Genomic DNA, 57,247 nt, shown 5'->3' with positions numbered 1-57,247 from the left:
GAGCGCGGCACGAACGGGCGACGGCGCCAGCGTATAGACGACGCCGCGGCGTTTTCCTTCCGGCGCGTCGGCCGCCGCCGCGGCGTCGAGAGTCGGCGGCACGCCGGGGTCTTCACGCGTCAGGTCGTCGCTGATCTTCGTCCACGTCTCGCCGCCGTCCGTCGTCTTGTAGACGAACTGGTTGGCGAAGTAGAGCGCGCGGCGATCCGCCTGCGAGAAGACGAGTGGCTGCGTCCAGGCGTGCCGATACGACACGCCTTCGCGCGGCACCTCCGGGGTGACGTTTCTGGTCGCCCCGGTCTCGACGTTGCATTTTTCGACGGTACCGCCGAACACGATGTCCGGGTGCAGCGGATCGGGGGCGGTGTAGCCACTTTCGCCGCCCGCGCAGAGCGGCAGCCAGTGGTGCATCGAGATCGTGCCCATCGCGGCGCGCGACGGCGTCGTGACAGCACCGCTGTCCTGCTGCGCAGCGGTGAGCCAGTAGGGAAAGCGGTAATCCGGCGCGACGTGATAGAGCTGGGCCGTCGCCTGGTTATACCAGGAACTCCACGTGCGGGCGCCGTCCACCGAGACGATCGTCCCCTGGTCGCCGCCGACGATCAGGCGGTTCGGGTCGTCGGGCGAGATCCACACCATGTGATAGTCGTCGCCGCCCGGCGACGCCTTGATTGGGGCGCCCCAGCTCTTGCCGCCGTCAGCCGACCGGTAGACGCCGGTGTTGGGCACGTAGACGACGTCGGCGTTCTTCGGGTCGGCGGTGACCTTCTCGAAGTACCAGCCGCGCTGCCAGATGCGGGTGTCACCCGACATCCTGGCGAAGCTCGCGCCGGCATCGTCCGAGCGGAACAGTCCGCCTTCCTTCGCGTCGGCGATCACGTAGATCCGCTTCGGGTTCGCGGCCGGGATCGCAATCCCCATGCGGCCGAGACCTTCCGTCGGAAGCCCGTGGGTCAGCTGCGTCCAGGTCGTGCCGCCGTCGGCCGACTTGAACAGCCCGCTGCCCGGAAGGTTCGCCGGCGCGTAGATGAACCACGGCGGCCGGCGGACGGCCCACATCGCGGCGTAGAGCGTCTGCGGATTCGACGGATCGAAGGCGATGTCGATCGCGCCGACGCTGTCGCCCTTGAAGAGCACCTTCTGCCAGGTGCCGCCACCGTCCCTCGACCGGTAGACACCGCGATCGGGATTGGGGCCGTAGACGTGTCCCAGCGCGGCCACGAACACGATGTTCGGGTCGCGCGGGTGCACGATGACGCGTCCGATTTGCCGCGTCGAATCGAGACCGACGTGCTTCCAGGTGGCGCCGCCGTCGGACGAGCGGTACACCCCGTCGCCGAACTGGATCGAATCGCGCATGTCGGCCTCGCCGGTGCCGACGTAGAGCACGGCGGGATCCGAGGGCGCCACCGCAAGCGCGCCGATCGAGGCGACGCCGGCGCGGTCGAAGATCGGCGCCCAGGTGCGGCCGCTGTTCGCCGACTTCCACACACCGCCGCCGACCGACCCGAAGTAGAACGTCGTCGGCTGGCCCGGCACGCCGGTCACCGCGTTGACGCGGCCGGCGCGAAAAGGCCCGATCATCCGCCACTTGAGCGCGCCGTAGAGCGACGGATCGACCGCCGCCGCCTGCGTTGCGGCGCCGGTCGCAAACGCACCTGCCGCGAGCACGCCGGCGGCGCCGAGTCCGAACACGAATCGTTTCACGCTCTGTCTCCTGCTGCCAAGGTCTGTGAAAGAGGGAGACAGAATACCGCGTCGGGACGGCCTCGCGACGTAGACTGTGCGGATGGAGCCATCGGACGACCGCCCGGTCCGCAACATCTCCGACACCGCCGTCTGGGTCGCCCACTACCGGGCGGTGGAGAGCGAGAGGCCGGACGCGCACTTCCACGATCCCTACGCGCGGGCGCTGGCCGGCGAGCGAGGGGCGCGGATCGCGAAGTCTCCGCAGTTCGGCGACCGCAACGCCTGGGCGTTCGTGGCCCGCACGACGCTGATCGACCGGATGATCGAGGACGCCATCGGCGCCGGTGTCGATCTCGTCGTCAATCTCGCGGCCGGCCTCGACACGCGCCCCTACCGCATGCCGCTGCCGGCAGCGCTGCGATGGGTCGAAGTCGATCTGCCGGCTATCTTCGACTACAAGGAGGCGGTGCTCGGCGACGCCGTCCCGCGCTGCGCGCTCGAGCGCGTGCGCCTCGATCTCTCAGACGAAGCGGCGCGGCAGGCGTTCTTCGCTGCCGTCAGTGTCGGCGCGCGCGACGCGCTGGTGCTCACGGAGGGACTGCTCATCTATCTGTCTCCGGCGCAGGTGAGCACCCTGGCGCACGACGTGGCGGCGCAGCCCTCGTTCCGCCGTTGGGTGATCGACGTCGCCTCGCCGGGCTTGTTGCAGGTGCTGGCGCGGCAGACCGGACAGGCGATTGTCGACGCCGGCGCCGCTTTCCAGTTCGCTCCGGCTGAAGGACCCGACTTCTTCCGGCCGCTCGGCTGGACGCCGGTGCGGGTCGAGTCGCTGTTGAAGGAGGCGCGCACGCAGAACCGGCTGCCCTGGCTGCTGAAGCTGTTCGCCGCATTGCCGGAGCCGAAGCAGCGCAATCCGAAGCGCCCGTGGTCGGCGATCGTGCAATTGCAGAGAGCGTGATTCGAGGCAGGGCCGCGCGATCGCCTCCGCTGCGGCTCACTTCGGAGCGACGTAGCTCTTGCGGGCGCGGGCGACGAGTCCGTCGCCCTTGACGTGCACTTCGAGCCGGTGGCTCTTGCCGTCGTTCTTCTGCGGCACGAACCCGATCAGATACTGGCGGTGCAGTTCGTCGGCGACGCGCGCGAACGTCGACGTCAGATCGGCGGTCCTGGTCAGCTCGAAATAGCCGCCGCCGCTGGCGGCCGTGAGCGTCTGCAGCCCGGGGTCGGGGCGATCCGTGTAGCCGCGGCCCCGTCCGCCGCCGCCCCGCCCGCCGAACCCGCCGTAGCCACGACCGCCGCCGGATCCGCCGTAGCCGCGATGGAATCCGTCCTCGGCGCTCGCCAGCCCGATCGCGTAGACCATCACGTCCTCTTCGTCGGCGCGCTTGGCCACACCCTTCAGCGAGAGATTGTTCGGGCTGCCGTTCATCGGGTTGTCCATGCCGTCGGTGAAGACCAGCACGACACGCCGCCCCTCCACGTGCAGCAGCCCCGTCATGCCGACGCCGACGGCATTCCAGAGCGGCGTCGGACCGGCCTCCTGCAATTCGGTGCGCAGGATACCGGTCAGCTCCTCCTTGCTGTTGGTGAACGACTGGGGATCGACTTCGATACGGTTCGAGAAGCTGCCGATGCGCGCCTTGTCGCCAGGCAACAGCCGTTCGACGAACGTTTCCGCGGCCTTCTCCACGAGTCCGAAGTTGCCGACCATGCTGCCGCTGCGGTCGAGCATCATCACGACCGTGATCGGCTGGAGATCGCTGGCAAAGGTGGTGATCGTCTGCGGCTTCCCGTCGTCGAAGATCTCGAACTTGTCCTTGTCGAGATCGGTGACGAGGCCACCGGCCGCGTCGGTCACCGTCGTGTAGACGGCCACCGTCTGCGCCCCGCTCCGGAACGGTGCCTGAGCCGACGGCGCGATCGACACCGACACGAGCGCGATGACCAGCGCCGCCGACAGCCGCGCGCTCATCGGGTGCCGGCGCCGCGAAGAACACGGCCCGGCAATGCGCCGGTCGCCTTGCCGCCGGCGATCACCGGGACGCCGTTGACCAGCACCGCGTCCATGCCCTTCGACAGCTGGTTCGGCTCGGCGAACGTCGCGACGTCGGTCACCGACGCCGGGTCGAAGACGACGATGTCGGCCCAGATCCCCGCCTTGAGCACGCCGCGATCGGCGAGGCGCATCTTCTGGGCGGCGAGCGCGCTCATTTTGCGGATGGCCTCCTCGAGCGATAGCAGCTTGTCTTCGCGGACGAACTTGCGCAGCACGCGTGGAAAGGTGCCGTAGGCGCGCGGATGCGGGTGCTCCTGGCCGAGCCGCCCCGTCGGCGCCGTTCCCTGCGAGTCGTTGTCGAACGCGACCCACGGCTGCGCCACCGCCATCGACACGTCGCCTTCCGCCATCGCAAACACCGCCACTTCCGTGAACGCGTGATCGCGGATCAGGATCTCACAGAGTGCATCGATTGGATCGAGCTTCCAGGCGCCCGCAGCATCTTTCAAAGTCTTGCCTTGAATGCCCCTGAGCTCGGGGTTCTGGACGGCGCCGATCAGCACCGACTCCGGTCCGGGAATCTCCTGCCATTCGTTGTCCCACGACCGGTCGTCGGGATTGGTCATGTCGGCGCGGATCTTCGCGCGGGTGGCCGGATCCTTCAGCCGTGCGATCAATCGCTCGTCGCCGCCGTCGTGCGCCCACGGCGGCACGAACGCGGAGAGCGAGTTGAACCAGGCGGCATAGCCATAGGTGTCGGCGGAGATGTCGACGCCCTGTCGGCGCGCCTCGTCGATCTTCGCGACGATCTCCTTCATCCGGCCCCAGTTGCGCCGGCCGGCGGCCTTGACGTGCCAGATTTCGACCGGAATCCCCGCCTCGCGGCCGATCCGAATCGCCTCGTCGAGCGCGTCGAGCACGGCATCGCCTTCCGAGCGCAAATGCGTCGCGTAGACGCCGCCGTACTTCGCCGCCTCGGAGGCGAGGGCGATCAGTTCCTCCGTCTTCGCGTAGGGAGCCGGGGCGTACTGCAGCGACGTCGACACGCCGACCGCCCCCTGCTCCATCGCCTCGCGCACCAGCGCCCGCATGCGATCGAGGTCGGCCGGCGTCGGCTGCCGATCCGCGTCCCCGAGCACCATCCGCCGCACCTGGGTCGCCCCGACGTAGTGCGCCATGTTGATGCCCAGGCCCTGCTTCTCGACCCGTGCGAAATACTGCGCGTGGTTCCGCCAGTCGGGCACGATGCCGAAGTGATCGTAGGTGACCTTGTCGGCCGCGACGATCGCGGCGTCGAGCGGCGCCACCGAGCCCCCCTCGCCGGTGATCTCGGTGGTGATGCCCTGGAAAATCTTGGAGGGCAGCGTCGGCTCGACGAGCACGGTCAGCTCGGACTGGCCCAGCAGATCGATGAATCCAGGCGCGACGACCCGTCCGCCGGCGTCGATCGTCTGCGCCGCCGGCAGGCCGGCGAGATGCCCGATCGCCGCGATGCGCCCGCCGCGGATGCCGATGTCGGCGGCGTACCACGGCGAGCCGGTGCCGTCGACGACATGGCCGTGGACGATCAGGACGTCGAAGGGCGACTGAAGGGCGGACGCCGCGGGGCGCAGCACGGCGAGCGCGCAGAGCAGGCCGGACAGCGTCAGGCGAGTCATTGGTTCCTGTAGACCTGTCCCCGCTTCATCACGAACCTGACGCGGCGGACCGCGGTGATGTCATCGAGCGGATTGCCCTCGGTGGCGACCAGGTCAGCCTCGTAGCCGATCGCGATGGCGCCGATCCGGTCGCCGAGCCCCAGGGATTCGGCCGAGAGCGAGGTCGCGCTGATCAGGACGTTGGCCGGCGTTTCGCCGGCTTCCCTGACCCGGTAGACGAACTCCTCGGCGTTGCGTCCGTGCGCGCCGGCGACGGCGTCGGTGCCGAACACGATCTTCACATGCCGCGCCCGCGCCCGCCGCAGCGCGTCGGCCGTCGGCGCGATCCCCTTCTCGATGGTCTGGAGCGTCTGCGTGGTGAACGTCGGAAAGCCGGCGCCGTTGTCGAGATAGTTGTGCAGCACCAGCAGGTTGGGGTCGAAGTAGGTGCCGCGCGCCGCCATCAGATCGAGCGTCTCGTTCGAGATGAAGGTGCCGTGCTCGATCGACGTGCAGCCGGCGAGCACCGCCGCCTTCGCCCCCGGATCACCGATCGCGTGTACGACCGATCGCAGGCCGGCCGCCTTCGCCTCCGAGCACACGGCCTGGATCTGCGCATCGGTCATTGTCTGATCGCCGCCGGCGCCGAGACCGGAGGTCGCGAACAGCTTGATGACGTCCGCCCCTTCCTGCTTCGTCTGTCGGACCAGGGCGCGCAGCTGGTCGGGATCCCCGCTGCGGTCCTGGATCTGCCGCAGCGACGTGAGGATGCGCGGCCCCGGCAGACGCCCGCGCTCCACCCGGTCGCGGACAACCCCTTCGATCGCCGCGCCGACGCTCTGCACCGTCGTGAAGCCGCCCTGCAGGGTGATCCAGGCATTCTCGGCGGTGAACACCGCCGACTGCTCCACCGGCTCGCCACCGGCGACCGACACGTGGCGATCGTCGAAATGCCAGTTGAGATGGACGTGCGTGTCGATCCAGCCGGGCATGAGCACGCGACTGCGCAGATCGATGTCGATCGGCGCGGCGTCGGGATCGATCGCGGCGATCCTGCCGCCCTCGATCACGAGACGGGTGTCGTGGAGCACACCGCCCCTGCCGTCGAGCGCGGTGCCGATCGCCACGACCGTGCGCGGCGGCGACTGCGCCGACACGGCGGCCGCCATCGCGACGACGGTGAAGGCCCGCCCCAGCGCTACGTGCGTTCGACGATGACGGCGGTTCCGTAACACAGGACCTCAGTCACCCCCTTCATCACCTCGGTCGCGTCGTAGCGGACGGCGATGACCGCATTGGCCCCGACTTCGGTGGCGTGCTGCAGCATCAGATCGAACGCCTCGGTGCGCGCCAGTTCGCACAACTCGGTCAGCAGCGTGATGTTGCCGCCGACCAGTGTCTGCAGGCCGGCGCCAATCGACCCGATCAGCGAGCGCGATCGCACGGTGATGCCGCGGACGATTCCGAGCGACTTCGTCGTGCGGTAGCCGTCCAGGGCGTTGGCGGTGGTGGTCATGGCGTGGATGAGTGGAGCCATGTCGCTATATTACGTCGCCAATGCGACGGCCTACTGCCGCCGCGACGAAGGGGGAACCAACCCCTTCAGCCGGAAATAGGTCACCAGGTTGCCGTAGTGCTCGTTGTCGTGGCCGATCTGGCCGACCAGCGACGCCGCGCGCGTCGTCTGACCGGTGCCGCCGAACGCGGCCTGCACTTTCTCGCCGGCATTGGCGTCGGTCACCGCGGCGAAGGCCGCGTCGCAATAGGCGATGGCGTCGTTGGTGACCTTGACGATCTGCGCCTTGGTCGTCATCTTGCCCTCGAAGGAGTCCTCGTGGAACGGCGCCTTTTCGTTCTTCGCCGATGCGCAGAACTCGTAGCTGGCGCCAGCCACGTGGGCGAGAATCTCGCCGGCGCTGCGGACGTCCGGAGTGGGCTTGAAGCCGTAGTGCTCCTCCGGCATCATCTCGGCGGATTCCTTGATGTTCTTCTTGACGCTGTTCCAGTTGTTCCGGAGCACGTCGCTGACGGGATTCTGCGCGAAGGCGGTGGCAGCGGTGAACACCAGGGCCAAGGTCACGATCGTGTGCTTCATCGGGATTCCTCGTCAGTTAGCAGTCAGCAGTTTGCCGTGAGCTGTCGGCCGTCATCGTTCATCGGCCCCGCTCGTACTTCCAGTTGCGTCCCCTGCCTTCGGCGATCCAGGCCACCGCCGTTTCGAGGCGCCTTGCTCGTGTGGCCTCGGTCTTGGCTTCGGTGATCCACTCGACGTACTCGCGCTGATGGGACGGCGGGAAGTCGGTCCAGGCGGCGATCGCCTTGCCATGCTTTTTCAGCGCGGCGAGCAGGTCGGCTGGCGCCTTCGGCGGCGCTTTCGGCGCGGCGCGCCGGCGCACGACCCTGGCGCCCGACTCGTTGAGCGCCACCGCTTCCTTCACCATCTTCACGAGCGCGCGCTCGGACGGCACGTCGTCGATCGACTCGAAGCGGCCGAACTGTCCCATCGCTTCCCGGCGTTTGGCCTGCGGCACCGTCTGCATCAGCGACGCCTTCCAGAAGGCGAGCGCACAGTGGGCCTTGAACGCGGCCATGCCGGCGAGCGGCCCCTTGTAGGAGAAGGCCGGCATCCCCCACTTGATCGATTCGCCGGCGTCGGGACAGCCGGCGTGCACGGCCTTGCGGATGCGCGCGAGGATGGGCTGGGCGAACGGCCGTGCCTTGGCGATGTAGGCGTCGATGCGCGGGTCTCGAGCAGTCATGATCAGGCGAGGATCTCCTTGACGACGGTGCCGGCGACGTCGGTCAACCGGAAGTCGCGGCCGCTGTAACGATACGTCAGCTTGGTGTGATCGATGCCCAGCAGATACAGGATGGTGGCGTGCAGGTCGTGCACGTGCATCGGCTTCTCGATCGCCTTGAAGCCGAAGTCGTCGGTCGCGCCGTAGACGGTCCCGCCCTTGAATCCGCCGCCGGCGAGCCACATCGAGAAGCCGAACGGATTGTGATCGCGGCCGGCATTGAAGCCGCCGCCGCCGGAGCCGATTTCGGCGACCGGCGTCCGGCCGAACTCCGAACCGCACACGACGATCGTCTCGTCGAACAGGCCGCGCGACTTGAGATCCTTGATCACGGCGGCGAACGGACGGTCGGAGTCGAAGGCCGGCTTGCGGTGCTGCGAGTACAGATCGCCGTGCGCGTCCCACGGATCGCCCGACGAGTAGTAGACCTGCACCATCCGCACCCCCTTCTGCACGAGGCGCACCGCCATCAGGCAGCTGCGCGCGGTGCTGCCCGGGCCGTAGAGCTCCAGCGTCGCCTTGCTCTCCTTGCGGATGTCGAACACCTCCGGCGCCTCGGTCTGCATCCGGTAAGCGACCTCCATCGAGCTGATGGCGGCCTCGAGCTGCGGATCGGCGATGTGCTCGCGGTCGGCGCGCAGCTTGTCGAGCGCGGCCGCCAGATCGATCTCGCGCCGCTGCTCGTCGAGCGTGAACTTGTCGTTGCTGACGTAGGAGACGAGCGTCTTCGGGTCGAAGTCCTTCTCGACGATCTGATCCTTCTTCTCCACCTTGTCGCGGATGAAGGTGCCCTGGTGCACGGCCGGCAGGAAGGCGCTGCTCCAGAGCGGCGATCCGACCGTGGTCGGCGTCTCCGGACAGAGGACCACGAAGCCGGGCAGGTTGTGGTTGTCGGTGCCGAGCCCGTAGGTCAGCCAGGCCCCCATCGACGGACGGCCGACCTGCGTGTGGCCGGTGTTCATCATCAGCAGCGACGGCTCGTGGTTCGGGATGTCGGTGTACATCGACCGGATCACGCAGATGTCGTCGGCGTGCTCGCCGACCATCGGAAACAGCTCGCTGACCTCGAGCCCGCTCTTGCCGTACCGCTTGAACGCGAACGGCGACTTCATCAAACCGCCGGTCCGCCGTTCGGTCGCCACCGCACCGCCCGGCAGCGGCTGGCCGTTGTACTTCTCGAGCATCGGCTTCGGGTCGAAGCTGTCGACCTGCGACAGGCCGCCGTTCATGAACAGGAAGATGACATGCTTGGCCCTGGCGGGATGATGGAGCCCCGGCGTCTGCGCGGCGAGGTCGAGCGAACGCCCGACCAGGCTGGCGAACGCGAGCAGACCGAAGCCGTTGCCCATGGTGCAGAGGGCCTGGCGGCGGGTCACCGGCGCGCGGAGTTTGTGCATGAAAAGTTGGCTGTTGGCAATCCGCAGTTAGTCGATGAACAGAAACTCGTTCGAGCTCAGGAGCACCTTGAGGTAGCGGCCCAGGGGAGTGACCGGCAGCATCCGCTTCTTGTCGTCCTCGGCGTTGCTGCTTCCGGCCGCACCCATCACTCCGGCCATCATGCCCTCGCCCATCTTCTCGGCCTCGTCCTTCTTCTTCGGCGCCGGCTTCTTCTGGTCGGGCGGGGCGTTCTTCTCGGCCGCCTGCTTCTTGTCGTCCGCCGCCTTGCGCTCCTCGTAGGATCGCAGCGGTTCGGCCGAGAGATAGGCGAGCCCGGCGGTGACTTCTTCGGGCAGCGGCTCACGCCCGAAGAGCGTCCGATACGCCTTGCGGATGCGCGCGGCGTTGTCGGGTTCGGCCTCGAGCAGGCGGGCCAGGCGTTCGGCCTGCTGCTGCATGAAGTCGCTGTTCATCAGGAACAGCCGCTGCAGCGGCACGTTGGTGCTGAAGCGCTGCTCGGCGCTGATCGTCGGCGCCGGAAAGTCGAAAAGCTGCAGGAACGAATCGAGCTTGTAGCGGCTCACCTTGCCGTAGAGGGTCCGGCGGGTCGACGCCGGCGTCAGATCCGCCGACGGTCCGCCCATCTTCAGATCGAGCGCGCCCGCCGAGAACAGCGACGCATCGCGGAGCTCTTCGGCGGTCATGCGGCGGCGGTTGGCGCGCCAGTACCAGCGGTTGCCGGAGTCCTTGGCGAACGCCGCCGGCGAATCGTCGTCGGACGACTGGTAGACCGCGCTCAGCATCAGCAGCCGGTGCAGCTGCTTCAGCGATCTGCCGTGCTCGACGAACCACGAGGCGAGGTATTCGAGCAGTTCCGGGTTCGACGGCGGGTCGCCGAGCTTGCCGAAGTTGCTCGGTGAATTGACCAGGCCGGTGCCGAAATGCCACTTCCACACCCGGTTGACGATCACGCGCGCCGCGATCGGCTGCGCCGCGATGGCGGTGGCCAGCTCGAGGCGCCCGCTCCCTTTCGAGAACGCCGCCGGCGGTCCGTCGACCAGCACCGACGGGAAGTGCCGCGTCACTTCGTCCCCCGGCTTGAACGGATTGCCGCGGATCGCCACCTTCATCGTCTGCAGCTTGGCCGCGTCGGCGACGCCGTGCACGTAGGTGAACTTCGGCGGCATCGCTTTCTCGATCGCCTTGATGTCGTCGCGCAGCTCGTCGATGTAGCGGCGGCGATCGGCGCCGAGCCAGCGATCGAGCCCCGGCCCGCGAAACGCGAACAGGCCCGGCCGGTCCTCTTCCTTCAGGTTCGCCGGATCGGCGCTGTCGACCAGGTCGTCGCGAAACATGTCGGCGTACAGAAACGCGCGGTCCCCGTCGAGGCTCTTCAGCTCGAGGCCGCATCCCGGACAGAAGTCGTCGTTGGTGACGAACTCATTCGGAAGGTTGGCCTTCTCCTTCTTCCTGGTGCCTGGCAGCGCCTTGGCGCGGATGATGTCGTTCTCGTCTTTCACCTCGCGCGCCTGGAACATCACCTCGACGGCGAGATCCTGGAACTCGGAGGCGAGCGCCTTGGCCTCCTCTTCAGTGCCGCCCGCCTTCACCATCTCCTGCCACTTCTTCAGGTAGGGATAGAACTTGGGCGGCTTGGCGAGGAACCGGATCCAGCGCTGGAGCAGCTCGTAGTCGAGCTTCCCGGTGGACGCGACGTCGCCGGCCTCGTTTTTGGGCTCGCCGGTCACGCGCCAGGCCGCCAGCATGTACTTCGCCGACTGCAGCGACAGCGTCTCGGCGAGCTGCCGGCTCTCGGTGCCCGTGAAGTCGTCGAGCAGCTCCTGCTTGTTCTTCTTCTTCTTCTCGAGCGCCTTGTAGTCGTCGACCACCGATTTCGGGGCGAGCGGATACTCGTGGTACTCGCTGTTGAGGAACACGCCGGCGAGCGCGTAATAGTCGCGCTGCGGGATCGGGTCGTACTTGTGATCGTGGCAGCGCGCGCAGGCGACTGTCAGCCCGAGGAAGCCGCGCGACACGACATCAACGCGGTCGTGACGCTCGTCGGCATGCGTGACTTCGACGGATCCGTTGTCGTAGTACCACGGCCCGATCCCCAGGAAACCGAGCGCCGCAAGGTGGCGCACGCGGTCGGGATCGTCGAACTGGTCGGCGGCGAGCTGCGCCTTCACGAAACGGTCGTAGGGCAGATCGTCGTTGAACGCCTTGACCACCCAGTCGCGATACAGATAGGCGTTGGGATACGGGTTGAAGCCGCGGCGCATCGGATCGAGGCTGCGCGGATCGTCTTCGGCATAGCGGGCGACGTCGAGCCAGTGGCGCCCCCACGCTTCGCCGTAGCGGGGTGAGGCCAGCAGGCGATCGACGACCTTCGCGAACGCGTCCGTCGACGTATCCTTCTCGAAGGCATCGACCTCGTCCGGCGTCGGTGGCAGCCCCGTCAGGTCGAACGTGGCGCGGCGGATCAGGGTCCGCCGACCGGCCGGCCGCACCGGTTCGAGCCCTTCGCGCTCGAGCCGCGCCAGCACGAAGCGATCGACGTCGGTCTTTGGCCACTCCGCGTTCCGCACGTCGGGCGCCGGCGGTACCGGCGTGGTCAGCGGCTTGAACGACCACCACGCGCGATTCTCGGCGGTGATGACCATCGGCGGCTTGGCAGCGGGCGCCGCCGCTGCGTTGGTGCCGATCCCAGCCGCCGGCGCGGCCGCCGGCCACGGAGCGCCCTGCCGGACCCATTCGGCGAACGCCGCGATCGTCTGATCGGGCAGCTTCGGCTTCTTCTTGGGCATCTTCGGCGCGTCCCCCTCGCGCCGAATCGTCTGAATCAGCAGGCTCTTGTCGGGATCCCCCGGCACGATCGCCGGACCGTGCTCGCCCCCCTTGAGGAGCGCGGCGCGCGAATCCACGCGCAGGTCCCCCTTCTCGTCGTCGGTGTGACACTCACCGCAGGTGTCGAGGAGGACGGGGCGGATGTTCGCCTCGAAGAATTCGGCCTGCGCCGGCGTCGGCAGCGGTGCCATGTCCTTCGCCGCGGGAACCTGGGCGACGATCCGGATCGTGGTGACAGCGGCAAAGGTGCTAAAGGCGAGCGCGATCGACGCGTGCGCTTTCGTCATGACGTGCATGCGTGCCGGTGGAAAGAGGGGCTATTATGCCGCAGTTCGCACCTGAAGCCATGCGCAAACTGCCGTTTCTCGCTGCCTGCCTCTGCGCGCCGTTGCTCGGACTGGCCCAGACGCCCGCCCAACCGGCCGCCGCGCCGGCGCGGCCCAAGCGTCCCGGTGTCGCGACACCGGGGGTTCGCATCCCAATCACGAAACTGAAACCGGCGGCCGTCTACGCGGTGCCGGGCGCGCCCGACTGGATGGCGGCCGACAAGGATCTCTGGGTGTCGAACGAACCGAAGAACACCGTCTCGCGGCTCGATCCGGCAAGCGACACCGTCACGACGTTTGCGGTCGGCAAGGCCCCCTGCTCGGGGCTTGCGGCGGCGTTCGGCACGCTCTGGGTGCCCAACTGCGGTGACTCCACGGTCAGCCGGCTCGATCTGAAGGACGGCAAGACGCAGGCGACCTTCCCGGTGACGATCGGTGATTCCGAAGGGGGCGTTGCCGCCGGCGCCGGCAGCTTCTGGATCCTGACCGACAAGCTGGGCACGCTGGCACGCGTCGATCCGGCGACGAACAGGGTCGTCGCCGAGATCAATGTCGCGCCGGGATCATATGCCGTCGCGTTCGGCGGCAACGCCGTGTGGGTGACGAGCTCGGAGAAGAACCTGCTGACGCGCGTCAACGCGCAGACCAACGTGATCGAGGAGACCATCCCGGTCGGCCCGAAGCCGCGCTTCCTCACCGTCGGCGAGGGCGCCGTCTGGACGCTCAACCAGGGGGACGGATCGATCACGCGCGTCGACATGAACACGAACAAGGTGGCCGCGACGATCGAGGCGGGCATCCCCGGCGGCGGCGGCGAAATCTCGGCGGGCGAAGGCTCCGTCTGGGCCACGGTTTTCGAGTACCCGATCACCAGGATCGATCCGTCCACCAACAAGGTCGCACAGCAGTTCTTCGGCGACGGGGGGGACTCGATACGGGCCGGCGGCGGCTGGGTATGGCTGACCAACCTTCGCGGGGGCACGGTCTGGCGCATCGATCCCAAGCGGATTCTGGCGACGCTCCCGGAATAGCACCGCCGGCGCCGGTAAACTTCGGGACCCGTGGTCTCGTCCAACAGGCCATGTCCTCCCTCAAGTACGCCCTGCGGACGCTCTTCAAGACTCCGTTCGTGACCGCCATCGCCATCGTCTCGCTGGCGCTCGGCATCGGCGCCAACGCGGCCATCTACTCCTGCTTCAACCAGATGCTGGTCGAGTCGCTGCCGGTGCCGCGCCCGGCCGAGCTCGTCAACCTCTCGGCGCCGGGCCCCAAACCCGGCTCGCAGAACTGCGGGCAGGCAGGCGATTGCGACACGGTCTTCAGCTACGCGATGTTTCGCGATCTGCAGAAGGTGCAAACGGTGTTCACCGGCGTCGCGGCGCATCTGCTCTTCGACGCCAACATGTCGTTCGCGGGCCAGACGCTCAACGGCGAAGGACTGATGGTCTCGGGGAATTACTTCCAGGTGCTGCAGACACGACCTGCTCTCGGGCGGCTGTTCGATTCGAACGACGATCGCCTGGTCGGCGAGGCGCCGGTCGCGGTCCTGAGCCACGACTACTGGACGTCGAAGTTCGGCGGCGATCCGAACGTGCTCAACCAGACGATGATCGTCAACGGCCAGACGCTCACCATCGTCGGCGTCGCGGCGCGCGGCTTCGACGGGACGACGCTCGGCGCCCGGCCGGCCGTCTTCGTGCCGATCACGCTGCGGAGCGCGATGCACCCGGGCTGGCGTGCCTGGGACAACCGCTCCAACTATTCGCTCTATCTCTTCGCGCGCATGCGGCCCGGCGCCGCCGTCGAGGGGGCGCGCCAGACGCTCGACGCGCAGTACCACGCGATCGTCAACGACGTCGAGGCGCCGCTGCAGAAAGGCATGAGCGACGCGACGATGACGAAGTTCAGGGCCAAGCACGTGCTCGTCGAACCCGGCGGCCTCGGCCAGAGCAGCGTGCGCCGCGAGGCCTCGACCCCGCTCTACCTGCTGCTCGGCGTCACCGGCTTCGTCCTGCTGATCGCCTGCGCCAACATCGCCAACCTGCTACTGGCGCGCTCGGCGGCGCGCGCCGGCGAGATGGCGGTGCGGCTGTCGATCGGCGCGAGCCGCAGCCGGTTGATCGGCCAGCTCCTGATTGAGTCGCTGCTGCTGGCGCTGCTCGGCGGCGTCGCCGGCCTCTTCGTCGCCAAGGGCACGCTGGCTCTGATCCTCGCGCTGATGCCGGCTGAAGTGGCGCAGACGATGGCGTTCACGCTCAGCGGACGCGCGATCGCGTTCGCCGGCCTGCTGACCATCGGCACCGGACTCCTGTTCGGGCTCTTCCCGGCGCTGCACAGCACGCGGCCCGATCTCGTCTCGACGCTGAAGGGGCAGGCCGGGCAGCCGTCCGGCGCGAAAGGGGCGGCGCGCTTCCGCCTCGCGCTGGCGACCACGCAGATCGCGCTATCGATGCTGCTGCTCGCGGCCTCGGGATTCTTCGTCAAGAGCCTGATCCAGGTGAGCCGCGTCGATCTCGGCATCAAGATCGACAACGTGGTCGCCTTCAGCCTGTCGCCGCGGCTGAGCGGCTACACGACCGAGCGCACGCGCCTCTTCTTCCAGCGCGTCGAGGAGGAAGTGCGGACGCTGCCCGGCGTCACCGCCGTCACGCTCTCGACGGTACCGGTCCTCTCGGGCAGCAACTGGGGCAACGACGTCGCCGTGCAGGGATTCGACGCCGGTCCCGATACCGACAGCAACTCCCGCTTCAACGAAGTCGGGCCGGGCTATTTTTCGGCCATGGGAATCCCGATGATGGCCGGCCGCGAGTTCACCGACGCCGACGTGCGCGGCGCGCAACAGGTCGCCATCGTCAATGAGGAGTTCGCCAGGAAGTTCGGCCTCGGGCGCGACGCCGTCGGCAAGATGATGGGCTCTGGGCAGGGCTATCGCAGCAAGCTCGACACGCTGATCGTCGGCATCGCGCAGAACGCCAAGTACAGCGAGGTGAAGCGCAAGATTCCGCCGCTGTTCTTCAAGCCGTATCGCCAGGACCAGGCCATGGGATCGGCCTCGATCTACGTGCGCACGTCGGCCGATCCCGCGACGTTCGCGGCCGCGGTCACCGCCGCGGTCAAGCGCCTCGATCCGAACCTGCCTATGGAAAACCTGAAGACGCTCACCCAGCAGGTGCGCGACAACACGTTCCTCGACCGGATGATGACGACGCTGTCGTCGCTCTTCGCCGGGCTGGCGACGCTGCTGGCGGCGGTCGGCCTCTACGGCGTGCTCGCCTACACGGTGTCGCAGCGGACCCGCGAGATCGGGCTGCGCATGGCGCTCGGCGCCGGCCCCGGCCGCGTCCGCACGATGGTGCTGCGGCAGGTGGCGTGGATGACCCTGATCGGCGGTCTCATCGGGCTCGCTGGCGCCGTCGGCGTCGGCTACAGCGCCGGCTCGATCCTGTTCGAATTGAAGGCATGGGATCCGGCGGTGCTGGCCATCTCGGCCGCGCTGCTGACGATGGTCGCCCTCGCCGCCGGCTTCGTGCCGGCGCGCCGCGCCTCGCTCATCGATCCGATGCGCGCGCTGCGATACGAGTAGCGGGACGCTACGACTCGCGCAGCGTCACCATCGGGTCGACGCGCGTCGCCCGCTGCGCCGGCACGTAGCAGGCGATGAACGCCACGATCGCGATGAAGACGGCGACGCCGGTCAGGGTCGCCGGGTCGGTCGGCTTGACGTTGAAGAGCTGTGCCTGCAGCAGACGCGTCAGGCCGAACGAGGCGACGAGCCCGGTCACCAGGCCGACGATGGTGAGACGCAGTCCCTGCCCGAGAATCATCCCGAGCACGCTGCCGCGCGTCGCGCCGAGCGCCATGTGGATGCCGATCTCGCGCGTCCGCTCGCTCACCGAGTAAGACAGAATCCCGTAGGTGCCGATCGCAGCCAGCGCCAGCGCCAGGCCGGCGAAGATCGCGAGCAGTTCGGCGAGGAAGCGCGGCCGCGACGCGGCATCGGCGAATACCTCGTCCATCGTCCGCAGCTTGACGATGGGCAGCGTCGGGTCCTGCGCGCGCACGGACCGCTGAATCTCCTGCGCCAGCGCCCCCTCTGGCACGACCGAACGAATCACGACGTTCATGCTGGTCGGTGCGAAGCCCGTGAGCCGCGGCCCCTGCTCGTTGAGAAAATAGAGCTCGGTGCCGGTCTTGCTCGCCATGCCGCCCTGCTTCACGTCGCGGACGACGCCGGTGATCGTGAACTGCGTGATCCCCTTCGGCCCCTGGCCGGTGAAGACGTTGACGCGGTGGCCGACCGCCTCGAGGCCGCGGAACGTATAGAACGTCTTTTCCAGCGTCTCGTTGACGAGCAGCACCGGCGCGCCGTTGACGTCCGCCGTGTCGAAGCCGCGTCCCTTGACGATCGGAATCCCCATCGTCTTCAGGTATTCGAGGCTGACGGCCTGGTAGTAGTCGACGTTCTCGGCCGGCTGCCCCTGCTGCGCCGTGTAGTCGTCGAAGTCCGTGTCGTTGGCGTTGACCGGCCGGTTCGGCGGCAATCCCGACATGGAGGCCACGGCGGTCACGCCGGGGTACTCGCGCAGTCGATCCTGCAGGCGGTTGAAGAAGGCAAGCCGATCCTCCGCCTTCTTGTAGGTGGACGGCGGCAGCACGATGCCGAACGTCGTCAGCCGGTCGCGATTGAAGCCGGCATCAACGGTCATCAGCTTCTGGAAGCTGCGCACCAGCAGGCCGGCGCCGACGACGAGCACCACTGCGAGCGCGACTTCGGCCATCACCAGGCCGCTGCGCACGCGGGCGCGGGCCGAACCGGCGGTGGCGCGTTGACCGCCCTCCTTGAGGGTGAGCGACACGACCTGCTCGCGTAGGTGCAGCAGCGGCGCCATCCCGAACACCAGGCCGGTGACGATCGACACTACCAGGGTGAACACCAACACTTTCCAGTCGAGCGAAATCTCGAGCGCGCGCGGAATGCTGTCGGCATTCGCGGCGAGCAACCCGCGGACCCCGGCGTAGCCCAACCCGGCGCCGAGGGCGCCGCCGATCAATGCGAGGACGACGCCCTCGGTGAGGAACTGCTGCAGCAGGCGGCCGCGTCCGGCGCCGAGCGCCGAACGGATCGCGAATTCCTTCTGCCGCGACTCCGCCCGCGCGAGGATCAGGTTGGCGAGATTGGCGCAGGCGATGAGCAGGACGAAGCCGACCGCTCCCTGCAGCACCCAGAGCGCGGTGGCGATGCTGCCGACCATGTCGGACTTCATCGGATGCATCTGGATGAGGTGCACGAACGGCACACCCGTGGTGACGCCCGGCGGCAGGGTGCCGGGGGTCGGCGAATGCTTATTGCCGCTCAGCCCGCGCCACTGCGTAATCATCGAATCGAGGTCGGCTTGTGCCTGGCCGGCGCTGACGCCGTCCTTGAGCCGGCCAATCATGTAGAGGAAGTGGCTGCCGCGGCGGTTCGCAAAGGTCGTCGGGTCGATCGTCAGCGGCAGGATCACCTCGACGCGCTCGTCGTGGATGTCGTAGCCGGACGGCATGATGCCGACGACGCGGGTCGGGGCGCCGTCGATCTGGACGACCCGGCCGACGACGCTCTCCTCGCCGCCGAAGTTGCTCTTCCAGGCGGCGTAGGACAGGATGGCGACGCCCTCGGCCCCGGGGGCCGAGTCGTTGGCGTTGAACGTACGGCCGCGCAGCGACGGCACGCCGAGCACGTCGATCAATTCGGGCGTGACGACCATGCTGTTGACGCGCCGCGGCTGTTCCGGCGTGCCGAGGTTGACGGAGCCGTCACGGTAGGCGCCGACGTCCTTGAACGACCTGTTGCGCTCCTTGAACTCCGCCCACTCCGGCAGCGAAATCCAGAAGCGGTCGAACCCGAGATTCGGGAAGGTGCTCGTCAGGAGCATCAGGCGGTCCGGCCTGGGGTACGGCAGCGGCTTCAGCATCACGCCGTTGACGACGCTGAAAATGGCGGTATTGGCGCCGATCCCGAGGGCGAGCGTCAGGATCGTGACCGCGGCATAGGCCGGGCTCTTGAGCAGCGTGCGGAGGGCGTAGCGCATGGGATGGGCTGCGATTAATATCGAAACGCAACTATTTGACGACAACGGCCGTAAAATGGTTGCGAAAGAAGATGACGCGCGTCGACCTCGGTGACATCGAGCATCTGGTGCTCCTGGCCATCCTGCGGCTGGGCCCGGAGGCTTACGGCATTCCCATTCTGGACGAAGTGTGCGCCAGCAGTGGACGCGAGGTGTCCCGCGCGACCGTCTACGTCGCGCTGAAACGGCTCGAGCAGAAGGGTCTCCTGACGTCGAAGCTCGGCGAGAGCACGCCGGAGCGGGGCGGCCGTGCCAAGCGGTTCTTCAAGCTGAAGCCGGCCGGCCTCAAGGCGCTGCGCGAATCGCGCGAGATGTTCTTGTCGCTGTGGCGCGACTACGAAACCGTGCTGGACAACGCGTGATGCTGTTCGCCCGCTTCATCCCCGCCATCGACCGTGAGGCGATCCTCGGCGATCTCCTCGAGGAAGCGGAGTGCCGTCGTTTGCGGGGCCGATCCCGTTCGCTGTGGCTGGCCGGTGAGTGCGCCGCGATCGCCGCCGGCCTGTCGGCGCAGCGGCTGCGCGGCTGGTTCGTGGCGCCGCCCGTGCACGAGGTCGTCGCCGGCCTGGCCCTCGACGGCCGCACCGCGTTCCGCGACGGCGCCCCGCTGACGCTGCTTCGGGCGGCCCTGTTCGTCGCGTCGGTGGCGACGCTCGTCCTCGGCGTCGAGCTGCTGGTCGGTTCGCTGATGCGCGCGGCCGGGTTCTGAGGTCTGACCCCGCCTGAGACGAGACACGACCGCGGCGCGGCTCACCGGCCGCGATTGACCACGACGATACCAGCCAGTACGACCGCGCCGCCGGCGAGCTGCAGTGGCGTCAGCGGCTCGCCGAGCAGGAGCCAGGCGAGGAACGCGGTCGACGGGACCTGCGCCAGCAGTCCCACCGACGTCAGCGTCGCCGGCAGGTGGCCGAGTGCGTAGACGAGCGCGTAGTACGACGCGAGCTGCGAGACGAGGCCGAGCGCGACGAGCGCCAGCCAGGCGCGCGGCGGATAGCCGGTCAGCGGGAAGCGCATCGCGACGCACACGATCAGCATGGTCAGGATGCTGCCGGCAATCGCCAGCGCGTTGAAGGTCAGCGTGTCCATCTCGCGGCGGACCCGCTCGGTCGTCACCAGGTAGCCGGCGAAAAAGAAGCTGGCGGCGATCGCCATGAGGTTGCCGAACACCGTGATCGGCGCCGAGCCGGCGTGCACGGGGCCGACCATGATCAACAGGCAGCCGACGACCGAGAGCGACAGCCCGATCCAGAACGCGGCGCGCGGACGCCGGCGCAGCACCAGCCAGGTGAGGATGCCGACGAAGATCGGCGTGTTGTTGCCGAGGATCGACGCGACCGCGGCGCCGGTGTGCATGACCGAGGTATTCCACAGCGCGATGTCGAGCGCGAAGAACACGCCCCCGAACACCGCGATGACCGCGGCGCGGGAGGCGATCGGCCGGGTGGGGCCACGCATCAGCCTCCACGGCAGCAGCACGACGCCCGCCACCAGTACGCGGTAGAACGCGGAGACCGCGCCCGGCACACCCGCCCAGCGGACGAGGATCGCCGACCAGGCGATGCCGGCGATCGCCGCCAGCAGCGCGAGGTAGGCGGGTACCCGAGCTGAACGGTTCGCAGGCGGCACGCGTCGTGATTATGCGATGACCTGGGAGAACAGAAAATGTCCAATCACGAAAAGGCTGAGACGATTCCCTTGATGATCGGTCGAGTCATCTTCGGCGGCTTCTTTCTCTACAACGGCATCAATCACCTGCTGCACGCCGATCAGATGGCCGGCTACGCAGAGGCCAAGGGCATACCGGCCGCGAAGCTCGCGGTCCAGGGCAGCGGCGTCCTGTTGGCGGTTGGCGGCTTCAGCCTGCTGACGGGCTACAAGCCGAAGCTCGGCTCGGCATTGATTACGACGTTTCTCGCCGGCGTGACGCCGACCATGCACGCCTTCTGGAATGTGGAGAACCCGCAGGCACGCCAGGCCGACATGATCAATTTCATGAAGAACGTCGCGCTGGCCGGCGCCGCGATGATCGCGGCGAGCCACCCGGAACCGTGGCCGGTGTCTCCCGCAGCGTGAGCTCAGGAGGACGTCTCAGCGGGCGCCCGTCAGGACGAAGAGCGTCGAGTTGCTGCGATAGACCGTGTAGAGATAGCCCTTGCCATCGGCAATGACTGAGTTGACGAGCATGTAGATGACGCCCGTCTGGTCCTGCGGGCCGATCTCCAGAATCGGCGTCCGCGCGCCTGATATCAGGCTCACCCGATAGAGCCGTGTCGGGACCTGTTTGCGCTGATAGAAGAAGGCCGACGCGCTGTCGGATGCGAACGCCACGAACTCATCCCCAGGATCGAGAGCCTTTATCGCGATCGGCGCGGCGCGGCCGTCCGGGTCCTGAATGAAGGACCCGTGCTCGCTCGCTATCGCGACCCGGCCATCGGGCAGGACGGCGCCCTGGCTCCCCTCGGACGCGATCGCGGTCATCGCGCCGCCGGCGATCGGCTGTCGATAGCAGCGGCCCTTGGCACCGGACTCGCCTCCGCAGAGGAGGACGCTCGCGCTGTCGGGGAACCAGCCGTCGAAGTGAAAGACGCTCGGTTTGACATCGAGTGTACGGGGCGTGCCGGCGCCGGTCGGATAGACCACGAGGCGATCGGTCGAGAATATGGCGGCGGCGACCCATTTGCCGTCCGGTGACAGTTCCATCGCGTTGCCGGGACCGAGGCGGACGGCCGGCGCGCCGTCGGTCGTACGCAGCGACGTGGCGTAGTCGGGTCCGGCGCTCCAGTTTTCGTCGCCGAATGCGAGCAGACGCCCGTCGTGCGACAGCGACACGCCATACGAATGGTCCAGCCACGAGAGGTCGCGCTCCCGTGCCTCCCCCGGCAGCTTCGCTCGCACGCTGGTGCGGTCTTCGACGCCTGCGATCAGCCAGCTTCCGTCGCCCGCGACGTCGTACACTTCGGCCGACGCCATGGTGTGCGCGGCAATCCTCGGCGCACCGCCTCCCGAGGCCGGCACGATGTAGATTTCAAGACCCGCAGGCGTCTGGCCGGCCGCGGCGCCATAGACCAGCGCCGATCCGTCAGTCGTCCAGGCCAGGCCCTCGACACCCCAGTACTCGCCGGTGAGCGACAGGATCTTCTTCGACCTGTCGACCACCTTGACCGACCCGCGGTCGTCGTAGCGAAAACGATGCTCGAAGAATGCGACCCGGGTGCCGTCGGGCGACACGCGAATGTCGCTGAGGTAGCCGTTGGCTTCGTAGAGCCGCGTGCCGGCCGGGTACTCCAGACGGCTTGGCCCATCGTCCAGCGTCTGGATCACGGCGATCGCCGATCCGTCCGGCGACCAGTCGGCGTCGTTGACGTGTTCGATCCACGACCGCGGCGCGCCGCCGACTGAGAGACGCGCGAGCGTGCCGTCGAACACGCGATGCTTCTGCAGCACCGCGCCCGTCAGGATGGCGAGTTCGCCTTTGCTCGACACCGAGAGGAGGTGGGTATCGCTCAGGCCGAGCGGTTGTGGAACGACGGAGCCCTGGCGCAGGACAAACAGCTCCGGCGCGGTGCCCGTCCTCGCTGCGCTATACGCGATCGCGCCGTCGGGCATGAACCGCGCGTTGGTCAGGAACAGCGGTTCGAAGGTCTTGCGCTCGAACACAAGAGGCGACGTGCTGCCGCTGTGTCCAAGCCGATAGCCCGCGATACCGGCGATGGCGACGAGGACGAGGGCGGCGGCCGTAATCTTCGGCCAGCGCGCCGATCGGCGAACGGCGGCGACCGGCGCGACACCCGACGCCGTTCCCGGCGACGACCCGGAGAGCGCCTCGAGCGCAAACGCGACGTCGCGGGCCGTCTGAAAGCGCTCGTTGACGTTTTTTTCGAGCGCGTGCCGAAGGATGCGCTCGACGGCCGCCGGCAGGTCGCTTCGCGTCGCGGCCAGCTCGGGCGGATCCTCGTTGAGAATCGCCGTCATCGTCTCGGCCGGCGTCTCGCGCTTGAACGCGCGCTGGCCCGAGAGCATTTCGTAGAGGACCGCGCCCAGCGCGAACAGATCCGCGCGCTGATCCACCGTCTGTCCACGAATCTGTTCCGGCGCCATGTAGCCGACCGTGCCCATGACGGTGCCGGGATCGGTGACGATGCGCACCGTCTGGGTGGCGCTTTCGGCAGTGCCGGCCGCCGCGCTCGCGAGACCGAAATCGAGAATCTTGACCTGTCCGTCGGCCAAGAGAAACAGGTTCTCGGGCTTGAGGTCGCGGTGCACGATGCCATTGGCATGCGCGGCGGCCAGACCCCGAGCGACCTGCACCCCGATCTCCACGGCCTTCCGCGGTGGTAATGCCCCGCCGCGCAGCCGATCGCGCAAGGTCTCGCCGTGGAGCAGTTCCATCACGAGGTAGATCTGACCGTCGTGGAGACCGGTGTCGTAGATCGCCAGGATGTTGGGATGCGAGAGCGCGGCGATCGCCTGAGCCTCGCGCTCGAAACGCGCACGACGCGCCGGATCGCCGGCAAAGGACGCCGACAGGATCTTGATCGCGACGTCGCGCTGAAGGCGCGTATCGCGGGCGCGATGCACCTCGCCCATCCCGCCGGCGCCGACGGGAGCGAGGATCTCGTAGGCGCCGAAGCGTGTGCCGGGCGTCAGGCCGAAATCAGCCGCCAACCTTGCGCTTTCCCGGCGTCGGCGGCGCCGGCTCCTTCATCAATCGCTCGACCGGCTTCTCCTTCAACATGCGCAGCCCTTCCTGCACGGCGCGCTCGAGCTGGGGGTCGTGGCCGGCGATCACGTCCTTCGGCCAGTTCTCCACGTCGACGTCGGGAGCGACGCCCTCGTTTTCGACCGCCCACTTGCCGTCGCGATCGAAGAAGCCGCCGCGCGGCGCGATCATCGAGCCGCCGTCGATGAACGTCGGCGTGTCGGCGGTATGGACGAGGCCGCCCCAGGTGCGTTTGCCGACCAGCAGGCCGACCTTGCGGTGCCGGAACATGTAGGGCATCAGGTCGCCGCCGGAGCCGGCCATTTCGTTGATGATCATCACCTTGGGTCCCCAGATCCCGGCCGCCGGGCTCGTGAACGGCACGCGATCGCCGGCAACGTTGTTGAAGTAGCCGTCGAAATCGCGCTGCAGCACGTCGATGATGTAGTCCGCCGCCGAGCCGCCGCCGTTGTAGCGTTCGTCGACGATCGCTCCCTTCTTGTCCTGCTGCGAGAAGTAGTAGCGATTCATGCTGGTGTAGCCGGGCTGGCCGGTGTTGGGCAGATACACGTAGGCGAGCTGGCCGTTCGACAGCTTGTCGACGAGCCGCCGGTTCGCCTCGACCCAGGCGCGCGTGCGCAGCGTCTGCTCGTTGGCGACCGGGATCACCGTCACCTGTCTGGCCCCCTCCATCGCCGGACGGCTGTTGATCGCCAGCACCGTCTGACGGTTCGCCGTGCCGTCGAGCAGGCGGTAGATGTTGTCGGGCGCCTTGAGCTCGATGCCGTTGACGGCGACCACGAAGTCGCCGACCTTGACGTCGACGCCCGGCGCGGCGAGCGGCGCGCGCAGATCCGGATTCCAGCTCTCGGTGTCGTAGATGCGCGCGATCTTGTAGCGGCCGCTGTCGACGGTGAAGTCGGCGCCGAGCAGGCCGCCAATCGACGGCGGCACGTCGGGCATGTCGCCACCGCGGACGTACGAGTGGCCGATCGAAATCTCGGCGCCCATCATGTCGAGCAGGTAGTTGAGATCGGCGCGGTGATTCACGTACGGCAGGAACTGGCCGTACATCTCCCTGTCCTTCGCCCAGTCGGTGCCGTGCATGTTCGGCACGTAGAGATAGTCGCGCTGGTTGCGCCAACCCTCGTCGAAGATCTGCCTGAACTCGTCCTTCGGCTCGAGATACATCCGCAGCGTCGCGTTGACGCGCCCCTGTCCTGCCGCCGGCGGATTGCGATCCGCGTCGACGAGAAACAGTCCCGGACCGGTGGCGCCGCCAGCCGGACCGCGGCCGCCGCCGCGGCCGCCGCCGCCGGTCCGATACAGCAGCTTGCGCCCGTCGGCGCTGACCGCGTAATCGGCCGCGCTGGTGACGAACGTCGCAGCACGGCGATCGCTGAGGCGGTAGCGGATGACGGCGTTGCCGCCCGCCGCGCCGCCTCTCCCGCCGCCATCGTCTTCGCCGGCCGCCGCGGCCTGCTCGTAGAAGACGGTGCCGGCAACGCCGGGCAGCAGCTTGTCGTAGTCGCGCACCGGCACGTTGGGAATCGCGACGATGCGCTGCGACAGGCCGTCGAAATCGATCTGGACGGTTACCGGGACGCGCGGCGCGCGGTCCGGCTGCTCCTGCGACGCCGCCGCGTCGCCACGCGGGGCGGAGTCGCCCGCCTGGTCCGCGGCCGCACCGCGTCCGCCACGGCCGCGGCCGCCCGGGGCCTCAGGCGTACCGCGTCCTGGCGCGAAGGTGACGCCGGTGTCTTCGTCGCTCTCAGGCAGGAGCGGGCTCGGCTCCCCCTTCTTCAGCACCGCGAGGTACAGCCCGAAGTTCTCGTTGTGGTCGTAGGACGTCATGTCGAGCCACTGCGACCGCAGGCCGAAGTCGGTCGAGGCCAGGAACCACACGTACTTGCCGCTCGCGTCCCAGACTGGCCAGGTCGCGTCCGCCAGGCCGTCGGTCACCTGCTTCGATTCACCCGTCTCGACGTTGCTGATGAAGATCGCCTTGTAGAGCGTGTTGAGGTGGGCCGCATAGGCGACGTACTTGGAGTCGGGACTCCACGAGGGATTCTCGGTGCGCTGCGGCACCATCCACGGATCGCGGCCGACGATCCGTCCCTCGCCGCTGGCGACGTCGAGCACCCACACGCTCAGGTTGGTGTCGGTATAGAGCAGGCGCTTCGAGTCGGGCGACCACGACGGCGTGTAGTAGTGAAATTTCCCTTCGAGCGGAATCTCGCGCGGCGTGCCGAGGCCGTCCTGCGGCTCGATGATCAGCTTGTACTCGCCGGACTTGTCGCTGAAGTACGACACGTACTTGCCGTCGGGCGACCAGGCCGGATCGCGCTCGGCCGATCCGCTCGAGTGCGACAGGTTGCGGACGTCCCCTTTTTCGACGGGGATCGTGAAAATCTCGCCGCGCGATTCGACGACGATCCGCTTGCCGGTCGGCGACAGCGCGATGCTGGTCATCCGCGCCGTCACGTCCTCCCAACGCGGCATCATCCACGGAAAATCTCCGGCGGCGGTAATCGGGACGATCTTCTCCTTGCCGCTCTTCGCGTCCAGTTCGTGGATCTGCCCCGCCTGCTCGAAGACCACGGTGCTGCCGCTCGCATCCAGCGTCTTGACGTCGAAGTCGGTGAACTTCGTCGCCTGCGCGAGCGTCTTCGCCCTGGTGTCGAAGCTCCACACGTTCGACACGCCGTCGCGATCCGAGAGGAAGTAGACGGCGTCGCCGACCCAGACCGGGTCGATGTCCTTCGAGTTGGTCCACGGCGGCGAGACGAGCTCGTAGGTCTTGAGGTCGACGATCCAGATCGGCCGGTTCTGGCCGCCGCGGTAGTTGCGGCGCTCCTCGTCCCAGGAGTTGTTCATGCGATACGCGATGTGCGTGCCGTCGGACGAGATCTTTCCCTGGTAGCCGCGCGGCAGCGCCATCGGCTCCTCAATGCCGCCGTCGGCCGGCACCGTCCAGAAGCGCGGTGCGCCGGTCGGCGCGGCAGTGGCACGGCTCGACGCGAAGACGATCGATTTCCCGTCTGGCGTCCAGCCCTGCACCGCGTCGGCGCCCGGGTGCCAGGTCAGCCGCTTCGGCTCGCCGCCGTCGGCCGCGACGACGTAGACGTCGACGTTGCCGGCGTACTCGCCGCTGAAGGCGATCCAGCGGCCGTCTGGCGAGAAGTGCGGGTTGGTGGTCTGCCCCTGGAAGCTGGTCAGGCGGCGCGCGGCGCCGCCAGCCCGATCCACTGTCCAGATGTTGTTGGCGTAGGCGAAGGCGATCTGCGTCGCGCTGACCGTCGGCATCCGCAGCAGCTTGGTCGGCGCGCCGTTGGCCGCCGGCCGGCTGCTCAGTGCGGACACGATCAGCGTGCCCGCGGCGCACACCGCGGCGAGCGACGAGTTCTTCATGCTCTTGTCTCCAATTTCACCTCGCCAAGGCCCCGGAAGAGCCGCGGTTCGCGCCGGAGCGCGTGGATGGTACCATCTTTCCCCAGCAATGGACCGCTCAGGGCTGACGTGGAGACGCGCGATCGCAGGCGTGCTGACGCTGGTGGTCGTCGCCTACGCCGCCACGATCGGCTGGCTGATCGCCAACGAGACGCGGCTCGTGTTCCGCGCCGATGCGCCGTTCGACGCGCGGCGGCCGGCGCAGCCCTACGAACAGCTCGAGGAGCCGCCGGCAGCCACCGGCGGCCGGCCCACCGGCAGGGCGTGGCTGATGCCGGCGGTGTCGCCCGGCGCCGCGGTGTGGGTGGTCTATCTGCACGGCAACGACAGCACCCTCGCCAGCCGTATGAACGTGCTGCACTACGAGCGGTTGCGCGCCCTCGGCGTCAACGTGCTGGCGCCCGAGTATCGCGGCTTCGGCGGCCTCGCCGGCACGCCGACCGAGCCGGGGCTCGCCGAAGACGCCGCGCACTGGTACGACTACCTGCGCACCCGCCGGCACGTCGATCCGCAGCACATCGTGATCTACGGCTGGTCGCTCGGCTCGGCGGTCGCGGTCACGCTGGCGTCGCATGTCGACGCCGCCGCGGTGGTCCTCGAGGGAGCGCCCGCCTCGATCGTCGCCATCGGCCAGCAGCGGTACCCGATGTTTCCTGTACGGTTGATCATCCGGAATCCCTTCGAGTCGATCCTGCGGGTCGGCGCCATTCACGCGCCGATCCTGTTCCTGCACAGTCCCGAAGACGTCGTGGTGCCGATCGGCGAGGCCCGCCGGCTGTTCGCGGCGGCGCCGCAGCCGAAGCAGTTCGTGGAAGTGGCGGGCGGCCACATCTACGCCAGCGAGAAGGACCCGCGCTTCTTCCCCGCCGTCGCCTCGTTCCTCCACAGCCGGCGCCTCCTGCCGTGAGTCCCGCCGATCCTCACCAGCGGCTGCGCGAAGACGTGTCGATGCTCGGCGGCATGCTCGGCGACACGATCCGGGCGCGCGAGGGGGACGCGCTGTTCGAGACGGTGGAGCGGATCCGGCGGGCCGCCAAGGCGGCGCGTCAGGAGGCCGCGCAGGACGTCGGGCGGCTCGAGAAGCCGCTGCGCGACCTGCCGCTCGAGATGGCGGTGCCGGTGGCGCGCGCCTTCGCGCACTTCCTGGCGCTCGCCAACATCGCCGAGCAGCACCACCGCGTGCGGCGGCGGCGCGACTATCAGCGCGAGGACGCGTCGCGGGGCCAGCGCGGATCCTGTCAGCAGATCTTTCCGAAGATCCTCGAGGCAGGCGCGTCGCCCGAGGATCTGCACGCCGCCGCGGGCCGGATGCAGATCGCGCTGGTCGTCACCGCGCATCCGACGACGATCACCCGCCGCACGCTCGCCGCCGCCCACGCCCGCGTCGCGGCGGCGCTCGAGCGCCACGATCGCGGCGACCTCAGCGCGTTCGAGCGCGAGGAGGTCGAAGCCGGGCTTCGCCGCGAGATTCTCGCGATGTGGGGCACGGAGGACGTGCGGCGTCAGAAGCCGCGGCCGCTCGACGAAGTCCGCAGCGGCCTCTACATCTTCGAGCAGACGCTGTGGGACGCGCTGCCGCGCTGCCTCCGCGCCATGGACCGCGCCCTCCTCGAAGCGACCGGCGCGCGCCTGCCGCTGGCCGCCGCGCCGATCGTGTTCGGCTCGTGGATCGGCGGCGATCGCGACGGCAACCCGGCGATCACCGCCGAGGTCACGCGCGAGGCCTGCGCCGCCGCGCGCGCGCTCGCCGCGTCGCTCTACGCGCGGGAACTCGACGCGCTGGCCGGCGAGCTGCCGATCACGGCGGCGACCGCCGAGCTGCGCGACGCGACCGGCGGCGCCCGCGAACCGTACCGCGCGGTCATGCGCCACCTGGCGCGCCGGCTGCGCGAACCCGATCATCACGTTGGCGCCCGCGAGCTGCGCGACGCGCTGGAGCTCTGCCACCGGTCGCTCATCGAGACCGGGCAGCCCCTGCTCGCCGACGGGCGTCTCACCGACGTGCTCCGCCGGATCGCCGCCTTCGGCACCTCGCTCGTCCGCCTCGACATCCGCCAGCACGCGGAACGCCACGCGCAGGTACTGGACGCGCTAACCGGCCGCCTCGGGCTTGGACGCTACACCGAATGGAGCGAGGACGCGCGGCAGCAGTTCCTCCGCCACGCGATGCGTGAGCGCACGCCGGTGCCCCGCGATCTCGACGCCGGCCCCGACGTCGACGAGGCGCTCGCCACCTTCCGCGCGATCGCCGAAATCCCGCGCGACTCGCTGGGTGCCTACGTCATTTCGATGGCCCGGACGCCGTCCGACGTACTGGCCGTCGAGTACCTGCAGCAGGCCCACGGCTCGTCCTTGCGCGTCGTCCCGCTCTTCGAGGAAGTCGCGACGCTCGAGCAGGCCGGTGAGACGATGCGGGCCCTCTGGACGCCGCGAACCGGCGCCGCGAGCGAGCCACGATCGCTGCGCGTCGGCGGGATCTCCGCCGGCGACGGTGCGGCGGGGTCCGGCGGGGTGCAGCCCCCCAGCGAGGTGATGATCGGGTACTCCGACTCCGCCAAGGACGGCGGGCGGCTCGCCGCGAACTGGCATCTGTACAAGGCGCAGGAGGCGGTGGTCGCCGCGGCGCGCGACGCGGGTGTCGAGCTGACGCTGTTCCACGGTCGCGGCGGCAGCATCGGCCGCGGCGGCGGACCGATCCCGCTGGCGATGCGATCGCAGCCGCCGGGATCGATCAACGGGCGGCTGCGGGTGACCGTGCAGGGGGAGATGATCGAGGAACAGTTCGGGCTGCCGGAGATCGCGCTGCGCACGCTCGAGGTCTACGTGACCTCGGTGCTGCGCGCCTCGCTCGAAGCGCCGGCAGCCGTCCCCGAAGCATGGCGGGGCGCGATGGAACGGCTGGCGGGCGACGCGCACGCCGTCTACCGGCGCACCGTCTACGACGACCCGCGATTTCTCGCCTACTTTCACAGCGCCACGCCGGAGCAGGAGATCGCGCGCGCGCCGATCGGCAGCCGGCCGGCCCGGCGCGGCAGCCGCGGCGGCGTCGAATCGCTGCGCGCCATTCCGTGGGTCTTCGCCTGGACGCAGACGCGGCTGCTGCTGCCGTCGTGGCTCGGCACCGGCGAGGCGCTCGACGCCGCCGCGGCGCGCGGCGAACAGGATCTGGTGCGGCGGATGGCGCGCGAGTGGCCGTTCTTCAACGCCACGCTGCGCCTGATCGAGATGGCGCTCGCCGAGGCGGAGCCGGGGATCGCCGACGCCTACGATCGCGCGCTGGTGCCGCCGGAGCTGCGCGACGTCGGCACCGACCTGCGCGCCCGGCTCATGCGGGCCCGGGAGGCGGTCCTCGACGCGCTCGGGGCGCGCGTGCTGCTCGAAGACAATCCGGTGCTGCGCCGGTCGATCGACGTCCGCAACCCCTACGTCGATCCGATCAACTTCGTCCAGATCGCGCTCCTCACGCACCTGCGCGGCGGCCGCGGCGTCGACGACAACCTGTGGCGGGCTTTTCTGGTGACGGTCAACGGCATCGCCGCCGGCATGCGAAACGTCGGATAGCCACGGGCGCGACGCGCGGCGTCACGCGCTATAGTGCGTTCATGAAACGCGCCGTTCTCCTCCTGCTCGCCGCCGGTTCCCTTGTTCCCGCCCGGGCCGTGTTCACCGCCGCGCCACAGGCAGGCGCCCCGAGCGTGCTCGCGCCAGGCGCGACCGTCGACAAGATCGCCGGCGACTTCATCTTCACCGAAGGTCCGGCGTCGGACGATCGGGGCAATCTGTTTTTCGTCGATCAGGACAACAACCGGATCATGGAGTACGACACGGCCGGCAAGCTGACCACCTTCATGCAGCCCAGCGGCTACAGCAACGGCATGACGTTCGACGAGCACGGCCAGCTGATCGCCTGCGCCGACGAGAAGAACGAGATGTGGTCGATCGATCCGGCGACGAAGACGGTGACGCCGCTGTTCAACACCTACGAAGGCAAGCTGCTCAACGGACCCAACGACGTCTGGGTCAATCCGAAGACCGGCCTGATCTATTTCACCGATCCGTACTACGCCCGCAAGTGGTGGAACCGCGGACCGAAAGAGAGTCCGGAAACCGTCTACGTCTATTCGCGGGCGACCAAGAAAATGACGCGCATCATCGACGACATGCAGCAGCCCAACGGCATCATCGGCACGCCGGACGGCCGCACGCTCTACGTGTCGGACATCCGCGGCCGCAAGACGTTCGTCTACGACATCGCCGCCGACGGCACCCTGGCCAACAAGCGGCCGTTCTGCGACATGGGATCCGACGGCATGACGATCGATTCCGAGGGGAACGTCTACCTGACGTCAGGCCGGGCGGTCCACGTCTTCGGCAAGAGCGGCACGGAGATCGAGAGCATCCCAGTGGAGCAGGCGCCGGCCAACGTCGCCTTCGCCGGCAGCGATCACCGGACGCTCTTCATCACGGCGCGGACCGGGCTCTACGCCGTGAAGACGCGCGTCACGGGCGTCGGACCGCAGTAGAGCCGGTGAGCTGACATGCCGCTGGTGGTGACGCCCGACATCCTGATCCCTGAAGACGCGCTCGAGGAGCGGTTCGTCCGCGCGTCGGGCCCGGGCGGCCAGAACGTCAACAAGGTTGCGACGGCGGTCCAGCTCCGCTTCGATCCGTCGCGATCGGGACTGAGCGGCGAGGTTCGCGATCGTCTGCGGACCCTGTCCGGCTCTCGCGTGACCGACGCGGGCATCATCGTGATCGATGCCCGCGAGCACCGGACCCAGTCCCAGAACCGCGACGAGGCGCGTGCACGGCTGGTCGACCTGATTCGCCGCGCCCTGGTTCGGCCGAAGCGGCGTCGCAAGACGAAGCCGTCGCGCGCGGCGAAGCAGCGGCGCGTCGACGTCAAGAAACGCCGTGGGGACGCCAAACGCACGCGCGGACGCTTCCGCGACGAGGACTAGCGCAGCGCGAGCCGCGCCCCGCGCTACCGCTTGATCCAGGCGGCGATGTCGTCGACGACCGCCTGGTCGACGTGCGAAGGCTGTTCGTACTCGGCCGGCAGGCTCTTGCCGGTGCCGGGCAGGAAGAGGTGGTTCAGCGCCGGATACGAATGGAAGACGACGTTCGATCGGCCGGCGAGCGCCGCTTTCCAGCGCGCGAAGTCGTTCATCGTCACCTGGTAGTCGCGCTCTCCCTGCAGGACAAGGAACGGCTGCCCGAGCGTCTTCGCGGCGGTGGGCGCGTCGAAGCCTTTCAGGTCTACCCAGTACGACGCCGGCGCGTTCAACACGTACTGGCCGGCCGCGGCATCCGCCGGGGTCAGCGCGCGAATCCGGTCCGCGACCATCGACGTGGCGTCGATCTGCTTCTGTTCGTCTGGCGTCACAGTGCCGTCGGCCTCCGCCAGGTACTTCGTCTGCTCGACGAGGGCGTTCTCGAGCGGCCGCGCGGCGCCGGCCATGACGATGAGGCCGGCCAGTTTGGGATCGGCGGAGGCGATGCGCGGGATCAGCATGCCGCCGAGGCTGTGTCCGAGCACGTAGACGCGCGCGGGATCGACGCGGGGGGTCGCGCGCAGCACCGCCGCCGCCGCGAGCGCGTCGTCGACGACCTCCTCCTTGACCGTCCACGATTTCAGCGCCGCCATCTTCGGGCCGTAGACGCGCGTCCGTTTGTCGTAGCGCAGCACGGCGATGCCGCGTGAGGCGAGGCCGGCGGCCAGATCGGCAAACGGCCGGTTCGCCCCGACCGTTTCATCACGATCGTTCGCCCCCGATCCGTGCACCAGCACGATGCCGGGAAACGGCCCTGCCCCGTTGGGCAGCGTCAGCGTCCCTGGCAGCGCCCATTCGCCGGACCCGACCGTAACGTCGCTCGACCCGTACGACGATGGCGTCGCGTACGGCGGCGGCGAATAGGGGGCGGCCGCGGCGGCCGCCGGACGGAACGCCAGGCCCGAAATCCGATTGGCGGGATCGAAGGCGATCTGGAAATCGAGCTTGGCTTTCTCGAACTCGCAGGTCTGGATGACCATGTGCTTGTCGTCGATCGCGCGCACCCGCACGTGACTGCCGCACTGCTTGAGCGCGCCTGCCTGCATGAGCAGGGAATCCCAGCCGGCGCCGAAGCGTCCCGGCGGCAGCGCGGCCTTCATCCGGTCGTCGAACTGCGCTTCGACGCCGGCGTAGTTCTTCGAGGCGATCGAGGCGAGCACCGCCGCCGCGTGCGCCGTGTAGTCGGCGTCGGACAGCGCCGCCGGCGCCTGGGCGTCGAGGTTTGTGACCAACGCCAGCAGAAGCGTGACGAGCAGCGGCATCCCTGAATTATAAAGGCGCATGCGACGGCCATCGATCGGGATCCTGCTCATCACCGGCGCGGCGGCGCTGCCGCGCGCCGACTATGTCCGCCCGGCGCCGCAGCGCATCGACGTCGCGACGGGTGTCCATGCGTTCGTGTCGAAGCCGTACGGTGACGTCGGCCTCGACGGCAACTCGGTCGCGATCGTCGGCCGCGACGCCGTGCTCGTGTTCGACACCAACGGCACGCCGGCAGCGGCGGCACGCGTGCTCGCCGAGATCCGGAAGCTCACGCCGAAGCCGATCCGCTACGTCGTCAACTCGCACTGGCACTGGGACCATTGGTACGGCACCGAGACCTACACGGCCGCGTTTCCGGGCGTGAAAGTGATCGCGCACGAGAAGACCAAGACCCTGATGGCAGGGCCGGCGATCGAATTCAACCGCCCCGGACTCGAACAGCAGTTGCCCGACTACGTCGCCTCGCTCGAGAAGCGCGCGCAGACGGATGCGACGCTGGCGCCGCTCGCCGCGGAAGACCGCTTCTTCCTCGAGCAGAAGGAGAACGCACGTCTCGTCCTGCCCGACACGACCTATACGACGCGGCTGGACCTCGATCTCGGCGGCCGCCGCGTCCAGGTCCTGCACGAGGATCGCGCGATCACTCCCGGCGACACCTTCCTGTACCTGCCCGACGACCGGATCGTCGTCAGCGGCGATCTGCTGGTCAATCCGATCACCTTCGGCCTGAGCTCGTATCCATCCGGCTGGCTGAAGACGCTGGAGCGGCTCGACGCGCTCGACCCCGTGGTCATCGTCCCCGGCCACGGCGAGCCGCTGCGCGACAAGGCACTCTTGCACGCGACCATCGACGGGTTGCGCGAGCTGCTGAAGGAGGGCCGGGACGCGCAGGCACGCGGCCTCGACCCCGATCAGGCAAAGGAGGAGATCTTCCCCCGCCTGCACGATCGTATGGTTGCGATCACCAAAGACGATCCGAAGCTGAACGAACAGTTCAAGGTGTACTTCGTCGACTGGACGCTGCACCGCGTCTACGACGAGCTGCGCGGGCCGCTGACCGACGCAATCGCGGCGATTCCGCCGAAGTAGCGCCGGCCCCCTAAACGCGCGTCGCATCGGGCGGGCCGGGTCGTTGGATGCGGCCAGCTGACGGCACCGCTCGCGCTTACGCCGCTTTCAGCACCACCTTCAGGCAGTCGTCCTGCTTGTTGGTGAAGATGTCGTAGGCGAACGGCGCCTGGTCGAGCGGGAGCCGGTGCGTGATGACGAAACTCGGATCGATCTCGCCGGCGACAATCCGCTGCAGCAGCGGGCGCAGATAGCGATGCACGTGCGTCTGGCCGCTCTTGATGGTGAGCGAGCGGTTGACGATCGCGCCGATCGGGAACTTGTCCATGAACCCGCCGTAGACGCCGGCGATCGACACGGTGCCGCCGTTGCGGCAGCACATGATGGCCTGGCGCACGGCCGCGCCCCGCTCGGTCTCCATCATCAGCATCGTCTTCGCCTTGTCGTAGAGGTGCCAGGAATTGGCCGCGTGCGCTTCCATGCCGACCGCATCGATGCACGCGTCGGCGCCGCGGCCACCGGTCATCTCCCGAATCGCTTCGTAGACGTCGGTGTTCTCGTAGTTGATGGTCTCCGCGCCGGCGCGGTCGCGGGCGATGCGCATGCGGGACTCGAAGCGATCGATGGCGATGACCCGCTCCGCCCCGAGCAGGTAGGCGCTGGCGATGGCGAACTGCCCGACCGGTCCGCAGCCCCACACCGCAACCACGCTCCCTGGCTTGATGTTCGATTGCTCCGCCGCCATGTAGCCGGTCGGAAAGATGTCGGACAGGAACAGCGCCTGATCGTCGGAGAGTTCGCCAGGCACCTTCAAGGGACCGACATCCGCAAACGGCACCCGCACGTATTCCGCCTGGCCGCCCGGATAGCCGCCGAGCATGTGCGAGTAGCCGAAAATGCCGCAGGGAGAATAGCCCCACAGCTGCTCGGCCTCCCACGCGTTGGGATTCGAGTTCTCGCAGAGCGAGAACAGCTGCGCCTGGCACATGTTGCACCGGCCGCAGGCAATCGGAAACGGCACGACCACGCGATCGCCGCGGCGAAGGTGCTTCACCCCCTTGCCGACTTCCACGACCACGCCCATGAACTCGTGGCCGAGGACGTCCCCCTTGTGCATGGTCGGGATGAATCCGTCGTAGAGATGCACATCGGATCCGCAGATGGCGGTGCTCGTGACCCGGATGATCGCGTCGTGGGGGTTGAGGATCACGGGGTCGGGCACCCGTCGGACCTCGACTCGCTTCGTGCCCATCCAGCAGTTGGCCCTCATCGCGCGCCTCCGACGAACAGTTGTTCGACGCGCCCGCCTTCAGGCGTGTCGCCGAACGACGTCACTGCGCCGTTGCAGCCGGCGCGGGCGATTTCGCCGGTCTCAACCAGCTGCTTGAACTGGCGAAGCTGTTCCTGCACCCGCGCGGGGCTGCGCCGTCCAAACCACGCCGGCTGGAACTGCACGCGCACTTCGGTGCCGCGACTGCCCGGCGCGAGATCGAAGCGGACGTGCTCGACGATATCGCCGAACGGATCCAGCTCGTTCCACAGATGCGCGACCTCGTCGGGCGGGCGGTTGATCGTGAACGCCTTTGATACGGGGGGTGACGCATTCGCGCCAAAGCCACCGCGGCCGTGCGCCCGCCTGAGTTGGGTCAGCGCGAGCGCCGCCGCAGCCGCGCCGAGGCCGATCGCGGCCCATCTCCGCGCGTCGGACAGCGAGTCGGGATTGGTGTACTGCCGTGCTGCCATGTCGTGTCCCCCGTCCTTTGATGAAGGCCGCGGGGGCACACGGTGCAATGCGCGATCCTCCCGCCCCTCAGCAATACGCCTGGTTGCAGGGCGGGGGCTCAGCATCCGCGCCGTTGAAACCGCCCACCATCGTGGGGTGAATCGTGCAGTGATACGTGCTCGAACCGCTCGTCCCCATCGCGACCGCGGCGCTCGAGCCGCCCGGGGGGATGTCGGCCGTCTGCAGCGAGCCATCGTCGAGCATGATGTGGTGCGTGACGACATCGGCGTTCTTGAACACGACGAGCTGGCCCTTGTCGACGGTGGCCGGATTCGGACTGAAGGCAGTCTTGCCGTTCGAGCCGGAGATCGTAATCGTGATCGTCGTCTGGGCGAGAACGCCGGTGGACGTCGGGGTCGTAGGCGTACTGGCGCCGCTGCTGCTGCCGCCGCAACTCGCCGCGACGAGCACGGCTGCCAGCACCAGGGCTACCGAACCTGCCTTGAACATGACGTGTGTCCTCCAGGGAACCGTGAGCCCATGCGGAGCAAGGCGGATGCCCTGGATTTGACGGCGATCCAGGCGTCCGTCAGCGACTTACGGGCGAAGCGATTACGCGGCGAGTAAGCCGTTACGGATCGTGGCCGCCCTGGCATGGGGTCACCGTGCCTGGCGTACCATCGGGGTCATGGGAACCAGCGCGGCGAGCCGGCTCGGAGACTTCGGAATTCTGCTGCACGGCACCCGGGTCGAGACGGGCTCGACGTTCGACGTGCGGTCGCCGTACGACGGATCGCTGGTGGCGACGGTCCACAGCGCCGGCGCCGCCGAAATCGAGCGGGCGATCGCCGCCGCGGCCCGATCGTTCGAGACGACCAGACGGCTGCCCTCGTGGAAGCGCGCGGCGGTGCTCGAGCGGATTGCGGCGGCGGTGGCGCAGCGCCGCGACGAGTTCGCAGAGACGATCGCGCTCGAAGCCGGCAAACCGATCGCCCTCGCACGCGTCGAGGTCGACCGCGCCGCGTTCGTGCTGCGCGTCGGCGCCGAGGAGGCCAGGCGCATCACCGGCGAAATCCTGCCGCTCGACTGGCTGCCCGGCACCGAGGGGCGTGAGGCGCTGGTCCGGCGGGTGCCGCTCGGACCGATCGTCGGGATCACGCCGTTCAATTTTCCGGTGAACCTGGTCGCGCACAAGGTGGCGCCGGCGCTCGCCGCGGGCAACCCGCTGATCCTGCGGCCCGGTCCGCGGACGCCGGTCTCGGCGCTGCTGCTCGGGCGCCTCATCCTCGACGCGGGCTGGCCGCCCGACGCGCTCGCCGTCTTCCCCTGCAGCAACGACGACACGCTGCACCTCGTCGAAGACGATCGGATCAAGCTGCTCACCTTCACCGGAAGCGCGCCGGTCGGCTGGATGCTGAAGTCGCGCGCCGGCCGCAAACGCGTCACGCTGGAACTGGGCGGCAACGCCGCGGTGATCGTGCACGCCGACGCCGACGCCGGCCACGCCGCCGAACGTGTCGCATCGGGCGGCTTCGCCTACGCCGGGCAGTCGTGCATCTCGGCGCAGCGCATCTATGTGCACGCGGCGATCTACGACGCGTTCAGCGCGGCGATCGTCGCCCGCGCGCGCGCCCTGAAGATTGGGGATCCGCTCGACGAGTCGACCGATGTCGGGCCGGTCATCGACGCGGCCGCCGCGGACCGAATCGGCGAATGGATCGACGAGGCGCGTGCTGCCGGCGCGGTGGTGCTGACCGGCGGCGTCCGGCACGGGTCGGTCTGGGAACCGACGGTGATCGAGGGAGCGCCGGCGACCGCCCGAGTGAACTGCCGGGAGCTGTTCGGGCCGGTCGTGTCGCTGACCCGTTACGACGAGATCGGCCAGGCGATCGCGGCGGCCAACGACAGCGAGTTCGGCCTGCAGGCGGGGATCTTCAGCCATGACCAGCGGGTGATCGACGCCGCCATCGACGGCATCGACGCCGGCGGCATCATCGTCAACGACAGCTCGGCGTTCCGCGTCGACCACATGCCGTACGGCGGCGTCAAGCAGTCGGGCCTCGGGCGCGAAGGCGTCCGCTATGCGATCGAAGAGATGACGGAGTCGAAGCTGGTCGCCTACACCCGGCGCCGGTGAGCTCGCGCCTACTTGATGACCTGATAACCCGCCGGGACCAGGAACACATCGTCGGCAATCGCGTCGGTCTTCATCGAGAGGACTCTCGTCGTCACCTTCATCGCGCCCATGCCGGCCATCATGGCTGCCATCTGGCGGGCGTTGTCGGAGGCCCCTGGCCCGGCTTCGATCGTCATCGTGACCTCGGTCAGCACCGGCACACCCTGCACGGTGGCCATCGCCTTGGCCATCCGCTCCATGCCGGGCAGGCTTACCCCGGTTGCCCCCATCGCCGCGCCAGCCAGGTCGGCACCTGACATGGCTTTCTGGTAGGCGGCGTATTCGGCGGCGCCGGGCGCCTCCTTGGCGACCCACATCGACCCCTTCATGATCATGGTGACGCCCTGCATGGCGGCGGCGGCTTCGGGCGGTACCTGCGCGCCACCCATCTGCGAGAGGTTCATCGTGGTGTTGAACGCGTACTCGTCGCACTTCAACCCGTCGATCGTCTGCGACCGGCCGGTCGGGGCCACCGAATTCTCGAGGCTGCCCGCGGACGGCTGCCCGGTCGCCGGCTGCACCGGCGCCCCCGACGTGCGCGCGGTCTTCTGATTGTGGTCCAGCAGGACCACCTGCTTCGCGCCGGCATCGGTAATCGTCGACATGTTGCCCGGCAGGTTGGCGCTGCCGAGATCGACGTCCATCCGCCCTTTCGTGCCCTTGATTCGAGTGGTGATCGTCGGGGTCGGCAATCCGCCTGACTGAGCCATCGACGCCATGCCGCCTTCGGCCGTCGTTTTCTGCACGATGGTGACGTCGGCGTGTGCGACGACCGAGCACACGAAAAGGAGGAGGAGCGTCGCGGACCAGCGCTTCATCTTGTTGTGCCTCCGGAGCGGGACATCCCGCAGCTACTTGCAGCCGGTGTGATGGCAGCCACAGCGCAGCTCGCTGATGCTCCCCGCTTTCTTACAGTGATCGCTGCAGTACTTACCGAATTCGCCATCAGAAGAGACGGTGCAGGAGCAAGCCGGATGCGCGCATTTCTGTTCCATCGCGTCCTCCTCGACCGTGGGGTGCCGTAATGGCCCCGGGCTATTGTGCCACGGGCGGAAGCGGCGGCGGGGTTTACACTGGACGGGTGAGTCGGTGGACGGTGGCGGCGCTGGCGGTGATCACGGCGGTGGGCCTTGGCGCGGAACAACGGCCGCGGCTGAGGTCGAGCGTCGAGCTCACCGTGGCGACCGCGACGGTGCGCGACGAGAACGGCAAGCTGGTCACCGGGCTGCCGCGCGAGGCATTCGAGGTCTCCGAGGACGGCGTGCCGGTGCCCATCTCGCAGTTCACCAACGAGCGGGTCCCGCTCGGCCTGGGTCTGCTGCTCGACATCAGCGACAGCATGTTCGGCCGCCGCATCAAGGACGCCGAGGGGGCGGTGGAGCGCTTCCTGACCTCGCTCCTCGATCCGGCCGACGCGTTCTTTCTGATGACGTTCAACCACCAGCCGGCTTTGCTCTTCGGCTGGCAGAGCGACGCGACCGGCGTCCACGATTCGCTGACGGCGCTGCGGCCGACCGGCTCCACCGCGATCTACGACGCGATGGTCGCCGCCATGCCCTACCTCCAGAACCGGCCGCGCGAGCGCGCGGCGCTCGTGCTCGTCACCGACGGCGCCGATACCGCGAGCGACGTCACGCTGCACGACCTGCGGCCGGCGCTGGTCCGCAGCGACGCCTTCGTCTACGCGATCGCCATCGATACGCCGGAGCCGCAGTACATCGCGCACCGGGTCAGCCTGGAGACCCTGAACGAGATCACCAGCCAGAGCGGCGGCCACACCGAGCTCGTCCGCGCGACCGAGGATCTCGACGTGGCGACCAAGAACATCGCCGACGAGCTCAATAGTCAATACGTGATCGGCTATTCCTCGCCGCACCCCGGCGACGGCCAGTACCACAGCATCCGCGTGCGGGCGACGAACCCGGCCTACAAAGTCCGCGCGCGGACGGGATACGTCGCGGTCCGGAAGACGCTGCCGTAGGAGGACCGACCGCCCGTCCTCCTCATTTCTGCAGCACCCACGTCGTCATCGCGCGCTGGTTCTGGACGTTGGTGGTCTTGATCGGATCGAGCAGCGTCCCGCCCAGCTCGTAGCCGGCGTCGAGCAGCAGCCGCTCGTCGACGACGAAGCGATCACTGCCGTCGGGAAGACGGACGCGGCCGGCAGTTTCCGGCAGCACGTGCTCGATCCCGATACTCGACGCGAGCCGCGCGAAGAACAGGCCGCCGCGCGCCAGCACGCGCCACATCTCGTCGAGCATGCGATCGAAATGGACCCGATCGCGCGCGAAGTGCAGAACGGCGCTGCAGATCACCGCGTCCATGCGTCCGTCCGGCCACGGCAGCACGTGCAGCGCGCCCTGGCGGAGGTTATCGTGCGGCAGCGTCGGCGCCAGCCGCGCGGCGAGCTTCTTCGTGGCGGCCACCGCGGCCGGATCCTCATCGATGGCGAACACCTCGTAGCCATGCGCCAGGAAATACGGCAGGTTACGGCCCGCGCCGCAGCCGGCGTCCAGGATGCGCCGGCGCCCGTCGAACCGGCCGCGCAGAAGCTGGTCGAACAGATAGATGTCGATGTCGCCAAGCCGCGCGCGCAGGTCATTCGAAGGTACCGGGTTCGTCATGGGATCGCCTACACTGTACTGCCGACACCGTGAGCACCATTCTCCAGCGTCTTCCCGCCGGCCAGAAGGTCGGCATCGCATTTTCCGGCGGCCTCGACACGAGTGCAGCGCTGCACTGGATGCGCAGCAAGGGAGCGATCCCCTACGCGTATACGGCGAATCTCGGCCAGCCCGACGAGCCGGATTACGACGAGATCCCGCGCAAGGCGCTCCTCTATGGCGCTGAAGCGGCGCGGCTCGTCGACTGCCGTCCGCAGCTCGTCGCCGAGGGCATCGCCGCGCTGCAGTGCGGCGCGTTCCACATCTCCACCGCCGGCGTCCCGTACTTCAACACCACGCCGATCGGCCGCGCCGTCACCGGGACGATGCTGGTCGCCGCGATGAAGGCCGACGAGGTCAACATCTGGGGCGACGGCAGCACCTTCAAGGGAAACGACATCGAACGCTTCTACCGTTACGGGCTGCTGGCCAATCCATCGCTGAAGATCTACAAGCCGTGGCTCGACCAGCAGTTCATCGACGAGCTCGGCGGACGGGCTGAAATGTCGGCCTACATGTCGGCGCACGGGTTCGCCTACAAGATGTCGGCCGAGAAAGCCTATTCCACCGATTCGAACATGCTCGGCGCGACGCACGAGGCCAAGGATCTCGAGCGGCTCGACACCGGCATCACGATCGTCCAGCCGATCATGGGCGTTGCCGCCTGGCGCGACGACGTCGCCGTCAAGCGCGAGGAGGTCAGCATCCGCTTCGAGGAAGGGCAGCCGGTCGCCTTGAACGGCATCACCTTCAAGGACCAGGTGCAGATGCTCCTCGAGGCGAACCGCATCGGCGGCCGTCACGGCCTCGGCATGAGCGACCAGATCGAGAACCGGATCATCGAGGCGAAGAGCCGCGGCATCTACGAGGCGCCCGGTCTCGCCCTCCTGTTCATCGCCTACGAGCGCCTGATCACCGGCATCCACAACGAAGACACGATCGAGCAGTATCGCGACAACGGACGCCGTCTCGGCCGGCTGCTCTACCAGGGGCGCTGGTTCGATCCGCAAGCCATGATGCTGCGCGAAACCGCGCAGCGCTGGGTGGCCCGCGCGGTCACCGGCGAGGTCGCGATCGAGCTGCGCCGCGGCAACGATTACTCCATCCTGAACACGGTGTCGCCGAGCCTCACCTACAAGCCGGAGCGGCTGACGATGGAGAAGGGCGAATCGACGTTCACACCACAGGATCGCATCGGCCAGTTGACGATGCGCAATCTCGACATCACCGATACCCGCGACAAGCTCATCACCTACGCCAAGGTCGGCCTGCTGGCGCCGTTCGGCCCGACGGCGCTGCCGGCGCCGAGCGGCGCCGACGGGTCCCATTCCGGCGAGCCCGGAGATGACCGGTAGACTCCCGGCAGTCGCGATCGTGGTCGCGCTGGCCATCGGCGCGTGCGGCGGCAGCAGCGGCGGCGGATCGTCGACCGCCACGTCCCCCTCGCCCGCACCGGCACTCCCCGTCAGTAGCGCCTGCGCCGCGGTCGCGCAGTCTTCGGCATCCGCCGGCACGGCGATCGTCAACGGCGCCGACTGCTCGACCGACGGTTCCGCCGTCGTGCTGCTGAACCTGAAGGACAGCAGCGGCCAGCAGCTGGGCGCCTGCAGCGGAACGATCATCTCGGCCCGTGCCGTCCTCACCGCGGCCCACTGCCTGCAGCCGCCCGCGGCGTCGGTGCTGATCTATCTGGGCAGCGGCCCGCAACTCGCCTCGAGTTCGTTCGCGCCGCACCCATCGTGGCGCGATGCGAATACGTCGCAGTTCGACGTCGGCGTCGTCCAATTCGCGTCCGACATCGGCCGCGCGCCCAAGCCGCTGCTCCTGAGCCGCGACGCGCGCGTCGGCGAGACCGCCGTGATCGCCGGCTGGGGCAAGAGCTCGGCGACCGGGGAAACCGCGACCCTGCGGGCCGGCGTGGCCGTCATCACCGCGGTGTCGCCCCTCACGCTGCAGACCACCTCCACGACCACGGCGAGTGCGGTGTGCCAGGGTGATTCCGGGGGGCCGATCCTCGTCCAGGAGGCGGGCGCGTGGGCCATCGCGGGCGTCATCTCCGCCAACTCCACCCTGGCGTGTTCGTTCGGCGACAACATCTACGCCGCCGTGCGCGCCGCCGAGAATCAATCGTTCATCCTCGGTCTCGTGCCGGCCGCCAGCCGCCAATAGGCGGACGCGGGCGATACCCAGGTGCGGGACACGGTCATCAGAGCGGGCGGACTGGCGATGGCGCTGGGCTATGGGGCGCTGATCGCGTGGATCTACGCCAACCAGCCACAGTCGGTGGCGGAGGTGAGCGGCGGACTCACCGCGATGGCGGGCGTCTACGCGATCGATCGACCGGCGTTCGACGACGGGCTGCAGTTCTTCCGGCACGATCAGTTCCCGGAAGCGCGCGCGGCGTTCGGCCGCGCCGATCGCGCGCAGCGCGACGCCCGCACGCAGTTCTACATCGCCTACGCCTTTTACCGCGAAGGGTGGGGACGGCTCTATGACGACGACCCGCTGTTCACGAAGGGACTGGCGGCGGTCGACCGGGCGATCGCGGTCGCTCCGGACGGGCGGCTGGTCGTCGACGATCCCGATCTCCAGATGCACTCGGCCGACGAACTGCGGGCGGAGCTCGAGCGGGGCCTGACGATCGAAGCGGCGGACTTCAATCCGCTGCGGGTGTTCAGGAAACGCAAATGAGCTCGGTTCGCGAAGCGATCGTGCTTCCGCTGATGCTGCTCACAGCGACGCTGATGGCGGGCGTCCAACCCGGCGCGCCGCTGGTCTTCGTCCCGCCCACGCCGTACTCGCTCGTGCTCGGCACGCTCGTCGTGGCGGCGCTCATCCGCAGCGGCGCCCTCGATCCCGCTCGACTGCTGCATGGCTCACGGCCAATCCTGGCCAACGCCAACGGCGCGGTCGTCCTCATCGCGCTCCTCGTCGCGGCGGCGGCGGTGCTGACGATGATCACTCCGGGCAGCGGGCTGCCGCGGTTCTTCGTCGCGGCGTTCCTGTTCGTCCTGCTGCTCAACACCATCGTCGCGCAGCCGGATCGCGTCCGCCTGCTGCGCAGTCTCGCGGTGATTCTCGGCGCCGGGCTCATCCTCAAGTTCGTCGTCCTGGCGGCGCTGGCGGAGCCGGCCGCGAGCGCGACCGGACGCGTACTGGTCGCCGTCTTCGACGCGGCGACGTTCGGGTCTATCGCGCAGGTGCAGCAGCCGAGCTCGGCCGGCTACCTCGCGTTCGCAGCGATCGCGCTGCTGCTCGGGGCCGCGGCTCTGCTGCCAGCTCGACGCGCCGTCACCACGGCATCTGCCATGCAGCGTCGGGAGGCATGAGCGTCGTCAAACTCCGCCGAGATGCCGTCGACGCCCTCGAGCACGCAATGCAGGGCGTGCAGACCTACGATGTTGAGCGGATCGAAGGTCGCGACTGGGATCCGGGCCTGATAGGGAAGAGGTCGGCGGCGCGCGTGCAAATCGTGGACGACACACCGGTGGAACACGAAGTGACGATCGTGATGCGGCGGCATACCGATCGCGGTCGCCGGCGCTGACCTCGGCCGTTTCCCCCTCCCGATTTCACCGGCTGCTGGAACGCGCTTTCTGCAAGGCGGGACGGCCTGGCGTGTCGCCGTTCCTGCAAATCTCGGCGAGATGGCGGCGATACTCGCCCGCCGAGCTCGCGTCGCCGGACTGCTCCGCCGCCTCCGCCGCGCCTGCCAGGGCGCGGAAGCGATTCGGCTCCTTGGCCATCGTTTTCCTGAACTCGAGGAGCGCGTCCGATGGACGCTTCAGCTGCATCAGCATCTCGGCGAGCAGCTCGCGTCCCGGGGCGATCGGACCTGGAGAGATCGCCGACTTCTCGGTCGCGTCCTCCCGATCGGCCGCCTCGCTCATCGTCTGCAGTGCGGCATCGGAGCGTCCGTCCGCCAGGGCGAGCCACGCCGAGACGGCGAGCCCTTGAATCGCGACCTGCTCCGCCCAGTACTTGTCGCCAGACTTGTTCAGTGCGTCGATCCTGAGCTGCAACTCGCGGGAGGCGTCCTTCGCCTCCGCTGTGCCGCCGGCCCGCGCGCCGCCGAGGCCGCGCGCAAACCAGGTGAGCGCTTCGGCGTAGGCCGTCCCGGTAGGCCTCACCTCGAGCTGCGCGGCCTCCGCCCACACGCCGCGCTCGAGCGCGTAGCGGGCCGGAATGGCCGCCAGCGCATAGTCGGCGGCCGCGGGGGGAGCCGCGCCAGCGGTCCGGTTCTGACTGGCCGCGATGCGCGGCGCGTCTTCGAGGATGGCGCGGGCCTTGGCATCCTGCCCCGTCTGCAGGTACGCGTAGATCTCGTAGTCGCTGGCGTGCAGCGCTTCGTTGACGTTGCCGCCGCGCTTCGCCGACGCCGCCGACAGGATGTTGGTGTCGATCGAGTCCTGCCAGTAGCCGAGGCGGGTGAAGGTGTGCGAGGGCATGTGCAGCGCGTGCGGGGCGTCGGGCGCGATCGTCGCGTAGCGGCGTGCCGCTTCGACCGCCTTTGGCGCCAGGGCCGGGACGTCATAGGCGTGGATGATGTAGTGCGCGAGTCCGGGGTGATCCGGCTGCTTCGCCCAGAGGACCTCGAGCATCGCGCCGGCCTTCAACTGATCGGCGTAGCTCTTGTCGGTCGGATCCGCCGCCGCCGCGAGCGCCGCACCGTAGAACGCCTTCGCCTCGGTGTCGTCTGGATACGCGTCTACGAGACGCGCCATCGCATCCCGATACGCGACCATGCGCGTGTGCTGATCGAGGGTGTCGAACCGATCGTAGAGCGATGACACCGCGTCGATATAGGCGCGTTCGCGTGGCGTCCTGGCGCCCGTCGCCTTCGCGCGCTGCACTGTGTCGCGTCCGGTGGACAGCTGCGGCGCCGCTCGCGGCGCTGGAGAGAACGGGTTTCCCCACTGCGACAGCGCAATCCCCCAGACCGCGATGCCGCACGAAGGATCCGCCGCTGCAACGTCCCCGAATGCGTCGATCGCGGCGCCGAACTCGAACGAATGGAGCAGCGCTACGCCGCGCGCGAGCGCCGGCTGCACTGAGGCGCCGCAGGAATTGGCGAACGTCACCGTGCCCAGATGGCCGGTGTGTTGAGCCCGCGCCGGCACCACCGCGCCGGCGACGGCCGCCGCCGCCATGGCCACCGTGACCGCGAGACTCAGCCGCACGAGCTCACTCCTGTCCCAGGAGCGTGGGGAGGCACCGGCATCCGTAGACGATACTCCTGGCGTCGCAGCGTGTCATTCGCTGGCGATGCTATCCTGCCCGGATGTCGAGATGGATGACAGTCACGGCCGGCGCACTCGTCAGCGTGGCGTTGTTGAGCGCGCAGCGCGGCAGTCAGCCGTTCCCCGGCGGCCTCAATCCCGACGGTTCGCTCCGGCCGAGCGCACCGGTCAGCCGCTATTTCACGCAGGACGCGTATACCGAGTACGCGATTCTCGAGCCGGGCAGCGAGGCGTTCCGGATCCGCTACCTCTTCGAGACCGCCAGAGCCGGCGCGACCGAGATGGTGAACGCGACGCGCGGCGGCAGCGAAGGCAGCGGCGTCGAAGTCTACGACCCGCGAACCGGCCGGCCGCTCACGTTCACGTACGAACCGGTGCCAGGGGAGGCTGACGCCCACCAGATCCGCGCCACGCTCGTTCATCCCGTGCCGGAAGGCGGCATCGGCCGGATCCTCGTGTACAAGACCTACAAGGACGCCCGTACCTACATGATGGACGGCACGGACGTCGTCTGGGTACGCAGCCTGGCCGGCTACCGCCTCGGCGTGATCCTGCCGAAGGGCTACGCGTTCATCTCGTCTGACGTCGCCGCGCAGCTCTCGACCACGGCCGACGGGCGGCTGAAGCTCGCCTTCGCCAATCCGAGCGGCCAGTCGAATCCGCTGACGATCCATGCGCGACCTACCGCGGCGGCCTTCACGCCGTCGCCGTTCGACGACATGTTCTTCGATGACGTCAAGACGCTCTACGACCTCGACGCGCCCGAGTCCGGGCAGATCGCCCTCGAGCAGATCTACAGCGACTATCGCAAGGGCCCGCGCGCGCGGCTCGACTCACTGTCCTACCTCGAGCTGCGGGATCTGAAGGTGACCGATCTCGACACGGCGCACGAGTTGTCGATCGTCAAGGACAAAGGGGCGACGTTTGCAAAACTCGAGGTCCCGATCACCGACGACCGCCAGAGCGCCCACCTGAAGCTGACCGGCTCTGTGAAGGCGCCCAGCTACACACTCGTCGGAGGCGAGCTCGTCTTCCAGCGGACCCTGAAGGGGCTGCGCAATACGGTCGTACTGCCAAAGGGCTGGGAGGTGTCGGGCGTGTCGCAGTCGGCCACGATCGGCACCGACCGCAATGGACGCGCCTTCGTTTCGCTCGTCAACCTGAATGCGGAGAACAACTACAAGGTGACGATCCGGGCGCGGAAGAGCCGGTAAGCGCCGCGCGCGCCGTGCGTCAGACGTAATACTGTTTGTAGCGGCCCCGCCGGAACAGAAATCCACCGAGCGGCCCCAGCCAGCCGAGCACGTAGTACATGTGCCCGAGGTCGGTGATTTCGATCAGGTTGCCGTCGAAATCCTTCACGAAGAACAGCCAATGTCCGCGCGGGGATTGTTCTGGCGGGCCGACGATCTCGATGCCGTCTGCCTTCGACAGATAGTCGTACCATCGGCGGATGCCGCGCACGTTGAGGCAGATGTGCGACAGGCCCCGGCGGTGCCATTCGAGGAGGTGCGGCGGCAGCTGCGGCTCGAAATGGAAAATCTCGATCACGCCGCCGCCCGGCATGCGGATCCAGCCGATCTTGCAGGTGCCGCCGGGCGGCGCGCCGAAGAAGCCGCTGACGCGATCGGCCGGCGCGTCCGTGACGCCGACCAGCGGGCAGCCGAACACGCGCCACCAGAACCTCACCGTGCGGTTGAAATCCGAGACGGTGATCCCGGTGTGGCTGAAGGAACGCGCTTTCATGCGACCCCCATGATGTGATCGGCGGTACGAAGCGCCTGCGCCGCGATCGTCAGGCCGGGGTTGACGGCCGCCGACGAGGGGAAGAACGACGCGTCGACGACGAAGAGGTTGTCGACGTCGTGCGCGCGGCACCATGGGTCGAGCACCGAGGTGCGCGGGTCGCGGCCGAAAACGAGCGTGCCGCACTGATGCGTCGTGTTCTTGGTGCCGGCCATGTGCGCGAACACCTTCGGCGACCAGTAGCCGAGCCTGCCGAGAATCTCCCGCAACGTGTCGACGAGCCTGGCGTGCGCGCGCTGGTTGTTCTGGCGCACGTCGAGCACGATGCGTCCATCAGGCGCGAGCCGGACGCGGTTGTCGGGATCGGGCAGGTCCTCGGTCATCGCCAGCCAGTCGGTGGCGCGCGACACCCACCGCTGGTAGGCCCAGAGGGGAATGTGGCGCATCGCGATCCCCTTGTAGACCCAGGCGTCGCCGGTGATCTTGGCCATGATCGCGTGCGTCCGCCCCTGCGACTGGATTTGCCCGAGCGGATACGGCGCGTGCGCGCCGGCGAGGTAGAAATCGTTGATGGCGAGCGTCTTCTGGAACTCGTCGTGGTTCGTCTGCCAGCGCACCCCCTCGAGCATCGTCGCCAGGTGCGCCATGTAGCGCCGGCCGACGAGGCCCGACGAGTTGGCGAGGCCGTGCGGGTGCTTGTCGGTCGCCGACCGCAGCAGCAGCGCGGCGGAATTGATCGCGCCGCACGAGACGACGACCGTTGGCGCCGCGACGACCTCGACGGCGCCGCCGCGCTCGATCTCGACGGCCGTCACTGTCCGGCCCGCCGGATCGGTCAGCAGCCGCCGCGCCGTGGCGTTGGTCCACAGCGTCACGTTCGCCGCCGCCTGCAGCGGGCGCACCGCGACGACGTCGGCGTCGCTCTTGGCGTGGATGCGGCAGACGAACGAGTTGCAGGTGTTGCACAGGCGGCAGCCGTTCGGGCCGCCGACGTCGATCAGCCCGAGCGGCAGCGGCGACGGATGCAGCCCCAGCCCGCGCAGCCGGTCGGCGATGCGGCCCATCCCCGGCGCATGCGGCACGGCCGGAAACGGGTACGGCGCGGCGTGCGGCGGCTCGGTCGGATCGTCGCCGAGCCCGCCGCGCACGCGGTACAGACGTTCGGCGCGATCGTAGTACGGCGCCAGCGTGTCGTAGTCGATGGGCCACGCCGGCGATACGCCGTCGGCGTGCTGCACGTCATGGAAGTCTTCGCGCCGCAGCCGGTAGAGCACGCTGCCCCAGAACTTCGTGTTGCCGCCGACGTTGTAGTGCGTGTAGGGGCGGAACTCGCGGCCTTCGTTGTCCAGCCACGTCTCCCGGGTGCGGTAGCGAAGGTCCTTCCAGACCGCCGCCGCGCTCCAGTTCTCGTCTTCCTGCGCGACGAAGTCGCCGCGCTCGATCACCAGCAGCCGCGCTCCCGACCCGGCGAGCGCCTGCGCGATCGTGCCGCCACCGGCGCCGGTGCCGATGACGATGATGTCGTAGGACTGGATCACAGCGAACCGTACACCTCGTCCATCAGCCGATGGTCCTCCCTGGCGCGCTCGAGGCTCATCTGCGGCGGCGCACCGCTGCGGATCGCGCCGACGAAATCGCGATACATCGCGCGGTAGCCGCGGAAATCGTTCATCCCCGGCCAGATCAGCCGCGGCATGAATTGACCGCGCGCGACGATGAACAAGCCGTTCGACTCGAACGTGATGACGCCGCGGCGTCCGAAGATCTTCGAGAGACGCATGCCGCGCAGCAGCGACGGAACCTCGCGCGAGTAATAGAGCGTGCCGGCGGCGCTGTTGTCGTACTGGAACGCCACCATCATGCTCTTGGCGCGGCGATCGCCGCCGCCGCCCGCGGCGCTCGGCCGCATCCCCTCGATGCGGACGATGCGCGGACCGAGGCTGGCGGCGAAGTGCAGCCAGTGGATCCCTTCCTCGAAGAACGCATCGCCGCCGGCCAGCGTCTCGTCGTTGCGCCAGTCGTCGGCGGTCTTGAGCCGCCGCGCGATGGTGACGTAGTGCGCGAACAGCATGTCGCCGATCAGGCCTTCCGCGAGCAGCCGGCGGAGCCGGACCGCGAGCGGCTTGTAGTGATCGTTCTCGCCGACGAGGACCACGCGTCCGGCGCGATCGCGCGCCGCGGCCGCGGTCTGGTAGCTGTCGATCGAGGGGAACGCCGGTTTCTCCACGATCACGTGCTTGCCGGCCGCGAGCGCCCGCAGCGTCAGCTCCAGATGGAACTTCGGCGGCACCGCGATCAGCACGGCATCGATCGACGGATCGGTGATCGCCGCGTCGTAGTCGCCGTAACTGGCGACGCCGCCGTAGCGCTGGCGATACGCCTCGGCCTTCGCACGATCGCGACTCGCATAGGAGGGCACGATGTCCGCGCGTCCGAGACGGCGCAGATTACGGCTGTGCACCCGGGCGATCAATCCACACCCGAGCAAGGCGAGACGCAGCGGGGCCGGCATCAGGGAATATCCCCATCATACCGGCGGCGCCGGCTTCTGCGGTGGCGCTGAATGGATGCGGACGAGTCGAACCGATAGTGCGCCGACGCTGAAATGCGACGGCTCGGCCGGCCGGCAGCGCCCCGCTACCGGCCTCCGCTCAGCACGCTGTCGCCTGACTAGGCGACGCGAACGTTCTCGGCGCGCGGGCCCTTGGGGCCCTGACCCTTCTCGAACGTGACGGGCTGTCCCTCACGCAGCTGGTCGAAGCGCGTGCCCTGGCACGCGGAATTGTGGAAGAAGTACTCCGCGCCGTCTTCCGCCAGGATGAACCCGAAACCCTTGTCGCTAACCAGACGCTTGATCGTGCCGTTCGAAGCCATGTCCGTCCTTAAGAAAAAGAGGGGCCGAGTATAGCCGATCTCTCAAAAGAACGAACACCTAGCCTTTGACTGTGAAATTCCGTGCAACCAGGAGCTCCCGCACCCGGTCGCACTGATCCCCCTGCAGCTCGACGCCGTCGGTGCGGACGGCGCCGCCGGTCCCACACGCCTTCTTGAGATCCTGCGCCAGATCCCTCAGGAAATCCGCGTTCTCCGGCAGCCCGAACACGACCGTGACCGTCTTGCCGCCGCGCCCGGCCCGTTCGACCCGGAGTTTGGCGACCGGCCGGCCGGGCACCGCCGCCGACGGTTTCTCGCCGCAGCGGCACCCGCGTTCGGGCTGCCCGCAACTCCTGCAGACGCGCCCGGCCGCCGAGGAATAGACGAGGCGGGCCCCCCGATCGGCCACCCGTCAGGCCTGTGCCATCAGGTTCTCGTCGGCGCTGATGCCGTAGATGGCCGGCACCTTCGAGCCGGCCGCACGCAGATACGCCGCGAGCTGACCGCGATGATGGATGTGATGGTTGTTGAAGGCCACGAGATACGTCACGACCGGCCCTTTCGATCCGAAGAAATCTGCGTCGGCGAGCAGCTGCGCCGGCGTCAAGGCGCGGATCGCGGCGAGCTTCTCGCCGAAATGCTTCTCGTGCCATTTCGCCACGGCCCCCGGATCGGTGAACTCCTTCGGCAGCGGCGGGTCGCCCGTCCAGTCGAATTTGCCGTTGAGGATGCAGTCGGCGAACCAGATGTCGCTCGTCGCCAGATGCGTGGCGATCTCCCACGCCGTCCGCGATTTCGCGTCCGGCCTGTAGTCGCGGTTGGCAGCCGGAACCGCGGCGATGACCTTGCGGGTCGCGACCGATTCGCTCTCGAGCGACCCGATCATCGCGTCGGCGACTGCACGGGCCTGATCTGCGTTCATGGGTTCCTCCTTCAAAGGGAAAGCCGTCAGTCTACACCCGCGGTGCGCCCGCGGCGGCGGCCCGACGATCGTCCGTGACAACGCCGGCGCGCCCGCGCTATGGTGACGGCGTCGGAGGTGAAGATGAGACCCGTGAGCAGCCGCCGGACATTCCTGAAGCACGCCGCCACCGGCGCCGCCGGCGGCGTGCTGGCCACGTCGATGGCGTCGAACGCCGAATCCCAGGACCGAGCTGCCGGCGCCAACCGGCGCGTCCGCGTCGCGCTCATCGGCTGCGGCGGCCAGGGCACTTCCGACCTGCGCAACGCGCTGCGGCTCGGCGCGCAGGTCGTCGCCCTCTGCGACGTGGACGACGAGCAGCTCGCCAAAGCGGCCCAGCGCGTCCACGGCGAATTCAATCAGCAGCCCGACAACGCCGGGCGCGATTTCCGGCGCGTCCTCGATCGCCAGGACGTCGACGCGGTGATCATCGGCACCCCCGATCACTGGCACGCCCTGCCGACGGTCCTGGCCTGCCAGGCCGGCAAGGACGTCTACGTCGAGAAGCCGCTGGCGCTGACGATCGGCGAAGGCCGGGTGATGGTCAAGGCGGCGCGGCGCTACAACCGCGTCGTGCAGATGGGCACGCAGCAGCGCAGCTCGAACCATTTCAAGGATGCGATCGCCTACGTGAAATCCGGCGCGCTCGGCACGATCCGCGTCGTCAAGGCGTGGGCCTATCAGGACTGGATGGGCAACATCGCGCCGGTGCCCGACACGGCGCCGCCGGCGAGCGTCGACTACGACATGTGGCTCGGTCCGGCAGCGAAACGGCCGTTCAACAAGAACCGCTTCCACTTCAATTTTCGCTGGTACTACGATTATTCGGGCGGCCTGATGACCGACTGGGGCGCGCACATGCTCGACGTCGCCAACTGGGGCATGGGCGTCACGGCGCCGAAATCAGCGACCTCGGTCGGCGGCAAGTTCGGATTCCCCGAAGACGCGGAGGAGACGCCCGACACGCAGCAGGCCCTCTGGGAATACGAGGGCTACAGCGTGATCTGGGAGCACGCGACGGCGATCGGCCAGGGACCCTACATGCGCGACCACGGCGTCGCCTTCCACGGCAACAACGGCGTGCTCGTGGTCGACCGCAGCGGCTGGGAAGTGCTGCCCGAGACCGAAACGACGAACGGCAAGAAGCGCTACCGCATGCAGGGTGAGCCGCACCGCGGCGCTTCCGGCGACATGGGCCTGGCGCACATGAAGGATTTCCTCGACTGCCTCGACTCGCGCCAGCGTCCCACGTCCGATGTCGAGGTCGGCCACAACTCGATGATCGCCTGCCACCTCGGGAACATCGCCTTCCGCACCGGCCGCCGCGTGCACTGGGACATCGCCGCCGAGACGATCGCCGACGACGCCGAGCAGGAGAAGTACGTCCTGCGCCCGTACCGCGCGCCGTGGACGCTGCCGCAGATCACCTGAGTCCCCGGCCTGATCCGAGGGGCCGGCGCTAGTCGTCGATCGCAATCACTTCGTGCACGGCCACCGACGGCACGTCGACCAGCAGGACGCCGTTCTCGATGCGGACCGGCACGGCGGTGCCGGCCGTCAGCAACGAGACCTTCGACGGACGACGGCCGTCGGTCAGCGGCACGCGCACGTGCAGCGGACCGACCGGGATCGCCTCGCGCAACGGCCCCTTCATCATCATCGGGTTCGTGAGATTGACCAGGTGCACGGTCGTCGACGCCGCCTGTCGCCAGATCGCGACGTCGAGCACGCCCGGGCCGTCGACGGTCACCGGTGACGGTCCGTTCGCCGCCCACGTCACCGCGTTCTTCAACAGTGTGAGGTGATCGACGGCGAGCACGTCCCAGAACGTCCGGTCGATGTCCCACGGAAAATAGACGACGCGGCTGCGGCCGAGATCGCGCAGGTAGACACCCGGCGTGTCGGTGTGGGGCACCCGCGGGTAGACGTCCTCCATCGGCAGATCGGGATACGGCGGAATGAGCGTCAGGGGCGCCGGGGTCAGACCGGGGTCAGACGCGGGTCTGACCCCCGTTTGACCCCGGTCTGACCCGGCCGGGCGGACGTCGAGGCGGAACACACCGTTGATGATGCGGGGCGTCCCTTCGAGACCCGCGAGGATCGGATGGCGGCGGCCGTCCGCTCCCGACTCGAGCGCCAGATAGGAGTTGTGCATCGGTCCTTCGACACGGCCGCCGTACGAGACGCCGAAGACGTCGGCGAGCGCGAAATCGGGGCGCTGCACACCCACCTCGTCGAAGAGCGACGTGGCGAACGTCGCGATCAGGCTGCCGCCGCGCTGCAGATAGCGGCGAATCGCCTCGCACTGCGGCACCGACAGCGCCGCCGCGTCGGCGAGCACCAGCAGCCGGTATTGATCGAGGCGATCGGGCGTGAGCAGCGCCTCGTGCACCATGTCGAACGGCACGCGCGCCTCGACCAGCGCCTGGTACATGCCGAGCACGTGATCCGCGTGGCGGGCCCCGTCCGCCATCCCCGGGTGGAACGCCTCGGTCTGTTCCGAGTGCAGCAGCGCGACGCGGGCGAGCGAGCGCTCGTTGCGCAGATAGCGCTCGTGCCGGTAGTGCCAGTCGTAGATGCGCTCGACGATCGGCAGCCAGCGCCGGTCGTAGACGACGCCCGAGAACTTGGTCACCCAGGGGCGCATGCCGTGGGCGGTGGCGTCGGCAACCCAGAGCTGCACTTCCGGCTCGGTCTGCACCGAGTCCTTCCAGCGATACGGCTCCTCGAGACCGACGCTGAAGATGCCGGCGACCGGCTTGCGCCCCATCACGGCGCGGAACTCCTTGGCGCGGCGGCCGTTCGCCCACGGCGGCGTCAGCCCGCGGCGGGCCTGGAAGTCGGCGAACTGGATGTCGGCAAGCTCCGCCGCCGTCTTCATGTCGGGCGGGCCGTTCGGAATGAAGCGGGCTTCGGCGCGGACGCCGCGGATACTGGCGTCCCAGTGCTGCCACAGCTCGGTCAGGCGTGCCACGCGCCACTCGACGAAGCGGCGCCGCACCGGATCGCGCGGATCGGTCGTGCGCGGCAGCGCGAGGCCGGCGGCGCGGCGGAAGTTCTCCTGACAGTGCACGCAGTAACAGTCGCCCCCCTGCGGCGCCCAGCGATTCGCGAACACGCCGTCGACCGCGTACTTGGCGACGATCTCGCGATTGACGCGATCCATGAAGTCGAAGTTGTAGGGGCCGAGCGCGCAGCTGACCCACAGGTCGGGGTTCGCCCAGTGGCGGCGCGGCTGGCCGTCGGCCGTCACCGCGATCCAGTCGGGATGCGCCTGGCGGACCTCGTCGCGCACGGCGTGCGGATCGACGCGCGCGACCACGTTCATGTCGAGCGCGCGGCAGCCCTTGACGAGCGTGCCGAACGGATCCCCGTCGCCGAGCCAGGCGCTGCGATGGTGCAGCGGCACGTCGGTCGGGTAGTAGGCGACGATGCCGCCGGCGCTCAGGGTCGCGGCGTCGGCGTGCAGACGCCCGAAGTAGTCGAGCCAGAACTGCGGGTCGAATCGCCCGGGATCGTTTTCGACCAGCGTCAGCTGAACCCAGCGCATTGGCCGGTCGAACCACGTGGCGGGCGGCTGTGCGGCGGACGCGTCCGTGAATCCGACCGACGCGAACGCGCCGGCCGCAGCCGTCGTCTGCAGGAACGCACGCCGGGTGAGCTCGGTCATGGTGGCGATACTACCTCCGACCTCTTATAGAATTTCACCCATGGCTCAAACCCCCAACGCCAAAGTCGACGCGGCGACCACCGCGGCGAAACTGCAGGACGGTGTCATCACGATCGACGCCGTGCCGGCCGAGCTCCATCCAGGCTGCCGGGTCTTCGTGCACTACAACGGCCCGACCGACATGCTGGGCGGGATGTGCACCGGCATGGCGGTGCTCGAGCCTGGCGCCAGCCCGCATCCGCCGCACCGGCATCCGGAAGAGGAGACGCTGACCATCGCGAGCGGCACCGGCGAGATCGAGTGCGCCGGCGTGACGACCCAGGTGGGCCCCGGCGACATGATGTACTGCGCCGGTGACGTGCTGCACGGCATCACCAACACCGGGCCGGTGCCGATGACGTTCTACTGGTCCAAATGGCTCGCTCGCTAGTCATCAGCGGGGCGTCGCCCTGCGGGCTCCCCGGCAGCGTCACTCGCTCGTTCGCGACGCGCGTTCCAGATCGATGATCTCGAAGACGTAGCCGTTGACCGGCTCGCGGAAGAAGAACCGCTCGAACGGCGTCGGCCGGATCGGATCGATCAGGACGCCCCCCTCACCGAGCAGCCGGGCCTTCAGCGCCGGAAAGGCCGACCGGGGATGGAAGAGCGCCACGTGCCGGCCGTACTCCGCCTCGAACGCGGAGATGGCGAAGCCCGGCACGTGCAGCACGTGCAGCTCCTGGCCGCCGCCGATGTCGAGCCAGATGGCTTCGCCCACCACGTTGGGCGGCAGCCGCTTGCGGGCGTAGCCGAGCGTCCGCTCCAGGAACGCGGCGGTCCGGTCGATGTCCGGGGTGGCGAGTGTGAAATGGGCGAGGGCCACGCCCTATTTCACCACGATCCGGCTCCTCTTGCGGCTCACATCTTGACAGCCAAGATGAGAAGGGGTAGCGTCGGGGCATGGCCGACGAGATGATCCCGGGCACCCTCGACATGCTGATTCTCAAGACCCTCAGCCTGGCGCCGATGCACGGCTTCGGCATCGCCCGCCGAGTCGAGCAGATGTCGCGCGGCGTCTTCAAGGTCAACCCCGGCTCGTTGCTGACCGCGCTGCAGCGCCTCGAAGGCGCCGGCTGGCTCGAGGCCGAGTGGCGGCAGACCGAGAACGCCCGGCGCGCGCGCGTGTACAGCCTGACTCGGGCCGGCCGCAGGCAGCTCGATGTCGAGACGGCCGACTGGGCGCGGCGCGCCGGAGCGATCGCGCGCCTGTTGAAGGCGGAGAGCTGACCGTGGCCCCTCCGCCGCTGACGCCTCGGCGAGGCTGGCGCTGGCCCGCCCTCGTTCGCGGCATCCGCGCGCTGCGCGATCCGGCCCGCGCCGACCGCGACACCGACGACGAGATCCGTCACTTCCTCGATGAATCGGCCGCCGACCTGGAAGCCGGCGGCGTCCCTCCGGCCGAGGCGCGCCGGCGCGCGCGTCTCGCGTGGGGAGACTCCGTCGCCATCCGTGAAAGCGTGCGATCGTCCGGCTGGGAGCACCTCGCGGCGACGCTCGTCGACGACGTGCGGCAGGGCGCGCGGCGGCTGCGTCGCTCCCCCGGCTTCACCACCGTCGCCGTTCTGACGCTGGCGATCGGCGTCGGCGCCAGCACGGCGATCTTCAGCGCCGTGAACCCGATCCTGTTCGCGCCGCTTCCCTACCCTGCCGCCGATCGCATCGGCATCGTGCTCGAGAACGGCCGCGCCGATGTGAGCACATTCGCCATGTACCGCGCGCTGGCCGAGGAGACACGCACGTTCGACGCGCTGGCGGCGATGCGCCGGTGGCAGCCGGCGCTGGCCGGGCGCGACGTGCCGGAGCGTCTCGAGGGACAGCGCGTCACCTCCGGCTTCTTC

51 protein-coding genes (2 of these 51 running past the window's edge) are annotated in these 57,247 nt (G+C 68.6%); 23 read left to right on the top strand and 28 right to left on the bottom strand.

The window, feature by feature from the left end:
* A protein-coding gene (locus tag VGI12_01275) for a hypothetical protein (GenBank protein HEY2431274.1) crosses the window boundary here: on the bottom strand, positions 1-1,707 show its 5' portion. Its footprint begins 996 nt before the window's first position; the window shows 1,707 of its 2,703 coding nt (coding positions 1-1,707); its start codon is at positions 1,705-1,707; its stop codon lies beyond the left edge, outside the window.
* Positions 1,708-1,789: 82 nt separating this feature from the next.
* On the opposite strand from VGI12_01275, the gene VGI12_01270 reads away from it, so the two are divergent.
* Positions 1,790-2,647, top strand: coding sequence for an SAM-dependent methyltransferase (locus tag VGI12_01270; GenBank protein ID HEY2431273.1), 858 nt, complete (start codon positions 1,790-1,792; stop codon positions 2,645-2,647).
* A gap of 36 nt (positions 2,648-2,683) precedes the next feature.
* Here VGI12_01270 and VGI12_01265 read toward each other — a convergent pair whose 3' ends face one another.
* Genes VGI12_01265 through VGI12_01230 form a run of 8 tightly spaced genes read right to left on the bottom strand, consistent with a single transcriptional unit; the run spans position 2,684 to position 12,631 of the window.
* Complete coding sequence (locus VGI12_01265; GenBank protein ID HEY2431272.1) at positions 2,684-3,661, bottom strand: VWA domain-containing protein; 978 nt, start codon at positions 3,659-3,661, stop codon at positions 2,684-2,686.
* Positions 3,658-5,343, bottom strand: coding sequence for a D-aminoacylase (locus VGI12_01260; GenBank protein ID HEY2431271.1), 1,686 nt, complete (start codon positions 5,341-5,343; stop codon positions 3,658-3,660). The genes VGI12_01265 and VGI12_01260 overlap by 4 nt, the downstream gene beginning before the upstream one ends.
* A complete protein-coding gene (locus VGI12_01255) occupies positions 5,340-6,557 on the bottom strand; it encodes an amidohydrolase family protein (GenBank protein ID HEY2431270.1) in 1,218 nt (405 codons plus the stop codon). The genes VGI12_01260 and VGI12_01255 overlap by 4 nt, the downstream gene beginning before the upstream one ends.
* Positions 6,521-6,859 carry a YbjQ family protein gene (locus VGI12_01250; GenBank protein ID HEY2431269.1) on the bottom strand — a complete coding sequence of 113 codons (339 nt, stop codon included), beginning with the start codon at positions 6,857-6,859 and terminating at the stop codon, positions 6,521-6,523. The genes VGI12_01255 and VGI12_01250 overlap by 37 nt, the downstream gene beginning before the upstream one ends.
* A gap of 30 nt (positions 6,860-6,889) precedes the next feature.
* On the bottom strand, positions 6,890-7,417 hold the full coding sequence (locus VGI12_01245) for a DinB family protein (protein HEY2431268.1): 528 nt from the start codon (positions 7,415-7,417) through the stop codon (positions 6,890-6,892).
* Positions 7,418-7,475: 58 nt separating this feature from the next.
* Positions 7,476-8,081, bottom strand: a complete 606-nt coding sequence (locus VGI12_01240) for a YdeI/OmpD-associated family protein (GenBank protein ID HEY2431267.1) — start codon at positions 8,079-8,081, stop codon at positions 7,476-7,478.
* 2 nt (positions 8,082-8,083) lie between these two features.
* Positions 8,084-9,517, bottom strand: a complete 1,434-nt coding sequence (locus tag VGI12_01235) for a DUF1501 domain-containing protein (GenBank protein HEY2431266.1) — start codon at positions 9,515-9,517, stop codon at positions 8,084-8,086.
* Between the two features lie 27 nt (positions 9,518-9,544).
* Positions 9,545-12,631: a PSD1 and planctomycete cytochrome C domain-containing protein gene (locus VGI12_01230; protein ID HEY2431265.1), complete on the bottom strand. Its 3,087-nt coding sequence runs from the start codon at positions 12,629-12,631 to the stop codon at positions 9,545-9,547.
* 59 nt (positions 12,632-12,690) lie between these two features.
* Between VGI12_01230 and VGI12_01225 the strand changes: the two genes are divergently transcribed.
* Entirely contained in the window at positions 12,691-13,701 is a 1,011-nt protein-coding gene (locus VGI12_01225) for a hypothetical protein (GenBank protein HEY2431264.1), read from the top strand.
* Between the two features lie 50 nt (positions 13,702-13,751).
* Positions 13,752-16,253 carry an ABC transporter permease gene (locus VGI12_01220; GenBank protein ID HEY2431263.1) on the top strand — a complete coding sequence of 834 codons (2,502 nt, stop codon included), beginning with the start codon at positions 13,752-13,754 and terminating at the stop codon, positions 16,251-16,253.
* A 7-nt stretch (positions 16,254-16,260) separates the two neighbouring features.
* On the opposite strand, the gene VGI12_01215 is transcribed toward VGI12_01220, so the two are convergent.
* The gene (locus VGI12_01215; protein ID HEY2431262.1) at positions 16,261-18,741 is read right to left on the bottom strand and encodes an ABC transporter permease; all 2,481 of its coding nucleotides are present in this window, start codon (positions 18,739-18,741) and stop codon (positions 16,261-16,263) included.
* A gap of 71 nt (positions 18,742-18,812) precedes the next feature.
* Between VGI12_01215 and VGI12_01210 the strand changes: the two genes are divergently transcribed.
* Complete coding sequence (locus VGI12_01210; protein HEY2431261.1) at positions 18,813-19,142, top strand: helix-turn-helix transcriptional regulator; 330 nt, start codon at positions 18,813-18,815, stop codon at positions 19,140-19,142.
* The gene (locus tag VGI12_01205) at positions 19,142-19,489 is read left to right on the top strand and encodes a hypothetical protein (GenBank protein HEY2431260.1); all 348 of its coding nucleotides are present in this window, start codon (positions 19,142-19,144) and stop codon (positions 19,487-19,489) included. Before VGI12_01210 ends, VGI12_01205 begins: the two co-directional genes overlap by 1 nt.
* 41 nt (positions 19,490-19,530) lie before the next feature.
* On the opposite strand, the gene VGI12_01200 is transcribed toward VGI12_01205, so the two are convergent.
* Positions 19,531-20,409: an EamA family transporter gene (locus tag VGI12_01200; protein HEY2431259.1), complete on the bottom strand. Its 879-nt coding sequence runs from the start codon at positions 20,407-20,409 to the stop codon at positions 19,531-19,533.
* A gap of 72 nt (positions 20,410-20,481) precedes the next feature.
* On the opposite strand from VGI12_01200, the gene VGI12_01195 reads away from it, so the two are divergent.
* Positions 20,482-20,856 (top strand): DoxX family protein, encoded by a 375-nt coding sequence (locus VGI12_01195; GenBank protein ID HEY2431258.1) that lies wholly within the window; start codon positions 20,482-20,484, stop codon positions 20,854-20,856.
* Positions 20,857-20,871: 15 nt separating this feature from the next.
* On the opposite strand, the gene VGI12_01190 is transcribed toward VGI12_01195, so the two are convergent.
* Together VGI12_01190 and VGI12_01185 are read right to left on the bottom strand one after the other, a co-directional pair.
* Entirely contained in the window at positions 20,872-23,448 is a 2,577-nt protein-coding gene (locus VGI12_01190) for a protein kinase (GenBank protein ID HEY2431257.1), read from the bottom strand.
* Positions 23,438-26,893, bottom strand: coding sequence for a PDZ domain-containing protein (locus VGI12_01185; protein HEY2431256.1), 3,456 nt, complete (start codon positions 26,891-26,893; stop codon positions 23,438-23,440). Before VGI12_01185 ends, VGI12_01190 begins: the two co-directional genes overlap by 11 nt.
* Positions 26,894-26,981: 88 nt before the next feature.
* On the opposite strand from VGI12_01185, the gene VGI12_01180 reads away from it, so the two are divergent.
* The 4 genes from VGI12_01180 to arfB are packed head-to-tail and all read left to right on the top strand — an operon-like array spanning position 26,982 to position 31,893.
* A complete protein-coding gene (locus VGI12_01180; GenBank protein HEY2431255.1) occupies positions 26,982-27,839 on the top strand; it encodes an alpha/beta fold hydrolase in 858 nt (285 codons plus the stop codon).
* Complete coding sequence (ppc, locus tag VGI12_01175; GenBank protein HEY2431254.1) at positions 27,836-30,493, top strand: phosphoenolpyruvate carboxylase; 2,658 nt, start codon at positions 27,836-27,838, stop codon at positions 30,491-30,493. The genes VGI12_01180 and ppc overlap by 4 nt, the downstream gene beginning before the upstream one ends.
* A gap of 41 nt (positions 30,494-30,534) precedes the next feature.
* The gene (locus VGI12_01170) at positions 30,535-31,455 is read left to right on the top strand and encodes an SMP-30/gluconolactonase/LRE family protein (protein HEY2431253.1); all 921 of its coding nucleotides are present in this window, start codon (positions 30,535-30,537) and stop codon (positions 31,453-31,455) included.
* 15 nt (positions 31,456-31,470) lie between these two features.
* On the top strand, positions 31,471-31,893 hold the full coding sequence (gene arfB / locus VGI12_01165) for an alternative ribosome rescue aminoacyl-tRNA hydrolase ArfB (protein HEY2431252.1): 423 nt from the start codon (positions 31,471-31,473) through the stop codon (positions 31,891-31,893).
* 23 nt (positions 31,894-31,916) lie between these two features.
* Here the strand turns inward: arfB and VGI12_01160 are convergent, their stop codons facing one another.
* The gene (locus VGI12_01160) at positions 31,917-33,248 is read right to left on the bottom strand and encodes an alpha/beta fold hydrolase (protein HEY2431251.1); all 1,332 of its coding nucleotides are present in this window, start codon (positions 33,246-33,248) and stop codon (positions 31,917-31,919) included.
* A 19-nt stretch (positions 33,249-33,267) separates the two neighbouring features.
* On the opposite strand from VGI12_01160, the gene VGI12_01155 reads away from it, so the two are divergent.
* Positions 33,268-34,338, top strand: coding sequence for an MBL fold metallo-hydrolase (locus VGI12_01155; protein HEY2431250.1), 1,071 nt, complete (start codon positions 33,268-33,270; stop codon positions 34,336-34,338).
* A 76-nt stretch (positions 34,339-34,414) separates the two neighbouring features.
* Here the strand turns inward: VGI12_01155 and VGI12_01150 are convergent, their stop codons facing one another.
* The 3 genes from VGI12_01150 to VGI12_01140 all read right to left on the bottom strand — a co-directional run bounded on the left by VGI12_01150 (position 34,415) and on the right by VGI12_01140 (position 36,550).
* Positions 34,415-35,587, bottom strand: a complete 1,173-nt coding sequence (locus VGI12_01150; protein ID HEY2431249.1) for a zinc-dependent alcohol dehydrogenase — start codon at positions 35,585-35,587, stop codon at positions 34,415-34,417.
* Complete coding sequence (locus VGI12_01145; GenBank protein ID HEY2431248.1) at positions 35,584-36,060, bottom strand: hypothetical protein; 477 nt, start codon at positions 36,058-36,060, stop codon at positions 35,584-35,586. Before VGI12_01145 ends, VGI12_01150 begins: the two co-directional genes overlap by 4 nt.
* Before the next feature lie 67 nt (positions 36,061-36,127).
* Positions 36,128-36,550 (bottom strand): plastocyanin/azurin family copper-binding protein, encoded by a 423-nt coding sequence (locus VGI12_01140; GenBank protein HEY2431247.1) that lies wholly within the window; start codon positions 36,548-36,550, stop codon positions 36,128-36,130.
* A gap of 178 nt (positions 36,551-36,728) precedes the next feature.
* Between VGI12_01140 and VGI12_01135 the strand changes: the two genes are divergently transcribed.
* On the top strand, positions 36,729-38,177 hold the full coding sequence (locus VGI12_01135) for an aldehyde dehydrogenase family protein (GenBank protein ID HEY2431246.1): 1,449 nt from the start codon (positions 36,729-36,731) through the stop codon (positions 38,175-38,177).
* Between the two features lie 8 nt (positions 38,178-38,185).
* On the opposite strand, the gene VGI12_01130 is transcribed toward VGI12_01135, so the two are convergent.
* Positions 38,186-39,034: a hypothetical protein gene (locus VGI12_01130; protein ID HEY2431245.1), complete on the bottom strand. Its 849-nt coding sequence runs from the start codon at positions 39,032-39,034 to the stop codon at positions 38,186-38,188.
* Positions 39,035-39,297: 263 nt separating this feature from the next.
* Here VGI12_01130 and VGI12_01125 point away from each other — a divergent pair, with 263 nt between their 5' ends.
* The gene (locus VGI12_01125; GenBank protein ID HEY2431244.1) at positions 39,298-40,197 is read left to right on the top strand and encodes a VWA domain-containing protein; all 900 of its coding nucleotides are present in this window, start codon (positions 39,298-39,300) and stop codon (positions 40,195-40,197) included.
* Positions 40,198-40,219: 22 nt separating this feature from the next.
* On the opposite strand, the gene VGI12_01120 is transcribed toward VGI12_01125, so the two are convergent.
* Positions 40,220-40,840, bottom strand: coding sequence for a class I SAM-dependent methyltransferase (locus tag VGI12_01120; protein ID HEY2431243.1), 621 nt, complete (start codon positions 40,838-40,840; stop codon positions 40,220-40,222).
* A 29-nt stretch (positions 40,841-40,869) separates the two neighbouring features.
* On the opposite strand from VGI12_01120, the gene argG reads away from it, so the two are divergent.
* The 5 genes from argG to VGI12_01095 are packed head-to-tail and all read left to right on the top strand — an operon-like array spanning position 40,870 to position 44,426.
* The gene (gene argG / locus VGI12_01115; GenBank protein HEY2431242.1) at positions 40,870-42,234 is read left to right on the top strand and encodes an argininosuccinate synthase; all 1,365 of its coding nucleotides are present in this window, start codon (positions 40,870-40,872) and stop codon (positions 42,232-42,234) included.
* A complete protein-coding gene (locus VGI12_01110; GenBank protein ID HEY2431241.1) occupies positions 42,224-43,048 on the top strand; it encodes a trypsin-like serine protease in 825 nt (274 codons plus the stop codon). The genes argG and VGI12_01110 overlap by 11 nt, the downstream gene beginning before the upstream one ends.
* A 21-nt stretch (positions 43,049-43,069) precedes the next feature.
* A complete protein-coding gene (locus tag VGI12_01105; GenBank protein ID HEY2431240.1) occupies positions 43,070-43,570 on the top strand; it encodes a hypothetical protein in 501 nt (166 codons plus the stop codon).
* The gene (locus VGI12_01100) at positions 43,567-44,208 is read left to right on the top strand and encodes a hypothetical protein (protein ID HEY2431239.1); all 642 of its coding nucleotides are present in this window, start codon (positions 43,567-43,569) and stop codon (positions 44,206-44,208) included. The genes VGI12_01105 and VGI12_01100 overlap by 4 nt, the downstream gene beginning before the upstream one ends.
* 47 nt (positions 44,209-44,255) lie before the next feature.
* Entirely contained in the window at positions 44,256-44,426 is a 171-nt protein-coding gene (locus tag VGI12_01095; GenBank protein ID HEY2431238.1) for a hypothetical protein, read from the top strand.
* Between the two features lie 25 nt (positions 44,427-44,451).
* Here VGI12_01095 and VGI12_01090 read toward each other — a convergent pair whose 3' ends face one another.
* Positions 44,452-46,059 carry a hypothetical protein gene (locus tag VGI12_01090; GenBank protein ID HEY2431237.1) on the bottom strand — a complete coding sequence of 536 codons (1,608 nt, stop codon included), beginning with the start codon at positions 46,057-46,059 and terminating at the stop codon, positions 44,452-44,454.
* A 101-nt stretch (positions 46,060-46,160) separates the two neighbouring features.
* Between VGI12_01090 and VGI12_01085 the strand changes: the two genes are divergently transcribed.
* Complete coding sequence (locus VGI12_01085) at positions 46,161-47,333, top strand: hypothetical protein (protein ID HEY2431236.1); 1,173 nt, start codon at positions 46,161-46,163, stop codon at positions 47,331-47,333.
* Between the two features lie 19 nt (positions 47,334-47,352).
* Here the strand turns inward: VGI12_01085 and VGI12_01080 are convergent, their stop codons facing one another.
* The 6 genes from VGI12_01080 to VGI12_01055 form a co-directional block, all read right to left on the bottom strand.
* On the bottom strand, positions 47,353-47,865 hold the full coding sequence (locus VGI12_01080; GenBank protein HEY2431235.1) for a VOC family protein: 513 nt from the start codon (positions 47,863-47,865) through the stop codon (positions 47,353-47,355).
* Positions 47,862-49,403 (bottom strand): GMC family oxidoreductase, encoded by a 1,542-nt coding sequence (locus tag VGI12_01075; protein HEY2431234.1) that lies wholly within the window; start codon positions 49,401-49,403, stop codon positions 47,862-47,864. The genes VGI12_01080 and VGI12_01075 overlap by 4 nt, the downstream gene beginning before the upstream one ends.
* Positions 49,400-50,377: a Gfo/Idh/MocA family oxidoreductase gene (locus VGI12_01070; protein HEY2431233.1), complete on the bottom strand. Its 978-nt coding sequence runs from the start codon at positions 50,375-50,377 to the stop codon at positions 49,400-49,402. The genes VGI12_01075 and VGI12_01070 overlap by 4 nt, the downstream gene beginning before the upstream one ends.
* A gap of 158 nt (positions 50,378-50,535) precedes the next feature.
* Entirely contained in the window at positions 50,536-50,739 is a 204-nt protein-coding gene (locus VGI12_01065) for a cold shock domain-containing protein (GenBank protein ID HEY2431232.1), read from the bottom strand.
* A gap of 58 nt (positions 50,740-50,797) precedes the next feature.
* Positions 50,798-51,148 (bottom strand): hypothetical protein, encoded by a 351-nt coding sequence (locus VGI12_01060; protein HEY2431231.1) that lies wholly within the window; start codon positions 51,146-51,148, stop codon positions 50,798-50,800.
* Positions 51,149-51,151: 3 nt separating this feature from the next.
* A complete protein-coding gene (locus VGI12_01055; protein HEY2431230.1) occupies positions 51,152-51,661 on the bottom strand; it encodes a DinB family protein in 510 nt (169 codons plus the stop codon).
* Positions 51,662-51,784: 123 nt separating this feature from the next.
* Here VGI12_01055 and VGI12_01050 point away from each other — a divergent pair, with 123 nt between their 5' ends.
* Positions 51,785-53,131 (top strand): Gfo/Idh/MocA family oxidoreductase, encoded by a 1,347-nt coding sequence (locus VGI12_01050; GenBank protein HEY2431229.1) that lies wholly within the window; start codon positions 51,785-51,787, stop codon positions 53,129-53,131.
* Positions 53,132-53,159: 28 nt separating this feature from the next.
* On the opposite strand, the gene VGI12_01045 is transcribed toward VGI12_01050, so the two are convergent.
* A complete protein-coding gene (locus tag VGI12_01045) occupies positions 53,160-55,370 on the bottom strand; it encodes an alpha-amylase family protein (GenBank protein HEY2431228.1) in 2,211 nt (736 codons plus the stop codon).
* A gap of 40 nt (positions 55,371-55,410) precedes the next feature.
* On the opposite strand from VGI12_01045, the gene VGI12_01040 reads away from it, so the two are divergent.
* Positions 55,411-55,800 carry a cupin domain-containing protein gene (locus VGI12_01040; GenBank protein ID HEY2431227.1) on the top strand — a complete coding sequence of 130 codons (390 nt, stop codon included), beginning with the start codon at positions 55,411-55,413 and terminating at the stop codon, positions 55,798-55,800.
* Positions 55,801-55,839: 39 nt separating this feature from the next.
* Here VGI12_01040 and VGI12_01035 read toward each other — a convergent pair whose 3' ends face one another.
* Positions 55,840-56,232, bottom strand: coding sequence for a VOC family protein (locus VGI12_01035; GenBank protein HEY2431226.1), 393 nt, complete (start codon positions 56,230-56,232; stop codon positions 55,840-55,842).
* 77 nt (positions 56,233-56,309) lie between these two features.
* On the opposite strand from VGI12_01035, the gene VGI12_01030 reads away from it, so the two are divergent.
* Both VGI12_01030 and VGI12_01025 read left to right on the top strand, forming a co-directional pair.
* Positions 56,310-56,636 (top strand): PadR family transcriptional regulator, encoded by a 327-nt coding sequence (locus VGI12_01030; protein ID HEY2431225.1) that lies wholly within the window; start codon positions 56,310-56,312, stop codon positions 56,634-56,636.
* A gap of 2 nt (positions 56,637-56,638) precedes the next feature.
* On the top strand, positions 56,639-57,247 hold the start of the coding sequence (locus VGI12_01025; protein ID HEY2431224.1) for an ABC transporter permease. It continues 2,052 nt past the right edge of the window; the window shows 609 of its 2,661 coding nt (coding positions 1-609); its start codon is at positions 56,639-56,641; the stop codon falls past the right edge of the window.

The sequence above is a fragment of the Vicinamibacterales bacterium genome, from assembly GCA_036496585.1.
Lineage (GTDB): Bacteria > Acidobacteriota > Vicinamibacteria > Vicinamibacterales > 2-12-FULL-66-21 > JAICSD01.
The sequence above is the reverse complement of the archived record's forward strand: the minus strand, read 5'-3'. Positions and strand labels throughout refer to the sequence as shown.

Bases quoted from the DNA above. Each gene is read 5' to 3' on its own strand.
- VGI12_01270 (HEY2431273.1), top strand. From the start codon at position 1,790: ATGGAGCCATCGGACGACCGCCCGGTCCGCAACATCTCCGACACCGCC.
- VGI12_01265 (HEY2431272.1), bottom strand. From the start codon at position 3,661: ATGAGCGCGCGGCTGTCGGCGGCGCTGGTCATCGCGCTCGTGTCGGTG.
- VGI12_01260 (HEY2431271.1), bottom strand. From the start codon at position 5,343: ATGACTCGCCTGACGCTGTCCGGCCTGCTCTGCGCGCTCGCCGTGCTG.
- VGI12_01250 (HEY2431269.1), bottom strand. From the start codon at position 6,859: ATGGCTCCACTCATCCACGCCATGACCACCACCGCCAACGCCCTGGAC.
- VGI12_01245 (HEY2431268.1), bottom strand. From the start codon at position 7,417: ATGAAGCACACGATCGTGACCTTGGCCCTGGTGTTCACCGCTGCCACC.
- VGI12_01240 (HEY2431267.1), bottom strand. From the start codon at position 8,081: ATGACTGCTCGAGACCCGCGCATCGACGCCTACATCGCCAAGGCACGG.
- VGI12_01235 (HEY2431266.1), bottom strand. From the start codon at position 9,517: ATGCACAAACTCCGCGCGCCGGTGACCCGCCGCCAGGCCCTCTGCACC.
- VGI12_01230 (HEY2431265.1), bottom strand. From the start codon at position 12,631: ATGACGAAAGCGCACGCGTCGATCGCGCTCGCCTTTAGCACCTTTGCC.
- VGI12_01225 (HEY2431264.1), top strand. From the start codon at position 12,691: ATGCGCAAACTGCCGTTTCTCGCTGCCTGCCTCTGCGCGCCGTTGCTC.
- VGI12_01220 (HEY2431263.1), top strand. From the start codon at position 13,752: ATGTCCTCCCTCAAGTACGCCCTGCGGACGCTCTTCAAGACTCCGTTC.
- VGI12_01215 (HEY2431262.1), bottom strand. From the start codon at position 18,741: ATGCGCTACGCCCTCCGCACGCTGCTCAAGAGCCCGGCCTATGCCGCG.
- VGI12_01210 (HEY2431261.1), top strand. From the start codon at position 18,813: ATGACGCGCGTCGACCTCGGTGACATCGAGCATCTGGTGCTCCTGGCC.
- VGI12_01205 (HEY2431260.1), top strand. From the start codon at position 19,142: ATGCTGTTCGCCCGCTTCATCCCCGCCATCGACCGTGAGGCGATCCTC.
- VGI12_01195 (HEY2431258.1), top strand. From the start codon at position 20,482: ATGATCGGTCGAGTCATCTTCGGCGGCTTCTTTCTCTACAACGGCATC.
- VGI12_01185 (HEY2431256.1), bottom strand. From the start codon at position 26,893: ATGAAGAACTCGTCGCTCGCCGCGGTGTGCGCCGCGGGCACGCTGATC.
- VGI12_01180 (HEY2431255.1), top strand. From the start codon at position 26,982: ATGGACCGCTCAGGGCTGACGTGGAGACGCGCGATCGCAGGCGTGCTG.
- VGI12_01170 (HEY2431253.1), top strand. From the start codon at position 30,535: ATGAAACGCGCCGTTCTCCTCCTGCTCGCCGCCGGTTCCCTTGTTCCC.
- arfB (HEY2431252.1), top strand. From the start codon at position 31,471: ATGCCGCTGGTGGTGACGCCCGACATCCTGATCCCTGAAGACGCGCTC.
- VGI12_01160 (HEY2431251.1), bottom strand. From the start codon at position 33,248: ATGCCGCTGCTCGTCACGCTTCTGCTGGCGTTGGTCACAAACCTCGAC.
- VGI12_01155 (HEY2431250.1), top strand. From the start codon at position 33,268: ATGCGACGGCCATCGATCGGGATCCTGCTCATCACCGGCGCGGCGGCG.
- VGI12_01150 (HEY2431249.1), bottom strand. From the start codon at position 35,587: ATGAGGGCCAACTGCTGGATGGGCACGAAGCGAGTCGAGGTCCGACGG.
- VGI12_01145 (HEY2431248.1), bottom strand. From the start codon at position 36,060: ATGGCAGCACGGCAGTACACCAATCCCGACTCGCTGTCCGACGCGCGG.
- VGI12_01140 (HEY2431247.1), bottom strand. From the start codon at position 36,550: ATGTTCAAGGCAGGTTCGGTAGCCCTGGTGCTGGCAGCCGTGCTCGTC.
- VGI12_01135 (HEY2431246.1), top strand. From the start codon at position 36,729: ATGGGAACCAGCGCGGCGAGCCGGCTCGGAGACTTCGGAATTCTGCTG.
- VGI12_01130 (HEY2431245.1), bottom strand. From the start codon at position 39,034: ATGAAGCGCTGGTCCGCGACGCTCCTCCTCCTTTTCGTGTGCTCGGTC.
- VGI12_01120 (HEY2431243.1), bottom strand. From the start codon at position 40,840: ATGACGAACCCGGTACCTTCGAATGACCTGCGCGCGCGGCTTGGCGAC.
- VGI12_01110 (HEY2431241.1), top strand. From the start codon at position 42,224: ATGACCGGTAGACTCCCGGCAGTCGCGATCGTGGTCGCGCTGGCCATC.
- VGI12_01100 (HEY2431239.1), top strand. From the start codon at position 43,567: ATGAGCTCGGTTCGCGAAGCGATCGTGCTTCCGCTGATGCTGCTCACA.
- VGI12_01095 (HEY2431238.1), top strand. From the start codon at position 44,256: ATGCAGGGCGTGCAGACCTACGATGTTGAGCGGATCGAAGGTCGCGAC.
- VGI12_01085 (HEY2431236.1), top strand. From the start codon at position 46,161: ATGTCGAGATGGATGACAGTCACGGCCGGCGCACTCGTCAGCGTGGCG.
- VGI12_01080 (HEY2431235.1), bottom strand. From the start codon at position 47,865: ATGAAAGCGCGTTCCTTCAGCCACACCGGGATCACCGTCTCGGATTTC.
- VGI12_01070 (HEY2431233.1), bottom strand. From the start codon at position 50,377: ATGCCGGCCCCGCTGCGTCTCGCCTTGCTCGGGTGTGGATTGATCGCC.
- VGI12_01065 (HEY2431232.1), bottom strand. From the start codon at position 50,739: ATGGCTTCGAACGGCACGATCAAGCGTCTGGTTAGCGACAAGGGTTTC.
- VGI12_01055 (HEY2431230.1), bottom strand. From the start codon at position 51,661: ATGAACGCAGATCAGGCCCGTGCAGTCGCCGACGCGATGATCGGGTCG.
- VGI12_01050 (HEY2431229.1), top strand. From the start codon at position 51,785: ATGAGACCCGTGAGCAGCCGCCGGACATTCCTGAAGCACGCCGCCACC.
- VGI12_01045 (HEY2431228.1), bottom strand. From the start codon at position 55,370: ATGACCGAGCTCACCCGGCGTGCGTTCCTGCAGACGACGGCTGCGGCC.
- VGI12_01040 (HEY2431227.1), top strand. From the start codon at position 55,411: ATGGCTCAAACCCCCAACGCCAAAGTCGACGCGGCGACCACCGCGGCG.
- VGI12_01030 (HEY2431225.1), top strand. From the start codon at position 56,310: ATGGCCGACGAGATGATCCCGGGCACCCTCGACATGCTGATTCTCAAG.